This is a genomic window from Curtobacterium sp. MCLR17_039 (assembly GCF_003234745.1).
In the GTDB taxonomy this organism is placed as follows: domain Bacteria; phylum Actinomycetota; class Actinomycetes; order Actinomycetales; family Microbacteriaceae; genus Curtobacterium; species Curtobacterium flaccumfaciens.
In genome coordinates, this window is record NZ_QKTF01000016.1 from 1 (window position 1) to 55,003 (window position 55,003).

59 protein-coding genes (1 of these 59 cut by a window edge) are annotated in these 55,003 nt (G+C 71.9%); 20 read left to right on the top strand and 39 right to left on the bottom strand.

The window, feature by feature from the left end:
- The first annotated feature begins 329 nt into the window (after positions 1-329).
- From DEJ00_RS15500 to DEJ00_RS18630, 6 genes are all read left to right on the top strand, one after another.
- Positions 330-2,786: a phosphoketolase gene (locus tag DEJ00_RS15500; RefSeq protein WP_111057968.1), complete on the top strand. Its 2,457-nt coding sequence runs from the start codon at positions 330-332 to the stop codon at positions 2,784-2,786.
- A 93-nt stretch (positions 2,787-2,879) separates the two neighbouring features.
- Positions 2,880-3,212 carry a hypothetical protein gene (locus tag DEJ00_RS15505; protein ID WP_111057969.1) on the top strand — a complete coding sequence of 111 codons (333 nt, stop codon included), beginning with the start codon at positions 2,880-2,882 and terminating at the stop codon, positions 3,210-3,212.
- Positions 3,209-3,424 (top strand): hypothetical protein, encoded by a 216-nt coding sequence (locus DEJ00_RS15510; protein WP_027467135.1) that lies wholly within the window; start codon positions 3,209-3,211, stop codon positions 3,422-3,424. Before DEJ00_RS15505 ends, DEJ00_RS15510 begins: the two co-directional genes overlap by 4 nt.
- Positions 3,425-3,457: 33 nt before the next feature.
- Positions 3,458-4,141 (top strand): fumarylacetoacetate hydrolase family protein, encoded by a 684-nt coding sequence (locus DEJ00_RS15515; protein ID WP_111057970.1) that lies wholly within the window; start codon positions 3,458-3,460, stop codon positions 4,139-4,141.
- Between the two features lie 153 nt (positions 4,142-4,294).
- A complete protein-coding gene (locus tag DEJ00_RS15520; protein ID WP_181440206.1) occupies positions 4,295-5,269 on the top strand; it encodes a sugar phosphate isomerase/epimerase in 975 nt (324 codons plus the stop codon).
- Positions 5,270-5,279: 10 nt separating this feature from the next.
- Entirely contained in the window at positions 5,280-5,456 is a 177-nt protein-coding gene (locus DEJ00_RS18630) for a hypothetical protein (RefSeq protein WP_181440207.1), read from the top strand.
- 315 nt (positions 5,457-5,771) lie between these two features.
- On the opposite strand, the gene DEJ00_RS18635 is transcribed toward DEJ00_RS18630, so the two are convergent.
- The 3 genes from DEJ00_RS18635 to DEJ00_RS15530 form a co-directional block, all read right to left on the bottom strand.
- The gene (locus tag DEJ00_RS18635) at positions 5,772-5,927 is read right to left on the bottom strand and encodes a hypothetical protein (protein WP_173032299.1); all 156 of its coding nucleotides are present in this window, start codon (positions 5,925-5,927) and stop codon (positions 5,772-5,774) included.
- Between the two features lie 158 nt (positions 5,928-6,085).
- Positions 6,086-8,620, bottom strand: a complete 2,535-nt coding sequence (locus DEJ00_RS15525) for an ATP-dependent DNA ligase (protein WP_111057972.1) — start codon at positions 8,618-8,620, stop codon at positions 6,086-6,088.
- A complete protein-coding gene (locus DEJ00_RS15530) occupies positions 8,617-9,507 on the bottom strand; it encodes an SDR family oxidoreductase (protein ID WP_071245906.1) in 891 nt (296 codons plus the stop codon). The genes DEJ00_RS15525 and DEJ00_RS15530 overlap by 4 nt, the downstream gene beginning before the upstream one ends.
- Before the next feature lie 135 nt (positions 9,508-9,642).
- Between DEJ00_RS15530 and DEJ00_RS15535 the strand changes: the two genes are divergently transcribed.
- The gene (locus DEJ00_RS15535; RefSeq protein ID WP_111057973.1) at positions 9,643-10,683 is read left to right on the top strand and encodes a Ku protein; all 1,041 of its coding nucleotides are present in this window, start codon (positions 9,643-9,645) and stop codon (positions 10,681-10,683) included.
- A 13-nt stretch (positions 10,684-10,696) separates the two neighbouring features.
- Here the strand turns inward: DEJ00_RS15535 and DEJ00_RS15540 are convergent, their stop codons facing one another.
- Positions 10,697-11,509: a cupin domain-containing protein gene (locus DEJ00_RS15540; RefSeq protein WP_111057974.1), complete on the bottom strand. Its 813-nt coding sequence runs from the start codon at positions 11,507-11,509 to the stop codon at positions 10,697-10,699.
- 142 nt (positions 11,510-11,651) lie between these two features.
- Between DEJ00_RS15540 and DEJ00_RS15545 the strand changes: the two genes are divergently transcribed.
- Positions 11,652-12,263 carry an antibiotic biosynthesis monooxygenase gene (locus DEJ00_RS15545; protein WP_035809639.1) on the top strand — a complete coding sequence of 204 codons (612 nt, stop codon included), beginning with the start codon at positions 11,652-11,654 and terminating at the stop codon, positions 12,261-12,263.
- Here the strand turns inward: DEJ00_RS15545 and DEJ00_RS15550 are convergent.
- Genes DEJ00_RS15550 through DEJ00_RS15575 form a run of 6 tightly spaced genes read right to left on the bottom strand, consistent with a single transcriptional unit; the run spans position 12,181 to position 17,940 of the window.
- Complete coding sequence (locus DEJ00_RS15550; protein WP_051597107.1) at positions 12,181-12,894, bottom strand: TetR/AcrR family transcriptional regulator; 714 nt, start codon at positions 12,892-12,894, stop codon at positions 12,181-12,183. The two genes, DEJ00_RS15545 and DEJ00_RS15550, sit on opposite strands and share 83 nt — an antisense overlap.
- Positions 12,891-13,601, bottom strand: coding sequence for a DUF998 domain-containing protein (locus DEJ00_RS15555; protein WP_071245901.1), 711 nt, complete (start codon positions 13,599-13,601; stop codon positions 12,891-12,893). Before DEJ00_RS15555 ends, DEJ00_RS15550 begins: the two co-directional genes overlap by 4 nt.
- 19 nt (positions 13,602-13,620) lie before the next feature.
- Positions 13,621-14,565 (bottom strand): Ppx/GppA family phosphatase, encoded by a 945-nt coding sequence (locus DEJ00_RS15560; protein ID WP_111057975.1) that lies wholly within the window; start codon positions 14,563-14,565, stop codon positions 13,621-13,623.
- 49 nt (positions 14,566-14,614) lie between these two features.
- A complete protein-coding gene (locus DEJ00_RS15565) occupies positions 14,615-15,475 on the bottom strand; it encodes a ribokinase (RefSeq protein WP_111057976.1) in 861 nt (286 codons plus the stop codon).
- A complete protein-coding gene (locus DEJ00_RS15570; protein WP_111057977.1) occupies positions 15,472-16,902 on the bottom strand; it encodes an MFS transporter in 1,431 nt (476 codons plus the stop codon). The genes DEJ00_RS15565 and DEJ00_RS15570 overlap by 4 nt, the downstream gene beginning before the upstream one ends.
- A gap of 6 nt (positions 16,903-16,908) precedes the next feature.
- Entirely contained in the window at positions 16,909-17,940 is a 1,032-nt protein-coding gene (locus tag DEJ00_RS15575) for a nucleoside hydrolase (RefSeq protein WP_027467145.1), read from the bottom strand.
- A gap of 162 nt (positions 17,941-18,102) precedes the next feature.
- Here DEJ00_RS15575 and DEJ00_RS15580 point away from each other — a divergent pair, with 162 nt between their 5' ends.
- Positions 18,103-19,101 carry a LacI family DNA-binding transcriptional regulator gene (locus tag DEJ00_RS15580; RefSeq protein ID WP_258373709.1) on the top strand — a complete coding sequence of 333 codons (999 nt, stop codon included), beginning with the start codon at positions 18,103-18,105 and terminating at the stop codon, positions 19,099-19,101.
- Between the two features lie 172 nt (positions 19,102-19,273).
- Here the strand turns inward: DEJ00_RS15580 and DEJ00_RS15585 are convergent, their stop codons facing one another.
- From DEJ00_RS15585 to DEJ00_RS15625, 9 genes are all read right to left on the bottom strand, one after another.
- The gene (locus tag DEJ00_RS15585; RefSeq protein WP_111057978.1) at positions 19,274-20,959 is read right to left on the bottom strand and encodes an MDR family MFS transporter; all 1,686 of its coding nucleotides are present in this window, start codon (positions 20,957-20,959) and stop codon (positions 19,274-19,276) included.
- Positions 20,956-21,576: a TetR/AcrR family transcriptional regulator gene (locus DEJ00_RS15590; RefSeq protein ID WP_220035020.1), complete on the bottom strand. Its 621-nt coding sequence runs from the start codon at positions 21,574-21,576 to the stop codon at positions 20,956-20,958. The genes DEJ00_RS15585 and DEJ00_RS15590 overlap by 4 nt, the downstream gene beginning before the upstream one ends.
- Before the next feature lie 52 nt (positions 21,577-21,628).
- Positions 21,629-22,111 (bottom strand): GNAT family N-acetyltransferase, encoded by a 483-nt coding sequence (locus DEJ00_RS15595; protein WP_110858627.1) that lies wholly within the window; start codon positions 22,109-22,111, stop codon positions 21,629-21,631.
- Positions 22,112-22,208: 97 nt separating this feature from the next.
- On the bottom strand, positions 22,209-22,898 hold the full coding sequence (locus DEJ00_RS15600) for an HAD family hydrolase (RefSeq protein ID WP_111057979.1): 690 nt from the start codon (positions 22,896-22,898) through the stop codon (positions 22,209-22,211).
- A gap of 54 nt (positions 22,899-22,952) precedes the next feature.
- The gene (locus tag DEJ00_RS15605) at positions 22,953-23,594 is read right to left on the bottom strand and encodes an MBL fold metallo-hydrolase (protein ID WP_111057980.1); all 642 of its coding nucleotides are present in this window, start codon (positions 23,592-23,594) and stop codon (positions 22,953-22,955) included.
- A 58-nt stretch (positions 23,595-23,652) separates the two neighbouring features.
- Positions 23,653-24,078, bottom strand: a complete 426-nt coding sequence (locus DEJ00_RS15610; protein WP_027467151.1) for a MarR family winged helix-turn-helix transcriptional regulator — start codon at positions 24,076-24,078, stop codon at positions 23,653-23,655.
- A 79-nt stretch (positions 24,079-24,157) separates the two neighbouring features.
- Positions 24,158-24,730 (bottom strand): DUF3618 domain-containing protein, encoded by a 573-nt coding sequence (locus tag DEJ00_RS15615; protein WP_027467152.1) that lies wholly within the window; start codon positions 24,728-24,730, stop codon positions 24,158-24,160.
- Entirely contained in the window at positions 24,727-25,170 is a 444-nt protein-coding gene (locus DEJ00_RS15620; RefSeq protein ID WP_051597109.1) for a phage holin family protein, read from the bottom strand. Before DEJ00_RS15620 ends, DEJ00_RS15615 begins: the two co-directional genes overlap by 4 nt.
- A complete protein-coding gene (locus DEJ00_RS15625) occupies positions 25,167-25,994 on the bottom strand; it encodes a hypothetical protein (RefSeq protein ID WP_111057981.1) in 828 nt (275 codons plus the stop codon). Before DEJ00_RS15625 ends, DEJ00_RS15620 begins: the two co-directional genes overlap by 4 nt.
- A 146-nt stretch (positions 25,995-26,140) precedes the next feature.
- Here DEJ00_RS15625 and DEJ00_RS15630 point away from each other — a divergent pair, with 146 nt between their 5' ends.
- Positions 26,141-26,896, top strand: a complete 756-nt coding sequence (locus DEJ00_RS15630) for a glycosyltransferase family 2 protein (protein ID WP_111057982.1) — start codon at positions 26,141-26,143, stop codon at positions 26,894-26,896.
- A 20-nt stretch (positions 26,897-26,916) separates the two neighbouring features.
- Here the strand turns inward: DEJ00_RS15630 and DEJ00_RS15635 are convergent, their stop codons facing one another.
- The gene (locus DEJ00_RS15635) at positions 26,917-27,525 is read right to left on the bottom strand and encodes a helix-turn-helix domain-containing protein (protein WP_111057983.1); all 609 of its coding nucleotides are present in this window, start codon (positions 27,523-27,525) and stop codon (positions 26,917-26,919) included.
- 67 nt (positions 27,526-27,592) lie between these two features.
- Here DEJ00_RS15635 and DEJ00_RS15640 point away from each other — a divergent pair, with 67 nt between their 5' ends.
- Positions 27,593-28,600, top strand: a complete 1,008-nt coding sequence (locus DEJ00_RS15640) for an NAD(P)/FAD-dependent oxidoreductase (protein WP_111057984.1) — start codon at positions 27,593-27,595, stop codon at positions 28,598-28,600.
- Between the two features lie 60 nt (positions 28,601-28,660).
- On the opposite strand, the gene DEJ00_RS15645 is transcribed toward DEJ00_RS15640, so the two are convergent.
- From DEJ00_RS15645 to DEJ00_RS15695, 11 genes are all read right to left on the bottom strand, one after another.
- Positions 28,661-29,326, bottom strand: coding sequence for a pentapeptide repeat-containing protein (locus DEJ00_RS15645; RefSeq protein WP_111057985.1), 666 nt, complete (start codon positions 29,324-29,326; stop codon positions 28,661-28,663).
- A gap of 35 nt (positions 29,327-29,361) precedes the next feature.
- Positions 29,362-29,772, bottom strand: coding sequence for a DUF6314 family protein (locus DEJ00_RS15650; protein WP_111057986.1), 411 nt, complete (start codon positions 29,770-29,772; stop codon positions 29,362-29,364).
- A 9-nt stretch (positions 29,773-29,781) separates the two neighbouring features.
- On the bottom strand, positions 29,782-30,036 hold the full coding sequence (locus tag DEJ00_RS15655; RefSeq protein WP_111057987.1) for a hypothetical protein: 255 nt from the start codon (positions 30,034-30,036) through the stop codon (positions 29,782-29,784).
- Positions 30,033-30,389, bottom strand: coding sequence for an SHOCT domain-containing protein (locus tag DEJ00_RS15660; protein ID WP_027467158.1), 357 nt, complete (start codon positions 30,387-30,389; stop codon positions 30,033-30,035). The genes DEJ00_RS15655 and DEJ00_RS15660 overlap by 4 nt, the downstream gene beginning before the upstream one ends.
- A 241-nt stretch (positions 30,390-30,630) precedes the next feature.
- Positions 30,631-31,740, bottom strand: a complete 1,110-nt coding sequence (locus DEJ00_RS15665; protein WP_111057988.1) for an NAD-dependent epimerase/dehydratase family protein — start codon at positions 31,738-31,740, stop codon at positions 30,631-30,633.
- Entirely contained in the window at positions 31,740-32,933 is a 1,194-nt protein-coding gene (locus tag DEJ00_RS15670) for a zinc-dependent alcohol dehydrogenase (protein WP_071245864.1), read from the bottom strand. Before DEJ00_RS15670 ends, DEJ00_RS15665 begins: the two co-directional genes overlap by 1 nt.
- Positions 32,934-33,217: 284 nt before the next feature.
- Entirely contained in the window at positions 33,218-33,853 is a 636-nt protein-coding gene (locus DEJ00_RS15675; RefSeq protein WP_181440208.1) for a DNA alkylation repair protein, read from the bottom strand.
- The gene (locus tag DEJ00_RS15680; protein WP_111057990.1) at positions 33,850-34,653 is read right to left on the bottom strand and encodes a sulfite exporter TauE/SafE family protein; all 804 of its coding nucleotides are present in this window, start codon (positions 34,651-34,653) and stop codon (positions 33,850-33,852) included. Before DEJ00_RS15680 ends, DEJ00_RS15675 begins: the two co-directional genes overlap by 4 nt.
- Before the next feature lie 142 nt (positions 34,654-34,795).
- On the bottom strand, positions 34,796-35,632 hold the full coding sequence (locus tag DEJ00_RS15685) for a hypothetical protein (RefSeq protein WP_111057991.1): 837 nt from the start codon (positions 35,630-35,632) through the stop codon (positions 34,796-34,798).
- Entirely contained in the window at positions 35,629-36,084 is a 456-nt protein-coding gene (locus DEJ00_RS15690; protein WP_146247993.1) for an RNA polymerase sigma factor, read from the bottom strand. The genes DEJ00_RS15685 and DEJ00_RS15690 overlap by 4 nt, the downstream gene beginning before the upstream one ends.
- Before the next feature lie 71 nt (positions 36,085-36,155).
- Positions 36,156-37,346, bottom strand: coding sequence for a peptidoglycan DD-metalloendopeptidase family protein (locus DEJ00_RS15695; protein ID WP_111057993.1), 1,191 nt, complete (start codon positions 37,344-37,346; stop codon positions 36,156-36,158).
- A 323-nt stretch (positions 37,347-37,669) separates the two neighbouring features.
- Here DEJ00_RS15695 and DEJ00_RS15700 point away from each other — a divergent pair, with 323 nt between their 5' ends.
- Complete coding sequence (locus DEJ00_RS15700) at positions 37,670-39,475, top strand: gamma-glutamyltransferase family protein (protein WP_220038887.1); 1,806 nt, start codon at positions 37,670-37,672, stop codon at positions 39,473-39,475.
- Positions 39,476-39,637: 162 nt separating this feature from the next.
- Here DEJ00_RS15700 and DEJ00_RS15705 read toward each other — a convergent pair whose 3' ends face one another.
- Positions 39,638-40,681, bottom strand: a complete 1,044-nt coding sequence (locus DEJ00_RS15705) for an NAD(P)-dependent alcohol dehydrogenase (protein ID WP_111057995.1) — start codon at positions 40,679-40,681, stop codon at positions 39,638-39,640.
- A gap of 22 nt (positions 40,682-40,703) precedes the next feature.
- Positions 40,704-41,318, bottom strand: coding sequence for a DUF805 domain-containing protein (locus DEJ00_RS15710; RefSeq protein WP_111057996.1), 615 nt, complete (start codon positions 41,316-41,318; stop codon positions 40,704-40,706).
- Positions 41,319-41,441: 123 nt separating this feature from the next.
- Here DEJ00_RS15710 and DEJ00_RS15715 point away from each other — a divergent pair, with 123 nt between their 5' ends.
- The 3 genes from DEJ00_RS15715 to DEJ00_RS15725 all read left to right on the top strand — a co-directional run bounded on the left by DEJ00_RS15715 (position 41,442) and on the right by DEJ00_RS15725 (position 43,809).
- Entirely contained in the window at positions 41,442-41,882 is a 441-nt protein-coding gene (locus DEJ00_RS15715) for an OsmC family peroxiredoxin (RefSeq protein ID WP_027467170.1), read from the top strand.
- 96 nt (positions 41,883-41,978) lie between these two features.
- Complete coding sequence (locus tag DEJ00_RS15720) at positions 41,979-42,233, top strand: hypothetical protein (protein WP_111057997.1); 255 nt, start codon at positions 41,979-41,981, stop codon at positions 42,231-42,233.
- Between the two features lie 58 nt (positions 42,234-42,291).
- Positions 42,292-43,809, top strand: a complete 1,518-nt coding sequence (locus DEJ00_RS15725) for a threonine/serine exporter ThrE family protein (protein ID WP_035809647.1) — start codon at positions 42,292-42,294, stop codon at positions 43,807-43,809.
- Between the two features lie 93 nt (positions 43,810-43,902).
- Here the strand turns inward: DEJ00_RS15725 and DEJ00_RS15730 are convergent, their stop codons facing one another.
- Both DEJ00_RS15730 and DEJ00_RS15735 read right to left on the bottom strand, forming a co-directional pair.
- Positions 43,903-44,097 (bottom strand): DUF2795 domain-containing protein, encoded by a 195-nt coding sequence (locus tag DEJ00_RS15730; RefSeq protein WP_027467172.1) that lies wholly within the window; start codon positions 44,095-44,097, stop codon positions 43,903-43,905.
- A 91-nt stretch (positions 44,098-44,188) separates the two neighbouring features.
- Positions 44,189-44,872: a TetR/AcrR family transcriptional regulator gene (locus DEJ00_RS15735; RefSeq protein ID WP_027467173.1), complete on the bottom strand. Its 684-nt coding sequence runs from the start codon at positions 44,870-44,872 to the stop codon at positions 44,189-44,191.
- A gap of 169 nt (positions 44,873-45,041) precedes the next feature.
- Between DEJ00_RS15735 and DEJ00_RS15740 the strand changes: the two genes are divergently transcribed.
- Positions 45,042-45,359 (top strand): hypothetical protein, encoded by a 318-nt coding sequence (locus DEJ00_RS15740; RefSeq protein WP_027467174.1) that lies wholly within the window; start codon positions 45,042-45,044, stop codon positions 45,357-45,359.
- Between the two features lie 150 nt (positions 45,360-45,509).
- Here the strand turns inward: DEJ00_RS15740 and DEJ00_RS15745 are convergent, their stop codons facing one another.
- Positions 45,510-46,436, bottom strand: coding sequence for an SDR family oxidoreductase (locus DEJ00_RS15745; protein WP_111057998.1), 927 nt, complete (start codon positions 46,434-46,436; stop codon positions 45,510-45,512).
- A 198-nt stretch (positions 46,437-46,634) separates the two neighbouring features.
- Between DEJ00_RS15745 and DEJ00_RS15750 the strand changes: the two genes are divergently transcribed.
- The gene (locus DEJ00_RS15750) at positions 46,635-47,372 is read left to right on the top strand and encodes a hypothetical protein (protein ID WP_111057999.1); all 738 of its coding nucleotides are present in this window, start codon (positions 46,635-46,637) and stop codon (positions 47,370-47,372) included.
- A 6-nt stretch (positions 47,373-47,378) separates the two neighbouring features.
- On the opposite strand, the gene DEJ00_RS15755 is transcribed toward DEJ00_RS15750, so the two are convergent.
- The 3 genes from DEJ00_RS15755 to DEJ00_RS15765 all read right to left on the bottom strand — a co-directional run bounded on the left by DEJ00_RS15755 (position 47,379) and on the right by DEJ00_RS15765 (position 51,127).
- On the bottom strand, positions 47,379-48,161 hold the full coding sequence (locus DEJ00_RS15755) for an endonuclease/exonuclease/phosphatase family protein (RefSeq protein ID WP_111058000.1): 783 nt from the start codon (positions 48,159-48,161) through the stop codon (positions 47,379-47,381).
- A 38-nt stretch (positions 48,162-48,199) separates the two neighbouring features.
- A complete protein-coding gene (locus DEJ00_RS15760) occupies positions 48,200-49,696 on the bottom strand; it encodes an LCP family protein (RefSeq protein ID WP_071245841.1) in 1,497 nt (498 codons plus the stop codon).
- Positions 49,697-49,774: 78 nt separating this feature from the next.
- Positions 49,775-51,127 carry an MFS transporter gene (locus DEJ00_RS15765; RefSeq protein WP_027467178.1) on the bottom strand — a complete coding sequence of 451 codons (1,353 nt, stop codon included), beginning with the start codon at positions 51,125-51,127 and terminating at the stop codon, positions 49,775-49,777.
- Positions 51,128-51,235: 108 nt separating this feature from the next.
- On the opposite strand from DEJ00_RS15765, the gene DEJ00_RS15770 reads away from it, so the two are divergent.
- The 3 genes in view from DEJ00_RS15770 to DEJ00_RS15780 are tightly spaced (at most 38 nt apart) and all read left to right on the top strand, a layout consistent with a single transcriptional unit that may run on beyond the window.
- Positions 51,236-53,485: an FAD-dependent oxidoreductase gene (locus DEJ00_RS15770; RefSeq protein ID WP_111058001.1), complete on the top strand. Its 2,250-nt coding sequence runs from the start codon at positions 51,236-51,238 to the stop codon at positions 53,483-53,485.
- Between the two features lie 38 nt (positions 53,486-53,523).
- Positions 53,524-54,969: a hypothetical protein gene (locus DEJ00_RS15775; protein WP_111058002.1), complete on the top strand. Its 1,446-nt coding sequence runs from the start codon at positions 53,524-53,526 to the stop codon at positions 54,967-54,969.
- 26 nt (positions 54,970-54,995) lie between these two features.
- Positions 54,996-55,003 carry the 5' portion of an IclR family transcriptional regulator gene (locus DEJ00_RS15780; protein ID WP_027467181.1) on the top strand. The gene runs 769 nt beyond the window's last position, so the window shows 8 of its 777 coding nt (coding positions 1-8); it begins with the start codon at positions 54,996-54,998; its stop codon lies off the right edge, out of view.

Genomic DNA, 55,003 nt, shown 5'->3' on the forward strand with positions numbered 1-55,003 from the left:
CACCGTGTGCACGTTCGGGGTCGCGGCCTGGGCGGAGGAGATCCCGAACGCGGCACCGCCGAGGACGAGGGCGCCGGTCGTGGCGAGGGTGATGGAGGTCTTGAGGCTCTTGCGCATCGTGATCAGTCCTTTGCTCTGGAGGCGCTCCGGCCGGTGGCCGAATATGCACGTGGTGTGCACGCTTGCTGTGTACAAGCTGCAGCCCGGCCAACTGTGACCGGAGAGCGCCCTGGGCTTTTGCCCTGTGCAAGTGATTCGGCACCCCCGCCCGAACGGTTTGGGACGAGTTTCCTGAGGTGCCGCAACCCGGGGTTTCGTACCGTGTACCCATGGCTCCAGCACACATCTCCACCACCGACCGGCTCCGGGCGGTCGACGCCTGGTGGCGCGCCGCCAACTACCTGACGGTCGGGCAGATCTACCTGCTGGACAACCCGTTGCTCACCAGGCCGATCGAACCCGACGACGTCAAGCCGCGGCTGCTCGGCCACTGGGGCACCTCCCCCGCACTGAACCTCGTGTACGCACACTGCAACGCGCTGATCACGGAGACCGGGCGCGAGTTCCTGTACATCTGCGGCCCGGGGCACGGCGGCCCGGCGATGAACGCGAACGCCTGGCTGGACGGCACGTGGAACGAGCTGTACCAGGACGTCGACCTCCAGCGGTTCTTCCGCCAGTTCTCGTTCCCGGGCGGCATCCCCTCGCACGCCGCCCCGGAGACCCCCGGATCCATCAACGAGGGTGGTGAGCTCGGCTACTCGCTGTCGCACGCCTACGGTGCGGCGCTGGACAACCCGGACCTCGTCGTCGCGTGCGTGGTCGGTGACGGTGAGGCCGAGACCGGTCCGCTCGCCGGGTCGTGGCAGGCGCACACGTTCCTCGACCCGGTGTCCGACGGTGCCGTGCTGCCGATCCTCAACCTCAACGGCTGGAAGATCGCGAACCCGACCGTCCTGGCCCGCATCCCCGACGAGGACCTCACCGCGTACTTCCGTGGGCTCGGCTACGACCCGATCGTGGTCGACTCCCGCCGCGTCGACGACGACCCGTACGCGGTGCACGCCCTGTTCGACGGGGCCCTGCGACGCGCCCTCGCCGGCATCGACGACATCCAGGCCGCTGCCCGCGCCCAGGCCGCCCGTGCCGCCGCGGGGCAGCCCGCCGGTGCCGCCGACCTGCGTCCGCGCTGGCCGATGATCGTCCTGCGCACCCCGAAGGGCTGGACCGGCCCGAAGGAGGTCGACGGCGAGCAGGTCGAGGGGACCTTCCGCGCGCACCAGGTGCCGCTGCCCGCGGTGCGCGAGGACGACGGCCACCGCGCCCAGCTCGAGGAGTGGATGCGCTCGTACCGCCCCGAGGAGCTCTTCGACGAGGACGGCCACCCGGTCGGCATCATGACCACGATCCGTCCGACCGGCGACGTACGCATGAGCGCCACCCCGCACGGCAACGGCGGTCGGCTGCGGACCGCGCTCGACCGGCCGCCGCTCGAGCCGTACGCGGTCGAGGTCGGTTCCACGGCGTCCGCCACGGGCACGCTCGGCCCCTGGCTCGCCGCACTCATCGAGAAGAACGCCTCGACCTTCCGGCTGTTCGGCCCGGACGAGACGATCTCGAACAAGCTCGACGCAGTGTTCGACGTGACCTCGCGCGTCTGGCGGGCCCAGCGCGCCGCCGGCGACGAGCACCTCGCCGCACGCGGCCGGGTCACCGAGGTCCTGTCCGAGCACCTGCTCGAGGGGATGCTCGAGGGCTACGTGCTGTCCGGTCGGCACGGGATACTCAACACCTACGAGGCGTTCGCCCACATCATCGACTCGATGGTCGGGCAGTACGCCAAGTGGCTGGAGTCCTCGACCGACATCGACTGGCGGGTGCCGGTGTCCAACCTGTCGCTCCTGCTCTCGTCGCACGTCTGGCGACAGGACCACAACGGGTTCTCCCACCAGGACCCCGGGTTCCTCGACGTCGTCGCGTCGAAGCAGCAGGACCTCGTCCGGATCAAGCTGCCGGCCGACGCCAACACGCTGCTCGCCGTCGCCGCGCACGCGATGGAGACCACGGACCGCATCGAGGTGATCGTCGCGGGCAAGCACCCGGAGCCGGTCTTCCTGTCCCTCGACGACGCGGTCGCGCACGCGCAGGCCGGACTCGGCGTGTGGGACTTCGCCGGCACCGAGCAGGCCGTCGGGAAGGTCGACGTCGTGCTCGCCTGTGCCGGTGACGTCCCCACGGTCGAGGCGATCGCCGCCACCGACATCATCCGGAAGCACGCTCCCGGCGTCGGGGTCCGCGTGCTCAACGTCGTCGACCTGCTGGCGCTCGGTGACCCGCGCAAGCACGAGCACCCGATCCCGGACGAGCAGTACGACGCGCTCTTCCTGCCCGGCACGCCCACGGTCTTCGCGTTCCACGGGTACCCGACCCTCGTGCACCAGCTGACGTACCGCCGGAACGGGCACGACGACCTGCACGTGCACGGGTTCCTCGAGCAGGGCACGACGACCTCGCCGTTCGACATGCTCATGCGCAACGAGATGGACCGCTTCGCCCTGGCCCACGATGCCCTGACGCGGGTGGACGCCGAGGCACACGCCGACCTGCTCACGAAGCTGTCCGGAGCGCGGGACGCTGCGCGGACGTTCGCGTACACGAAGGGCGAGGACCACCCGTCGCTCGCGGGCTGGGAGTTCGCGGGCTGGCCCCAGGACGAGCCGGCCAGCGGCGGGACCGGCGGTGACCCCGGTGCGGGCGAGACCGAGGCGGCCGCACCCGGCAACTGACGCACTCCTCCACAGGCCGGGAGGCCCGGAGCACCCTCCACAGGACCGGTCGCGCCCGCCGCGTGGCCGGTTCCGTGCTGTCAGGGTTCCGGCATGGACATCGGCTGGATCAGTGCGCTCGTGTCGGTCACGAGCGCGTCCGTCGCGCTGGGTGCGCTCGTCGCCTCGGTGCTCGACGGGCGCGCCGGACGGCGAAATGCAGAGTTCTCGGTGCACCGCGACCTGTGGTGGCAGCGTTGGTCATGGGTCGCCGATCGTGCGACCTCGGACGACGAAGGAAAGCGCGCGGCTGCGGATGTGATGTCGGCTGCGCTGGTGACCCGAAGTTGGACGACCGACGACGACACCTGGACCTCTCAGGCGCTCGCTGAGTACGAGGCGACACGACCGGGAGCCCACGAACAGCAGGAAGGAGAACGTCGATGATCTCGACGCTGACCGACGAGGCCTTCAAGCGGCTGCTCGACAACCGCGAGATGACGACACCACGGCTCCTCGCCAGCCCCCACTACGGTCCACTCATGCGTGCGAAGGGCGCCGAAGCGGAACTCGCGCAGATGCGCATCGAATGGCGCGAACGCCAGGAGCGCGCCCGGGCGCGGAAGCTCAAGGACGAGGCGTCCTTCGGTGAGAGCTGAACCGACGCTCTGCGGGCCTGCCACGCTGGGACCGTGACCGAACTCGTCATCCCGGCCCCGAGCCTCCCGACCGTGCCCACGACGACGGGCGCGCGTTTCCCCGTCCGCCGTGTGTTCTGCGTCGGCCGGAACTACGCCGCGCACGCCCGCGAGATGGGCCACGATCCGGACCGCGAGCCGCCGTTCTTCTTCACCAAGCCGGCGGACGCGGTCGTGGTCGACGGCGCCGACACCCCGTACCCGCCGCTGACGCAGCAACTGGAGCACGAGGTCGAGCTCGTCGTCGCCATCGGCACCGGCGGTGCGGACATCGCCGTCACCGATGCGCTCGCACACGTGTGGGGCTACGCCGTCGGGATCGACCTCACCCGCCGAGACCTGCAGGCCGAGGCGAAGCGACTCGGACGCCCGTGGGACACGGCCAAGGGCTTCGACGCCTCGGCGCCGATCGGGGCGCTCACCCCGGCGGCCGAGGTCGACCCGACCAGCGGCGCGATCGAGCTGACGGTGGACGGGGAGCTCCGGCAGTCGGGCGACCTGGCCGACCAGATCTGGTCGGTCACCGAGACGATCGCGGCCCTGTCACGGTCCGTGGCGCTCGCGCCCGGCGACCTCGTGATGACCGGCACTCCTGACGGTGTCGGCGTGCTCGACCGGGGCGCCGTGCTCGTCGGTACGATCGCCGGCGTCGGCGAGGTCCGGACCCGGATCGTCTGAAGCACGTGTCGGCGATGTGTCGACGGGCTGGGAGCCTTCGCAGGCAGCTCGGGTAGATCTTGGGCATCGTCGCGGGTGGGGCCCGCGGCGGACACGGGGCGGCGCATCGCGACGGGGCGACGCGGACACCTCGGGACTGCCGGAGGTACCACCGTGCTGGAACACGACCTGCTCGCCACGTCCTGGACGTGGGCGGGCGACGAGAGCGTCCGCGACCGGGTGCACGCCGTCGGCGCCGCCGGGTTCGCCGGCCTGTCGCTGTCCCTCGACGACCTGCACGAGGTCCGCGCGACGACGGGCTTCGCCGAACTGCGGCGCATGCTCGACGCCGCCGGCATCGTCTGGGTCCAGCTCGGACCGCTGGACCGTTGGTGGACGTGCACGAGCCGCACCCAGGACGAGGACGCCGACCGCGGGGTCGTGCTCGAGGCCGCGGCGACGCTGAGCGCCTGGCAGGTGGTGGCGCGCGCCGACACCTCGTTGCCCGGAGCCTCCCCCGCGACGATGGCCGACGACTGGGTCGTGCTCGCCGACCAGGCCGAGGCGGTCGGAGCGCAGCTCGTGCTCGAACCGGAACCGTGGTCGAACCTGCCCACGATCGAACGGGCCTCCCGTTTCGTCGCCGCTGCCGGCCACCCGAACGGCGGCCTGCTCATCGACGCCATGCACGCACTCCGCGGCGGTTCCACCCTCGCGTCGATCCGGCAGGGCGTCGCACCGGGGGTCCTCGCAGCCGTCGAGCTGAGCGACGGACTGCTGCACACCCCGAGCGGGATGACCCTCGCCGAGGAGTCACGGACGGCACGGTACCTGCCCGGTGCCGGAGCGTGGGACCTGCCCGGCTTCGTCCGGACCGTGCGCGAACTCGGGTTCGCCGAGCCGTGGGGCGTCGAGGTCCGGACCCCGGCGCACCGGGCGATGCCCGTCCGCGATGCGCTCCGGACAGCTGTCGCCGCAACCCGTGCGGTGCTCGACGCCGCTGATGCGTTCGGCGCCCCGGCCGCTCCGGCGATGCCCTCGACACCCGCACCGACCTCTGCGGTGGACTTCGAGCCACCGCACACCGGCCAGCACGACCCGACGCACGGTGCCCGCCGTCGGGACGCCGACACAGGGACGCCCGCGTAGGTTGCTGGGCATGACCGATCAGTCAGCACACGACGACGACCTGCTCCGCCGTTCCCAGGAGTCCATCGACGAGGCCAAGGCCGCCGCGGCCGAGGTGGTCGAACCGGAAGAGGACGAGCTCATCGAAGAGGACGCGCCCGTGGCCGACCACGCGGTGCCCTCCGACGGCCCTGCGCCCGCGGCCTGACCCGGCCCTGATCCGACAGGATCCCCCGCACGGGCGAGATCGCCGGGCGACCATCGAGGTCGTCCGGCGATTCTTCTTGCCGCTCGTGTGACGATCCGGCCACCAGGTACGTCTCACCAGTGGACCCACCGGTGGCGCTTCGGCGAGCCCGGTGCGGGGCTTTCGTGGTCGGTCTCCCTGAACCGGCTGGTCACGTGCCTCGGCGGCGGTCCGTGCGCTCCCTGATCCAGCGTGCGGGCCGTCGGGTCTGTTCGCTTCTGTCGGTCGCGTCGAGCGGTCAGGCGTTCAGGGCTCCCCCGTCAGTCGTCGTCTTCGTCAGTCGTCGTCCTCGTCGGCGAGGAAGTCCGCGTACCGGACCTCGGTCTCCGTGGTGCCGGTGCCCGGTTCGACGTTCCGCTGTGACAGGTCGTCCCCCGTGATCGCGACGCGTTCTGCAGCCGTGTAGGGCGGCAGGTACTTGCTCGAGTTCATCCTCGAAGCCCCCTTCGTCCCGGCGAACGTAACAGCCGATGGCCGATCGTGGCCAGCCGTTCCGATACTGTCCCCCGCGCGGGCTCCGGACGGGGGACGGATGTTCGCCAGCGGCGGACCCCATGCGCACGCATGTGGACCTGAAGGCGAAGCGCGGCTCAGGTCTCCCGCACGACGTCGTCCGGGTCCTTGTCCACCCGCCACCCTCGCCAGGACGGCTGCCGGAGCCGTCCGTCGCCGGTCCACTCGGCGAACTCGACCTCGCCGACGCGCTTCGGCGTGACCCAGTGCGCATCACGCGCGTCAGGTCGTGGGACGTCGACGAACGGCGGGGTCTTCCGTTCCAGCGGTGCGAGGGCGCCGGCGATCTCGTCGAGGTCGCGGTCACGGAACCCGGTTCCGACCTTGCCGACGTACTCCAGCCCGTCAGGGCCGGGCACCCCGAGCAACAGCGACCCGATCCCCCCGGCACGCCGCCCGCTGCCCGGTTTCCAGCCACCGACGACGACTTCCTGCGTGGCGTGGTGCTTGCGCTTCAGCCAGGCCTCGGACCGCCTGCCCTCGGCGTACTTCGACGACCGCTTCTTCGCGACCACGCCCTCGAGGCCCTGCTCACGCGATGCAGCCAGCACCGCGTCGAGGTCGCCCTGCACCGCCGGCGGCACGTCGATCGCACCGCCGGGTTCCACGACCGTCTCGAGTGCCTGCCGCCGGGCGTCGTAGCCGAGTCGCGTGAGCTCGTGCCCGTCCGCCTCGAGCACGTCGAACAGGAGGAACCGCACGGGCGTCGTCTCCTGCGCGCTCCGGACCTCGCGCGCCTTCGTCAGGCCCATGCGGTTCTGGAGCAGCTGGAACGAGGGGCGGCCACGATCGTCGACGGCCACGATCTCACCGTCGAACACGCCGTCCACGCCGGCCCGCTCGCCCAGTTCCTGCAGCTCGGGGTACTGGGCCGTCAGGTCGTTGTCGTTGCGGCTGCGCAGGGTCACCGACCCGTCGCGGACCGTCGCCAGCGCGCGCACCCCGTCCCACTTCATCTCGAAGGCCCAGTCCGCCGGGTCCAGCCGGGGCTCGCCCTTGGCCAGGGTCGCCTGCATCGTCCGGCGCTCGGACGGCGGGGTCTCGGCGTCCGCGGCCCCGCTGATCCGTCGCTGCCCGGCACGGTGTGCACCGTCGTGCCCGTCCGACGGCCGGTCCGACCGTCGCGCCACCGCCGGCCCGGCAGAGCCGCCGCCGTCCGCCAGCCGTTCGGGTTGCTCCTTCGTTCGGTGGATCAGCCAGTTCTTCTCGTCCCCGCCGCCACGGCCGCGGGTGTGCAACAGCGCGAGGCGGCGAGCGCCACCGGCCCGACCGTGCAGCGTGACGATGACCTCCTGCCCCTCGCGCCACTTCTCGAGCTCGTAGGTACCGTCGTCCCAGATCGTGACCGTGCCGCCGCCGTACTCGTCCTTCGGGATCGTGCCCTCGAACGCCCCGTACTCGAGCGGGTGGTCCTCGGTCTGCACGGCCAGGTGGTTCTTGCCCGGGTCGGTCGGCTCGCCCTTCGGCAGAGCCCAGCTCACCAGCACCCCGTCGTGCTCGAGCCGGAAGTCGTAGTGGTCGCGGGTGGCGTGGTGCTCCTGGATGACGAAGGTCGGTGTGCCGTCCTTCCGCACGGTGGGTGCACCCTCGGGCACGGGTTCCGGCGTCTTCGAGGCGTCCCGCTTCGCCCGGTAGGCGGCGAGTCGGTCACGTGCGGGCTGCTCGGCGTCGTTCGCCCGCTCGGTCCGGTCGCTGTCCCAGTGACCGTGGTCGTCGCGCCCGACGGCCAACGAGGCGGAGGCGACCGGGTGCAGGAAGTCCCCACGGGCCTCCAGGCGTTCGAGGACCTCGTCCAACGTGAGCTGCGCGAGCCCGCGTTCCTCGAGCTCCTTCCAGGTGCGGGGTGCCGCGACCGTCGGCCGCTCGCGGCCGCGCAGCGAGTACGGGGCGATGGTCGTCTTGTTGCCGTTGTTCTGCGACCAGTCGACGAAGACCTTGCCCGTCCGCTCCGCACGGCTCATCGACGACAGCACCAGGTCCGGCAGGTCCGTCTCGAGGGCCTTGGCCAGCTCGTGGGCGACGTCGGAGACCTGCGCCGTCGTCGCCTTGCCGTCCAGGGCCGCGTACAGGTGGATGCCCTTGGAGCCGGACGTCACCGGGTACGGGTCGAGTCCCATGCCGTGCAGGATCTCGCGCGCGGCCACGGCGACCTCGACGCACTCGGGGAGCCCCACGCCCTCGCCCGGGTCGAGGTCGAGGACGAGCCGGTCCGGGTTCTGCTGCGCGCCGCGGGGGCCGAACCGCCACTGCGGGACGTGCAGTTCGAGCGCGGCCTGCTGCGCCATCCACACCAGGGTCGGCAGGTCGTCGACGATCGGGTACTCGTTGTCGTGTTCCGAGTGGTGGATGGTGTGGTGCCGCACCCAGTCGGGGGCCGAGTCGGGCAGGTTCTTCTCGAAGAAGACCTTGCCCTCGACACCGTTGGCCCAGCGCTTCCGGGTCACGGGGCGGTCCTTGACGTGCGCGATCATCCACGGCGCGACCCGCTCGTAGTACTCGATCACCCGACCCTTCGTGGTGCCGGTCTCGGGGTAGAGCACCTTGTCGGTGTTCGTGAGCGCGAGCCGCCGGTCGCCGACGAGGACGACGGTCTTGCGCGAGGCGGGACTCACAGCGCCACCCCGGTCGCTCCCGCCACCGTCAGGGTCGTGCCGGACGTGTACGACGACTCGGGCCCGGCCAGGTAGACGTAGGCGCTGCCGAGCTCGACGGGTTGGGCGGGGCGGCCGAACGGGGTGTCCTGGCCGTACGCCGCGATCTCGTCGCCCGGGTAGCTGATCGGCTGCAGGGGCGTCCACACCGGCCCGGGCACCACCGTGTTGGCCCGGATGCCCTTGCTCGCGAGCTGCCGCGCGAGCCCGTTCGTGTAGGTGATGATCGCGGCCTTCGTCGCCGCGTAGTCGATCATGCGGTCCTGCGGCTGGTACGCGGACACCGAGCTGGTCGTGACGATCGAGCTCCCCGGCGCCATGTGCGGGACGGCAGCGCGGACCAGCCAGAACAGCGAGTACAGGTTGACCTTCATCGTGCGGTCGAAGTCCTCGGTGCTCTGCACGGTGATGTCCTCGTGCACCTGCTGGTGGCCCGCGACCAGCACGAGTGCGTCCAGGCCGCCGAGCTCGCTGACGGCGTCCTGCACCAGGACGTCGCAGAAGGCCTCGTCCGTCAGGTCACCGGGCAGCAGCACCGCCTTGCGCCCGAGGTCACCGATGACGTCGCGGACCTGTTCGAGGTCCTCGCGTTCCTCGGGCAGGGCGTTCAGGGCGACGTCGGCCCCTTCCTTCGCCATCGCGATCGCCGCGGCGCGCCCGATGCCGGAGTCCGCGCCCGTGACGAGCACCCGGTACCCGCGCATCCGCCCGGTGCCCAGGTAGCTCGTCTCGCCGTGGTCGGGGGCGGGGTCCATCGCGCTCGCCAGCCCGGACCCCTGCTGGGTCTGCGCGGGGAACGGCGGACGGGGGAACTGGTCGCGCGGGTCCTGCTTGTCGAGCTGGCTCATGGGCCCATCGTGCTCGCGCCGGCCTCGCGGCGGTCCAGCGAACCGGACATCCGTGGAACGATCCCCCGGACGGCGGACCTGTGGAGGAACCGACGGCTCCGGGCACGCACGCGTGCGGGCGGGCATCATGTGCGCATGAGGTCGATCTGGAAGGGCTCCATCGCGTTCGGGCTCGTCAACGTGCCCATCAAGGTCTACGCGGCCACCGAGACGCACGACGTGTCCCTGCACCAGGTCCACGACGAGGACAAGGGCCGCATCCGGTACAAGCGGGTGTGCGAGTTCGGCCACGAGGTCGAGTACGCCGACATCCAGCGCGCCTACGACGACGGCGACAAGACCGTGGTGCTCACGGCGGACGACTTCAAGCAGCTCCCCGAGGAGCAGTCGCACGAGGTCGAGGTGCTCGAGTTCGTGCCCGTCGAGCAGGTCGACCCGATGATGTTCGAGAAGACCTACTACCTCGAGCCCGACTCGCGCTCGCCAAAGGCGTACGTGCTGCTGCGCGAGACCCTGGCGAAGACCGACCGCCTGGCGATCGTGCAGTTCACCCTGCGGCAGAAGACCCGGCTCGGGGTGCTCCGGGTGCACGACGAGGTCATCCTGCTGCAGGGGCTGCTCTGGGGTGACGAGGTCCGCGCTGCCGACTTCAAGACCCTCGACACGACGGTGAAGGTCAGCGCCAACGAGCTGAAGATGTCGTCCTCGCTCGTCGAGAGCATGTCCACCGACTTCGACCCCGACCGCTACACCGACTCCTACCAGGAGGAACTGCAGCAGCTGATCGACGCCAAGCTCGAGGCGGGCGACGACATCGACACCGAGAAGACCTTCGGCGCCCAGGACGACGAGGACGACGACGACGAGGGCGGTGACGTGCTCGACCTGATGGCCGCCCTGCGTGCGTCCGTCGACAAGAAGCGGACAGGAGGCTCGGGGTCGCGTTCGTCGTCGACCGCACGCTCGTCGTCCGGTTCCGCCTCGGGCACGTCCGCCTCGGGCACGTCCGGCTCGGGCACGTCCGGCTCCGGCAGGAAGGCGCCGGCGAAGAAGGCGCCCGCGAAGAAGGCCGCGGAGAGCACGGCCGAGAAGGCCCCCGCGAAGTCGGCGCCGAAGAAGGCCCCGGTCAAGAAGGCTCCGGCGAAGAAGCCCGCCGCCAAGAAGCAGGCGAGCTGACCGCTGGCGGGGGTCAGGCCGCGGTCGAGCCGCCGCCCGCCAGCCGCTCGAGGGTGGTGAACGCCCCGGCGTGCTCCTGGCGCAGCGCGGTCCACCCGGCGCCGGTGTCGATCCGCTCCGGGTGCTCGACGGGCACCGCGTACCCGTGCTGTGCCCGCGGCACCGGGTCGCCCGGCAGCCGGAGCTCCTGGGTGAAGGCGCCGCTCGCCGCCTCGAAGGTCAGGGTGTGCGACGCGACGTTCCGACCCCAGTCCGCGGACGGCCACGACATGAACGCGATGTGCCGCATCCCCTCGGCGGGATCGGTCGCCGAGACGTAGCAGCCGTGGTGGTCCTCACCCGGGGACAGGATCGTGTACGTGCCGTTGTCCCGGTAGACGAGCAGGGCCTCGGCGAAGGGCTTCGGGGCGTACATCGCGGTGTAGCGCAGGGCGTGGACGAACCGCGGCCGCCCCAGCGGGACCGACACCACCGCGCTGCGGACCGGCCCCTCGCTCGGTGGCGCCTCACCCGGGGTCGACGCCACTCCGCCTGCCGGGAGGTGCGCGACGTAGAGCAGTTCGGCGTCCTCCGTGCCGGTGCTTCGGCCGTCGTGCACGACGTGTGGCTCCTCGACCAGGGCCTGCCCCGGCCCGACGACCCGCGTCGCCTCTTCGGTGACGTGCGTCAGCGCGCCGCGCACCACCAGTCCGGTCTGACGCGCGTCGTGGCGGTGCCAGCCGGTCGACGAGCCCGTCGGGAGCGTCAGCCGCCGGACCTCGTACGTGCCGCCGTCGGGCCCGTCGACGGTGGCGACGAGGGTGGTGGTGGGCTCGGGATCGGTCATCGGGGTCCTCTCGGTGGCGCGTTCGCCAGATGATCGTCTTGCACTCGCCTGGGACGGTGGTCGAAGGACGACGCGGATCCGTTCAGCCGACGACCGCGGCACGTGTCACGAGCCGGAAACACGGGTCCGGGACACTGGTCGGATGACTCCACAAGAGCCTGGGAGCCTGCAGTCGTCATCCGAGACCGCAGGCCCGCCCGTCACCGTCTCCGTCACCCGCCTGGTCGAACCCGACCGCATCCCCGAGGTCACCCGCTGGGTGCAGTCCGGGGTGAACCTGGCGAACCGCTACCCCGGCTTCCTCGGCTCGGGGTGGGTGCGTTCCACCGCGCAGTCCCGCGAGTGGCACATGCTCTACCGGTTCGCCGACCACGACTCCCTGGCCACGTGGGAGAACTCCGACGACCGGCTGCGCTGGCTCGACCTGGGCCGTGACCTGGTGGTGGAGTCCCGCGTCGAGAAGCGCACCGGCATCGAGGGGTGGTTCGACGTCCCGCAGGACGCCCCGGCCTCGAGCGCTCCCCCGCGGTGGAAGCAGTCCGTGAGCATCTGGCTCGGCTTCTTCCCCGTGAACCTCGCGTTCACGTACCTGACGGCCTGGCTCGTCCCCGCGTTCGCGCACGTCGCGATCCTGCCCCGGGTGCTCATCACGACCGTCGTGCTCACGCCGATCATGACGTTCTGGGTGCTGCCGTTCGTGACGAAGCTGATCCGGCCGTGGCTGCTCGCACCGCCGAGGTCCGAGCGGGCCTAGCCGACGACCCCGGGCGGGACTGGCCGACGCCCCCGAGCGGCACGGGCCCGTCGTGGCCGAGGGCGTCCCATCCGACCTGCAGCATGTGCGGCCGGGCCTCGGTCGCAGAGGCCTCGGTCTCGTACGTCAGCGCGAGCATCACGATGGCGCCGAACGCCCCGGAGACCCGTGCCCGCCGGTCGAGCGGGGTGGCCGTGGCGTCGGCCATGTCGATGCCGAACACGTCGAGGAGCGTCGCTGCGACCGGTTCGAGCCGGACGCCGACGTCGTCCCCGCGCCGGAGCGTGAACGCCGCGAGCGCGAGTTCCGCCCACCCGGGCCGGGCGAGAGCGAGGTCGGCGATCCCCACGAGCGCCGCGGCGTCGCGGGTCTCCCCCGCGGGGGCGGCGGCAGCGGCTGCCCGGATCGCCTCGGTCTGCGCGGTGCACTGCGCGAGCGCGGCCTCGACGAGCAGCTCCTTGCTCGTGAACCGGGCGAGGATGCCCGCCTTCGAGTAGCCGGCCTGGTCGGCGACGGCCTGCACGGCGGTGTCCTTGATGCCGCGGCGGGCGATGAGCCCGGCGGTGATGTCCAGGACGCCCCCGTTGATCTCCTCGGCGGAGGGCCGAGCACGGCGCGCAGGCCGACTCACGCGCCGACCGCCGAGGCCCGTGCCGTCCGCAGGCGCCGGGTCCCCGCAACGAGCAGGGCGATCCCGGTCAGGAGCTCCCACGCGACGATCGTGTACACGGACGCACGCTCCCACACGCCGTCGGGGAGCACCTCGATCACCGTCGACGACGAGTCCACGACGAGCATCACGAGGGAGACGAGGCCGACGATCCCGAGCGCGACGCTCGCGATCCGGTAGGCCGCCGGTGCCCGCAGCGCCCGGGACCCGATGCCGGCGGTGATCGCCACGAGGTTGCCGGTCGTGATCGCTGCCGCGGCGCCGAGCACGTGGAACACGATGGTGCCGCCGTCGGTGCTCGTCTGGCTGCCGTGGAACGAGCCGACCAGGACCATCCCGAACAGGTGGACCACGGCGAGCACCGCGGTCGCCACCCGCGCACGGCGGGACGCGGCGCGGAACACCACGACGGCGAGCACCGCTGCGATCCCGAACAGGACGCCCTGCCCGATGAACGTCGTGTTCATGAGCACGTGCAGCGGTGAGTCGATCGACCGCCCCTGGAACGTGCCGACGTCGGGGACGCCGAGGTCGGAGATGTAGTTCGTCGCGTAGTCGTAGCCGGGGAACGCCGACGCCGAGACCGCTTCGCCGACGAGCCAGCCGACCCCCGCCACCGTCCAGAGGGCCCCGGAGACCAGCGCTCCGCGAGTGTCCGTTTTGGTCATCTCCTGACCATATCGGTCACTACTGTGAGTTGCCCAGCACCGACAACTGGTCGAGCCGCTCGAGGATGACGCCCTCGCGCAGCGCCCACGGGCAGATCTCGAGGGCCGGCAGGTCGAAGATGTCCAGGCACGCCTCGGCGACGAGCGCCCCGGGCACCACCTGGTGTGCGCGGCTCGCCGAGACGCCCGGCAGCGCCGCGAGTTCGTCGACCGACATCGTGAGCAGCTCCGGCAGGCGCTGCCGCAGCACGTCGCCGTCGAGGGCACGGGGCACGAGGGGTCCGGCGGCCGACGGCGCGGCCCCGCAGATCCGGGCGATCGACCGGAACGTCTTCGACGTCGCCACGGCCCGGTCCGGGCGGCCCGAGCGGAGCAGCCGTCCGGCGTCCCGGGCGATCTCGACGCGGATCTCGTGCCGGATGCGGCGGACGTCGTCCTCGGTCGGGGTACCGGCGGCGAAGTAGGAGCGCGCCAGGCGTGCGGCGCCGATCGGCATCGACCACGCGACGTCCGGTGCCTCGTCGGCACCGCCGGCGATCTCGAGCGAGCCACCGCCGATGTCGAAGACCGCCAGGCGACCGGCGGACCATCCGAACCAGCGACGCACGGCCAGGAACGTCAGCCGGGCCTCGTCGGAGCCGGACAGGACGGCCAGCTCGACCCCGGTGGACGACTCGACGTGGGCGAGCACGGCCTCGGAGTTGCCGGCGTCGCGCACCGCCGAGGTGGCGAACGCGAGCATGTCCTCGCAGCCGCGTTCCTCGGCGACGCGGACGGCGTCGGCGACGAAGGTGGTCAGGGCGTCGATCCCGTGCTGGGTCACCGCGCCCGAGTCGTCGAGGTGCTCGGCCAGCCGCAGCGGCTGCTTGAACGAGGACGCCGGCAGCGGCGCGGCGCCGCCGTGGGCGTCCACCACGAGCAGGTGGCCGGTGTTGGACCCGATGTCGAGGACTCCCACGCGCATGCCACAACGCTAGCGGGCCGGCGGGACGGTTCGACCCGGGAGGCGCGGGTCACGCCCGCAGGAACGCCTCCAGCTCGGCGGTGGTCGGGTACGAGGCCTGTGCGCCCGGCTTGGTCGCGGCGTACGCCCCGACCCCCACCGCGAACCGAGCGGCGTCGACGAGGGTGTCCCCCGCGGCCAGACGCAGCGCCACCGCACCCATGAAGGCGTCGCCGCAGCCCGTGGTGTCCACGGGCTCGACCCGGACGGCGTCGATCGACACCGGCTCGGCACCCCCGTCGTGCACGACGCAGCCGGCTCCGCCGCGGGTGACGATCGACCGGGCGACGCCGTGGTCACCGAGCGCCGCGGCCTCGTGCTCGTTCACCAGCAGCACGTCGGTCAGTTCGAGGAGCTCGGCCGGCACGGCACCGAACGGTGACAGGTTCGTGAGCACCGTGACGCCGGCGGCGTGCGCGGCCCGGGCGGCGGCGAGGACGACGTCGATCGAGACCTCGAGGCAGAGTCCGAGCACCGCGGCGCCGGCGAAGGCGTCGGCCGGCACGTCGTCCGGCGTCAGCGTGCCGTTCGCTCCGGCGGAGATCACGATGGTGTTCTCGCCTGCGGCGTCGACGGTGATGACGGCGGTGCCGGTCGCGACGCCCTCCCGGATCGCGACGTGCGTCGTGTCGACACCCGCAGCCGCGACGGAGTCGCGGAGCAGCGCGCCGTTCCCGTCGTCGCCGACCGCACCGATCATGCGCACCGTGCCCCCGAGCCTCCCGGCAGCCACCGCCTGGTTGGCGGACTTGCCGCCGGGCAGGATCGCGAGGTCGGAGCCCTGCAGGGTCTCACCGGGCTGGGGGAAGCGCTCGGTGCGGACCACCAGGTCCGCGTTGAGCGACCCGACGACGACGATGCTCTCGGTCAACGGACGGTCTCCTTCTGCGGGGCGACGGACGTGGTCTCGGCGCCCTCCGGACGGGGGATGAGGAACGAGATCGCGAGCGCGACGGTCGTGATCGCGGCCCCGAGCAGCATGCCACCGGAGTACCCGGCGGTGCCCGCGGAACCGCCGACGCCGAGCGCGATCTGCAGCGCGGGCAGGACGGCGAAGCTGACCCCGGCACCGAGGTTGAACGCACCGGCGTTCAGGCCCGGCAGGAACCCGGGGTTCGACTCCGGCGACAGCACGATGCCCAGGCCGTTCAGGATGATGTTCGCGATGCCGGCGTAGGTGATGCCGATCAGCACGGTCGCGGTGACCAGCACGGGCAGCGAGTGCACGCCGACCAACGCCATCAGGACGGTCGAGACGATGCTGCCGATCAGCCCGACGCGCAGGACGGCGCGGTACCCGATGGTCGGGGCGAGGCGCCCGGCGAAGGGTCCGACGATCCAGCCGACCAGCGCGTACGGGGTGAGGAACACGAGCGACGCCAGGTCGGGCTCCATCCCGAAGCCGGCGTCACCGTTCTGCGCGAGGCTCGTGACGAGTCCGTTGACCACGGCGAAGACGCCGGTCATCGTCAGGAACGTCGTCGCCAGGAGTGCCCAGGTCGCCCGGCGCTTCAGGAACCTGGTCTCGACCAGGGGTTCCCGCACCCGCGACTCGACGGCCCAGAACACGGCGAAGGCGACGAGCGCGACGACGACGCCACCGACCACGAGCACGGGGTTCGCCGCGCCGAGCTTGCCGGCCTCGTTGAACGCCGTGAGCAGCGCACCCACGCTCACCACGAGGGGCACGACGCCGATCCAGTCCATCCGGGTGCCAGCCGAGGGCTTCGACTCGACGCCCCAGACCGCGACCAGGAGCAGGGCGATCACGGTGACGACGGCGATGACCCAGAAGATCCCGCGGAACCCGAAGTTCGTCGCGATCCACCCGCCGGCCAGGGCGTCGACGCCCGCGATGCCGCCGTTCACGGCCGTCAGCAACCCGAGGGCGGCGCCGTACCGCTTCGGGTCGCTGATCTCGTTGCGCAGGACGAGCAGGCAGATGGGGACGACCGGACCGGTGACGCCCTGGATGATGCGACCGGCGAACAGCATCGGCACGTTCACCGCGAGCGCGGCGACGATGCTGCCGACGAGCATCACGGCGAGCATGCCGATCAGCACGCGCTTGCGGCCCACGATGTCGGACAGCCGCGGCAGGAACAGCGAGAACAGCGCCGCGAGCGTGAAGTACAGGGTCTGCGACAGGCCGATGGTGGCGTCGTCCGTGTTCAGCTCGCGCGCCATCGTGACGAGGGCGGGGCTGAGCATGCTCGCGTTCAGCTGGAACGCGATGCAGGCGGCGAGGAGCGCGGCGGTGAGGGCGCCGATCGACTTCTTCGTCGAGGTGGTGGTCATGGGGGTTCAGCGCTCCGGGGTCGTGGTGATGCCGGCTTCGACGGCGTCGGCGGCGGCACGTGGGGTCCAGCCGGTGTCGGCCGTCTCGCCGATGCGCTCGAGGGCGTCGACGACGAGGTCCCAGAACCGGCCGTGGTCGAGCTCCATCGCGGCGCTCGTGCGGCAGTCCTCGGGTGCGGGGGCGCGGAAGTCGGCGACGGTCATGCCGAGGGTCAGCGCGCCCTGGGTCTCGACGTGGATCGGGACCTTCACGGCGCGGACGATCGTGGGGTCGATGACGTACGCGACGGCGCAGGGGTCGTGGACCGGCGGGGCGTCGAAGCCCTGGGCGTCCTTGTAGGTCTGGCCGAAGAAGTCGAGCAGCTCGCCGACGAACGCGGCGGGGGCGGTGCCGACGCCGGCGATGCGCGCGGCGACCTCGGGGGTGGCCAGGGCCTGGTGCGTCAGGTCGAGGCCGACCATCACGACGTCCCAGCCGGCCTCGAACACGATGGCCGCGGCCTCGGGGTCGATGACGATGTTGAACTCGGCGACCGGGCTCCAGTTGCCGACGTGCACGCCGCCACCCATGAGCACGACCTGCTTGACGCGCTCGACGATGCGGGGTTCCTTGCGGGCGGCGAGGGCGATGTTCGTCAGGCCGCCGGTCGGCACGAGGGTGACCGTGCCGGGCTCGTGGGCCATCACGGTGTCGATGATCAGGTCGACGGCGTGGCGCTCGTCGAGGTCGAACGACGGCTCGGGGAGCATCGGTCCGTCCAGGCCGCTCTCGCCGTGGATGTCCGGCGCGACCTCGATCTGGCGCAGCAGCGGGCGGGCGGCTCCGGCGGCGAACGGCACCCCGGTGATGCCGGCGATGCGGGCGACCGCCAGGGCGTTGCGGGTGACCTTCGGCAGGGTCTGGTTGCCGACGACGGTGGTCACGGCGAGCAGGTCGATGGCCGGGCTGCCGTGGGCGAGCAGGAGCGCCACGGCGTCGTCGTGGCCGGGGTCGCAGTCGAGGATGATCTTCGCGGCGGGCTGGGTCGCATCGGGCACGCTGGGCGCTCCACTTCTTCGGGGAATCGAGGTGAGTGCTCGACGTGGTGGGGATCCACGGGCCGGCAGAGCGCTGGCGACGTGGCGCGTCAAGCGTTTGACATCGAAACACGTCAAACGCTTGACGTCAAGTTCGACCACCGCGCTCGCTAGCATCGACGAGTGCCCTCCCCCGCCGCCCCGAGCCGTCGTGTGACCGCTGCGATGGTGGCCGAGCGTGCGGGCACGAGCATCGCCACGGTCTCCCTCGTCGTGAACGGCAAGGACCGCGGGCGGGTCTCCGCCCCCATCGCTGCACGGGTCCGCGACGCCGTGGACGACCTCGGCTACGTCGTCGACCACGCCGCCAGCTCGTTGGCCCGCGGCAGCGGCGACCTCGTCGTGTTCATCGCCCCCGACCTGTCGAACCCGTTCTTCGCCGAGGTCATCCGTGGCGTCCGCGACACCCTGGGCGACCGGTTCCAGCTCGTGCTCTCCGTCACCGAGCGGGGTGCACAGCCGGTCGCGGCCGACGTCCGGCGCTTCGAACGGCTCCGGCCGGCCGGCATCCTGGTCGACGCACCGGCCGCCGACGAGTCGATGTCGGCGAGCGTCCCCGTGGTGCTGCTCGACGCCCCCGGTGGGCCCGAGGCGGTCAACTACGACCTCTCCACCGGCGTGCACGACCTCGTCGCCCACCTGCACGACCGGGGACACCGGCACGTGGGCTACCTCGACGGCACCTCGCGGGCGGCGACGTTCGGCGTGCGCCGCGAACTGTTCGAGCAGGCCTGTGCGGAGGCCGGCATCACGGTCTCCGAGGTCACCGCCCGCGCCGACCTGACCGTGGAGGCCGCGGCCTCGGCCACCGAACACGTCATCGAGGCCTGGCAGGACGACGACGTCACCGCCGTCGTCGCGGCCGCGGACACCCTGGCCTACGGAGTCCTGCGGGTCGCCGACGCGCTCGGCATCGCCGTCCCCGGCGCACTCGCGGTCGCGGGCTTCGACGACCTGCCGTCGTCGTCGGTCACCGCGCCGGCCCTGACGAGTGTGGCACTGCCCGGCGCCGACCTCGGTCGCGCGGCGGCACTGCGGCTCCTCGCGACGCTCGACGGCACGGCCGCCGAGCCCGCGGCCCTGCCGACGCGGCTCGTGCCGCGCGCGAGCACCGGCGCGTAGCGCCGGGTCACCGCGACCTCACGCGCTCAGCGACAGCTCACGCGCGCTGGAACGCGCGAGGTGTCGCTCAGCACGAAACATCGGCCGCGGCGCGCGGTGGTCGCGACCGGACGACGGACGGGAGGCCCGGTGCCAGCTGGCACCGGGCCTCCCGTCCGTCGGTCGGTCGCGTCTACCGGTCGGTGTCCCGCCCCGGTGCGGAACCCTCCGGAGCCGCCGCGTGCTCCGCACGCGCAGCACGCTGCGCGCGCTCGAGCTCGTCGGCCTCGTCGCCGCCGACGGCCTCGCCACGGGCGACCATGCCGGCCGTGTCGGAGAGCGTGATCTGCGGCAGGAACAGGGCGAGCAGGAACGCCACCGCGATGAACGGCAGCAGGTACCAGAACACCGGTGCGAGCGAGTCGGCGTAGGCGTTCACGATGCCGTCCTGCACCGCAGGCGGCAGGCCCGCGACGGTCGACGGGTCGATGCTCCCCGCCGAGGACGCCGCATCGGTCGCCGAGCCACCGGCACCGCGGAACACGTCCGTCAGCGACGTCGTGAGCCGCGCGGTGAAGAGCGCTCCGAAGACGGCGGTGCCGAGAGAGGCGCCGACCTCACGGAAGTAGTTGTTCGTCGACGTGGCGGTACCGACCTGCTCGGCGGGCACGGCGTTCTGCGCGACGAGGACGACCACCTGCATGATCAGGCCGAGCCCGGCACCGAAGACGAACAGGTACGCGCAGATCAGCCAGATCGGGGTGTCCGCCGCCAGCTGGGTCATCGCGAGCATCGCGATGGCCACCAGGACCGTGCCGACGATCGGGAACATCCGGTAGCGCCCGGTCTTGGTGATCAGGACACCCGAGGCGATCGAGGTGCCGATCAGGCCGGCCATCATCGGCAGCATCAGCAGGCCGGAGACGGCGGCCGAGGTACCCGAGGCCATCTGCAGGAAGGTCGGGACGAAGCCGATCGCGGCGAACATGCCGATGCCGAGCACGAGGCCGATGCCGGTGGCCAGCAGGAAGGTGCGGTTGCGGAAGAACGACAGCGGGAGCACCGGGTCCTGCGCACGGGACTCGACGAACACCAGGAGCGCTGCCGAGACGACGAGACCGGCGAACCAGGCCCAGGTCTCGGGGGCGTCCCAGCCGTGGTCCTTGCTGCCGCCGAACTCCGAGAAGAACACCAGGCACGTGGTCGCGGCGGACATGAACAGCACGCCGAGGACGTCGATGCGCTTCGTCGCCTTCTTGTTCGGCAGGGTCAGCGCGAACCACGCCACGAAGAACGCCGCGATGCCGACCGGGATGTTGATGTAGAACGCCCAGTTCCAGGTGAGGTGGTCCACGAAGAAGCCACCGAGCAGCGGGCCACCGATGGCGGACAGGCCGAAGATCGCACCGAGCGGGCCGAGGTACTTGCCGCGCTGCGAGGCCGGGACGATGTCCGCGATGATCGCCTGCGACAGGATCATCAGGCCGCCGCCGCCGAGCCCCTGCATGGCGCGGAACGCCACGAGCTGCGTGAAGTCCGTGGCGAACGCGCACCCGGCCGACGCGATGGTGAACAGCGCGATCGCGATGAGGAACAGGTTGCGGCGACCGAGGACGTCGCCGAACTTGCCGTAGACCGGCATCACGATGGTGGAGGCGAGCAGGTACCCGGTCGTCAGCCAGGCCTGGTGCGCGACGCCGCCGAGCTCGCCGACGATCGTCGGCATCGCGGTGGAGACGATGGTCTGGTCGAGGCTGGAGAGCAGCATCCCCGCGATCAGGGCGGAGAAGATGATCCAGATGCGACGCTGCGTCAGGAGCAGCGGGCCGTCGGAGCCTGGGCGGGCACGCTTGGTGGTGCCCGGCGCGGTGGCGCTCATGTGGTGTGTTCCCGTTCGGTCGTGGTGACCGCCCTGAGCAGGCGGAGGTTCTCGGTGAGCAGTGCGTCGAACGTCGGCCCGGTGGCCTCGTCGAACGCGTCGTCGAAGTACTCGGTCGCGGTGGCCTTCATCAACGCTGCCGCGGCCTCGGTGACCAGGCGCGGTCGGCGGTCGGCGGGGTCGTCCCACCCGAACCGTCGCCGCAACGCCACGGTGATCCGGGCGAGCTGCACGTCGGTCGCCGACAGGAACCGTGCGACGAGTGCCGGCTCCCGCTCGAACACCCGACGGACCAGGGCCTCGTCGGCGCGGGCGATGCCGACCCGGTGGAACTGGTCGATCGCCAGCGCGACGATCGACCCGAGGGGGTCGAGCTCGCCGGGGACGATCCCGCCCGCGGCGTAGGCGTCGATCGCCTCGACGTCGGCGTTGAGCTCGATGCCGAGCACGGCGTCGTCCTTCGACCCGAAGTGGTTGAAGAACGTGCGGCGTGACACCCCGACCGTTTCGCAGAGCTGCTCGATGGTGAAGCCGTGCAGCCCGTGTTCCACCGTCGCCCGACGTGCCTCGACGATCATGCGTCGGCGCAGCGCGCGGGTGCGTTCGGTGGTGCTCACCGAGCAAGAATTGCACTCTCCTGTTGAAAGTGCAATACGTGAACGGGCCGGGCTACAGCGCCTTCTCGAAGCAGAACGACCACGGCATGGTCGCGACGTAGGGCTCGTAGACCGCGATCTGGTCCCAGCCGGTCTTGCGGTAGAGCGCCACGGCGTCGGGCTGCTTGTCACCGGTCTGCAGGATGAGCCGCGGGGCGCCGAGTTCGCGACCGACGCGCTCGCACTCGTCGAGCAGCGCGGTGGCCGCACCCTTGCCGCGCGCCGAGGCGAGCACGATGAGCCGCTTCAGTTCGACCTCGTCACCCAGACGCCGGACGGCGATGTGCCCGACCGGTTCGCCGGACTCGTCGACGGCCAGGATCGACGTGACGACGGTCGACGGGTCGACGCTCAGCGCACGACCCCGCTCGGCGGTGACAGCAGGGTCCTCGCCGGCGTTCGCCGATCCGTAGCGTTCGTGCATCTCGTCGTCCATCCGGGCGCGGAGCACCACGCTGCGGGGGTCGTCCCAGGACACGCGTTCGATCGTGATCACGAACGTCGATCCTGGCACGGGCGACCGACGACGCGGAAACCGAGGCGCCCGTCGGGCGCGACCGGCGCCGCCCGTCAGGCGCGACCGGCGCCGCCCGTCAGTCGCGCTGGCCGAGTGCCGCGATCGGGCCCTCGCCGGCGCGGAACGCCGCGAGCACGGCCGCCGCGTCGTCGTACACCTCCGCCGCCCCGGCACCGCGGAGCTCGTCGCCGCCGATGCCGCCGGTCATGACGCCGACGCACTGCACCCCCACCTTGCCGGCGGACTCGACGTCCCACATGGCGTCCCCGACCATCACGGCGTCGTCGGCGGAGACCCCCGCCTTGTCGAGTGCGACCCGGATGATGCCGGGGTCCGGCTTCGCCTGCTCGACGTCCTCGGAGCTGGTCTCGGCGGTGACCCACTCACCCGCGTCGAGCAGGTCGCGCAGGCGGGCGAGTTCGTGCTCGGGCGCACTGGTCGCCAGGACCACGGCGTGCCCCGCTTCGGCGACGGCCTGCAGGAGCTCGCGTGCACCCGGCAGCAGCCGGAGCCGCGGCATCTGCTCGGCGTAGTAGGCGGTGTGGAACTGCTTGGCGGTGTCGCGGGTCTCCTGGGACGCGTCCGGCAGCAGCGTCTCGAGCAGCTTCGCCGAGTCCATCCCGATCGCGCGGTGGATGCGCCAGGCGTCGACGGACTCCCCCGCCGCCAGGAACGCCCGCCACCACGCGTCGATGTGCGCGTAGTTCGAGTCGGCGAGGGTGCCGTCGATGTCGAAGAGGACTGCTGTCGTGGGTGCGTCGGCCATCCCACCATGCTGCTCGGGAGGCCCGGATCGCCTCCCAGGGGCGGCCCGCGTCCGTCAGACGGTGATCGTCTCCCCCGCGGGCAGGATCAGGACGGGCACCGGCCCGAGACCGTCCGGCCCGAGGAACCGCGCGGCGGACTGCTGGCCGAGCTCGCTCAGCATCGCCTCGTGGATCTGCACGGCCCGCTCCGGCGCCACGGCTCGCACGTAGTCGACGGCCTGGGCGGTGTTCGTCCACGGCCCGCTCGTCGGCAGCAGCAGGGTCGACACCGGGACACCGGGCTCGAGGTACGCGTCGCCCGGGTGGAACACCGCGTCGTCCACCAGGTAGCCGACGTTCGCGGTGGACGGGATGTCGGGGTGGATGACCGCGTGCTGCTCGCCGAAGACCCGGACGGAGAACGGTCCGACGGTGATCGTGTCGCCGGCGTGCACCGCTTGGACCCGGCCGTGGTGTTCGCCGAGCTGCTCGACGACGGTCTCCGGCCCGCGGACGACGAGGTCCGGGTTCGCGGAGAGTCCCGCGCGCAGGGCGTCGATGTCGAAGTGGTCGGGGTGGTCGTGCGTGACGAGGACGCCCACTGCTCCGCGGACGAGGTCGACGGCCTCGGGCGTGAACACCCCGGGGTCGATGACGAGGGTGACGCCGTCCTGCTCGAGGACGACGGTGGCGTGGTTGTACTTCGTCAACTCCATGCGCACAACTGTACAGCCGTGTTGTACTTCTCGGGCTCCCGGGAAGGTGAGGGGTCGTTCAGTCGGCCCGACGCGCAACCCGCTCGAACAGCTCGGGCAGACGGCGCAGCAGCGCACGCTCCTCGGCGTCGGTCTCCTCGCGGATCGCGTCGGCCAGCCAGTCCGTGCGGGCGTCCGTGTCCCGCTGCAGTGCGGCCCGGCCGGCGTCCGTGATCCGGATGACCGACGCGCGGCGGTCGGTGTCCGACGCCGTCCGGTCGACGTAGCCGAGCTCGGCCAGTTCGCCGACCGTGCGGGACTGCCCCTGGTGCTTGACCCCGCGGCGGCGCGCGAGTTCCGCGATCGTCATCGGGCCCTCGCGGTGCAGGAACCCGAGGGTGGTGGTGTGGGTGGCCGGCAGCGCGTCCGCCTCGCGTCGTGCGGCACGCACGACCCGGCCGATGGACTGTCGGAGCTCCGCAGCGAGCTCGTCGATCGGGTCCATGCCCGGAACGCTACCGCGTCACGGACAGGAGGCGCGGTGCCAGCTGGCACCGCGCCTCCTGTCCGTCACGGGGTTCCGCTCAGCTGCTGCGGACGTCGTCCGCCGCACCCTGCGCGTTGTCCTTGACGTCGGACGCGGCCCCCTGTGCCTCGCCCTTGACCGCCTGCGCGGCGTCCTGCGCGGTCCCCTTGAGGTCCTGCGCGTGCTCCTTCGCCACGTCGCCGAGCTGCGAGCCGACGTCCTTCGCCTGCTCCTTGACCTCGTCGACGAGCGGTGCAGCCTTGTCCTTCAGCTCACCGGCGAGCTCTTCTTCCTTCTCGGTCGTCGGCAGGAGCGACGACACCAGCCAACCGGCACCGAACGCGATGAGGCCGACGGCCAGGGGGTTGCCCTTCGCCTTCTCGACGCCCTTCTGCGCGACGTCCTTCGCCTGGCCGGTCGCGCCCGAGGCGGAACCGGAGGCGCTCGAGCGGGCCGACTGGGCCGCGCCCATCACGGACTCGCGGACGTCCTGGAACCGGCCCTTCACCTTCTCGCTCTGGCGGTGGGCGATGGACGACGGGCTGACCTTGTCGGCGAGGGCGTCGACGTCGGAGCCGAGTTCGCCGCGGGTGCGCTCGATGTCGGCGCGGATCTCGTCTGGGGTGCTCATGGCTTCCTCCCGGTGTTGGGCTTGAGTGTCTCGGGGACTTCCTTGGCGGTCTCGACCGTCTGCGGGGCGCCCTTGATCTCCTTGATCTCCTTGCGCCCGCGGACGGCCAGGATCGCGGCGACGATCGCGTAGACGACCGCGATGATCAGGGCGGACCAGGCGTTGCCGATCAGGTAACCGAGGCCCCACCACGCGGCGATCGACAGGAACAGCAGGGCGAACACGGCGGTGAGTCCGGCGCCGCCGAACATCCCGCCCGCCTTGCCGGCCTTCTTCGCGGAGTCGGTCAGCTCGGCCTTCGCGAGGGCGACCTCCTGCCGGAACAGGCTGGAGAGGTCGCGCGACACGTCGGACAGCAGCTCACCGAGCGGTGTGGTCGCAGCGCGCTCCTCGGGCGTCGGTTCGCCCAGGGGTGTCGCGCCGGGGACGGACTGGCTCATACGCCACTCCCCGATCCGGTCGTGCCGTCGCCGGCCTCCTTCTCGTGCTTGACCTCGGTCGCGAGCGCCTTGGTCAGGCGGCCGGCCAGCAGGCCGGCGCCCGCGGCGATCGCGATGAAGGTGCCGGGGCGCTTCGCGGCGAAGGTCTTCACCTCGTCGAGCAGCGAGCCCGGGTCGCGGTTCTCGAGGAACCCGGCGGCGGAGGTCGCGCGGCCCGACAGGTCGCGGACGACCTTCGAGGCCACACCCTGCTCGTCGTCGTTCTCGGCCATGCGCCCGAGCTGCTCACCGAGGGAGCGGAGTCCGCCGGCAGCGCGCTGCTGCTGCTCGCCGGCCTGCTGCTTGAGGTTCTCGGACGCCTGGCCGTAGAGCTGCTTGGCGTGGTCGGTCGCCTCGGAGGCGACCTTCGACGCCTGCTCCTTGGCGGTGCCCGCGACGTTCGCGGCCTTCTCCTTGGCGTCGCCGGCGACGTCCTGCGCGGCACCCTTCGCCGCATCGGCCTTGCCGGAGCCGCTGCCATCGCCGCTGGAGCTGCCAGCGCCGCTGGAGCCGCTGACGCTGCCGGCGGACGCGGCGGACGGGACGGCGGGGAGCTGCTCGTCGGCCGGGACGGCGTCGAGGGGTGCGTCGAACGGCACCTCGGCGGCGCTGTCGCCGTACGGGTCGTCGGTCCGGGGCGCACCGGGGTCGGTGGATCGCGCGGCGGGGGTACCGCTGGCGTACGACGGCACCGTCACGCCGGGGGCGACCTCGTGCCCCTCGGAGGCTGCGGTGCGGTCGTGGATGGGCGTCCCGGAGTCGTTCCCGGGTGGGTTCGTGGTCATGGTCGGCCTTCCGGTTGTCGTCGTCCCCGGCGTGCACCGGGGGCGTTTCGCATCGAACGTGCGCGCTGCCCTCTGGGTCAGGACCCAGGAATGCCGGGAAACGCGGTCCGGCAATCCGCACAGGCGACAGCCGGTTGGATCGACGGATGCCCCGTGTCTCGGTCGTGATCCCCGTGCGGGACGATGCCGTGCACCTGCGCCGGTGCCTCGCCGCCCTCGCGGCCCAGACCCGGCCGGCCGACGAGGTCGTCGTGGTCGACAACGGCAGCACCGACGACAGCGCGGCGATCGCCCGGGACGCCGGCGCGGTCGTGGTCACGGAGCCGGTGCGCGGGATCGCCCGAGCCTCGGCGCGCGGCTACGACCGGGCGTCCGGCGACGTGGTCGTGCGGCTCGATGCCGACTCCGTCCCACCGCCGTCCTGGATCGCCGACGCCGTCCGCCTGCTCGCCGACCCCGAGGTCGTCGCGGTCACCGGTCCGGGCCGACCACGGAACGGCGGCCCCGTGGTGCGCCGACTGTGGGACGCCGTCTACATGGGCCCGTACTTCGTGCTGATGTGGAGTGCACTCGGACACCCACCGTTGTTCGGGTCCGCCATGGCGATGCGCCGGTCGACCTGGGCCGCGGTCGGGGGGCGAGCGCACCGGGACGACGCCGAGGTGCACGACGACGTCGACCTGAGCATGCAGCTCGACCCGGCCTGGCGGGTGGTGGCCGACCCCGTGCTCACGGTGCAGGTGTCCGCGCGACCGTTGTCGGGCCTCCCGTCCGTCTGGGTGCGGACGCGACGCGCCTTCCACACGTTCCGCGTGAACGGCCGGCGGGCCAACCCGGTGCGCCGGTGGGCACGACGGCTGCGATCGCGGTCGCGGTCGCGGTGGTGGTGGCGCAGCCGCTGACGACGGCTTCGGTCAGCCGGTCACCGAGCGGGTCGGGACCGCACGTGCGCCCGCTCGCCCTGCGGCCCGTACAGGCACAGCACCTCGGTGACGGAGTCGGTCACGTTGCCCATCCAGTGCGGGGTGTGGGTGTCGAACTCGGCGACCTCTCCGGGACCCAGGTCGAGGTCGTGCTCCCCCAGCACCAACCGGAGCCGTCCGGACAGCACGTAGAGCCACTCGTAGCCCTCGTGCGTCTTGAGCGAGGGTTCCCCACCCGGGGTGTTCGGCGGGAACAGCTGCTTGAACGAGCGCACCCCGCCGGTCCGCTTCGTCAGCGGGACGACCACGCGGCCGCCGTGCACCTCGGGCTTCATGTGCACACGCGGGTCGCCGGTCTGTGGTGCGCCGACCAGGTCGTCGAGGGGCACCTGGTACGCCCGAGCGAGGGGCAGCAGCAGTTCAAGTGTGGGCTTCCGCTGCCCGGACTCGAGCCGCGACAGGGTGCTCACCGAGATCCCCGTCTGCTCGGACAGTGCCGCGAGCGTGACGTCGCGGTGGGCGCGCAGCGCGCGGAGTCGGGGGCCGACCCCGTCGACGACGTCGGCCGTCGTGCGCGGGGCGACCGGTCCCCGGGTGCTGTGTGCCATGCGAACCATGTTGCCACATCGGCAAACTTCGTTGCTGTTCACTCGTGACCGGCCGCATGATCAGCGCATGCCTGAACACTTCGACGTCATCGTCATCGGCGGCTCGGCCGCCGGCCTCTCCGCCGCCCTGATCCTCGGCCGTTCGCGGCGCTCGGTGCTCGTCGTCGACTCCGGCGAGCCCCGCAACGCTCCGGCGGCCGGCGCACACAACTACCTCGGCCACGAGGGCGTCGCGCCCGCCGAGCTGATCCGCATCGGTCGCAGCGAGGTCGCCGCCTACGGCGTCCAGGTCACGGCCGGGAGGGTCGTGGCCACGTCCGCCACGACCGGTGACGGTCACGACCGGGTCGGCTTCTCGGTCACGCTGGACTCCGGCGCGGTCGTCACGGCCCGCAGACTGGTCGTCGCCTCCGGCGCCGTGGACGTCCTGCCCGAGGTCCCGGGCCTGGCCGAACAGTGGGGGCGCGGGGTCGTGCACTGCCCGTTCTGCCACGGCTGGGAGATCCGCGACCAGCGGATCGGGGTCCTCGTCACGACACCGAACGCCGCACACCACGCGCTCATGTTCCGGGCGCTGAGCGATCGGGTGACCGCGTTCCTGACCGATCCAGCGCTGATGGACGACACCGCCCTGGCCGGTTTGGCGGCCCGCGGCATCTCGGTGGTTCAGGGCCCGGTCGCCGAAGTGGTCTCCGAGGGTGACCGGCTGACCGGGGTCCGGCTCGGCGACGGTTCCTTCGTCGAGCTCGATGCCCTGGCCACGGCGAGCCGGCCCGAGGCGCGGGTGGACTTCCTGTCCGGGCTCGGCCTCGCCGCCACCGACCAGTTCATGGGGGACCACCGCTTCGCGACGGCGCTGACCGTGGACGCCGCCGGGCAGACCGCCGTGCGCGGGGTGTCCGCGGCAGGCAACGTGACGGCCCCGATGGCGACGGTCATCGCGTCGGCGGCTGCCGGCACCCAGGTGGGTGCAGCGGTGCACGGCGACCTGGTGCAGGCCGACCTGGTCGCGGCGCTGGCCGGGGTCGGCGCTGGGGTCGGCGCTGGCGCTGTTTCGGGCGCTGTTTCGGGCTGAGCGACAGTTCGCGGGGCCGGTCGGGCGTGCAGTGTCGGTGAGCGCGAAACTCGGCGTGGGTCAGTCGACGCGGTAGCCGGCCTGCGCGGCCAGCAGCGGAGCGAGCGTGTACAGCTGGTCGGCGCCGATCGTGGCCCCGCGGAACCCTTCGAGCCGCTCGACCCGATCGAGGTCCGCTCCGCGCAGGTCCACGTGGTCGATGCGGGTGTTCGACCCCTCGGCGGCGCGGATGCTGCTGCCGTCGAACGACACCCGCAGCAGCTTCGCGTCGGCGATGTCGAGCTCGTCGATGACGCAGTCACGGAACACGACGTCGGTGATCGTCGAGCCGCGCAGGTTCACGAACCCGAACTTCATGCCGACGAACTCGACGCCGTTCAGTCCGGAGTCGTACAGCTCCGCCGAGCCGACCCGACCGCCGGAGACCCGGACTTCGCGCCACGAGCTGCTCGACGCCCGCAGGATCGGGGCGTCAAGCGAGTCGATGATCGAGTCACGGACCCGGAGCCCACGGAAGTCCGCATCGTCGCCCCGGAACGTGTCGATGACACACTCCTCGATCTCCAGGTCGGGCAGCCGCTCGCCGGCCAGGTCGAGGACGTCGATGCGCTTGCCCTCGAGGCGGTCCCCCGTCAGGACGTCACCGGGAGCTGGTGCCCAGTCCTCGAGGTTCGTCGGTTCGGTCAGGGTGATGCGCGGGGCGTCGGTGCCGGAGGAGCGTGCCATGCCCCCAGTCTGGCGGTGACCGCCGACCCCGCGGGTCACGACCGCGGTCGGGTGAGGACGCTGTCCAGCCGGTAGTCCTTCGCCGGACCACGTGCTTCCCACCGCACCGTCCAGCGGTCTTCGTCGCCGTCGAAGGCACCCGTGTAGTCGTCCGGAGCGCAGGCGTGGGCGACGCTCGTGCCCCAGACCCAGTCGTGGAAGACCCGACCGTCGGAGAAGTGCACGGTCCAGCCGCCGTCGGGACCCCGCCGGAGGAGGAGGGTCCGGGACACCGGGGTGGACCGGCCGTCGAAGATCATCACGCCGGACTCGTCCCAGCGAACCTCGTCGTCGCCGACCCGGGTCAGGGTGGTGGTCCCGGTGACGGTCCCCGCGGCCCCGGTGCGGTGGTCGTGCACGGTGCGGTGGAGTTCCCACACCCCGAGCAGGTCCGTCGGCAGCAGCACCGGACCAGGCTAACGGCGCAGGGCCTCGGCCCGCGCGGCTCGGCGCTCGTCGTCGGTGATGACACCGCGGGCGTGCAGCTCGTCGAGTTCGAGGAGCCGCTGCTCCGGCGAGCTCCGACGGGCACCGTGGGGACGCCGACTGCGGACGACCGCGATGCACACGGCGACGATGACCACGATGACGACGAGCGCCATCAGCAGGGTCCAGACGAGGTCGTAGACCGGCGGGATCAGGGGGTTGCGGACGTCTTCGGAGACGATCATCGTCCGCGCAGGGCCTCGGCTCGGGCGCTGCGGTGCTCCTCGTCGGAGATCACACCGCGCGCGTGCAGGTCGTCGAGTTCGGCGAGGCGCTGCTCGAGCGGCTTGTCCGGAGCGAACGTGCGGCTCTGCATCGCCTGGTACGCGATGTCCTCCTGCATGGTGAGCGGGTTCTGACCACGGTCGGCCATCCGCTTGCCCCGGTAGAGCGAGAGGATGACGATCGTCAGGGTCGTGAGGATCATCAGCGCCGCGACGACCCCGAACGCGATGCCGAACCAGCCGCCGAACAGGTCGGACATCCCCGACTCCCCCGGCCCCTCGAGCTCACTGAACGCGGACCAACTGAGCACCATCGCACTCCCCCTTCTCACAACGACGAGCGAAGCGTAGCGCGAGACGGGGAACACGAGCGGACGTTCCTTCCCAGAACGCCCGCGATGGAATGTGGAACCGGGCGTACCTGGTCAGAACTTCCGACCCGGTACGCCCGAAAACACCCGGTACGCCCGAAACCACCAGGTACGCCCGAAAGCACCCGGTACGCCCGGGGCGACCAGGCAGCGCCGACCCCGGCCACCCCCAGCCCCAGCCCGGTCAGCCGCGGAGCGGCCCGGACCCCGGAACGTTCGCACCGTCCGCGAACCCGGCCACGAGTGCACGCAACGCTTCTTCGGAGGTGTGCCGGGCCTCCCATCCGAGCACCGACCGGGCACGGTCGGTCCGCATGATCGGCACCCCGGCCGCGATGTCGATCCACCCGGCGTCCGTCGGCTGCAACCGCAGCCGCCACGTCACCGTCACGATCCCGCGCAGCAACCGCAGCGGGATCCGCACGGCACCGAGCATGCCGAAGGCCCGGGCCAGTCGCGGCGGGTTGAGCACGGGCGAGGCGGCGATGTTGAACGCCCCAGCTGCCCGTCGGTCGACCGCGCGCCAGTAGGCGTCCGCGACGTCGTCGGCGTGCACGGCCTGGAACACGAACGGGTACGGCAGCGGCAGCACGAGCCAGCGGATCCACCGCACGATCGACATCGGCACGAGGTGTCCGAGGAACAGCCCCCGGATCTCGGCGGCGGCGTCCCGCTGGAAGATCAGCCCCGGGCGCAGCCGGGTGACGGTCACGGAGGGGTGTTCGGCCTCGAACGCGTCCATCGCCGCTTCGTTCGCGGCCTTGTGGATCGAGTACGTCGCCGTCGGGATACCGTCGGCGGGCCAGCTCTCGTCCACGGGGGTGTGCTTGCCGTCGACGTCCACCCCGCGGTAGGCACCGACCGAGGACGCGACGACGACCTGGGGCACCTCGGCGCGCGCGACGGCGGCCAGGACGTTCGCCGTGCCGGTCACGTTCGTGCGGTGCTGCGCGGGGATGTCGTGCGTCGGCTGGAGGGCCCACGCCAGGTGGATGACGGCGTCGGCGCCCTGGAACACGGCCGTGAGCTGGTCCACGGCGTCCGCGGCGCCGACGTCGACCGCGTGCCAGACGGCGGCGGCGTACGGCTCCGCGCGGAGGTCCGGCAGGCGCCGGGCGACGCCGACGATCTGGACGCCGGCGGCGTCACGGGCGGCGTCACCGGCGGCGTGATGGCCGGCGTCACCGGCGGCGTGACGACCGGTGACACCGTCGCCGTCGGCGCGCACGGCCGCGAGCCGACGGAGCACCGCCGTCCCCACGTTGCCGGTCGCGCCGACGACGACGACGCGCATCAGGCCGCGGCCATCGCGGGGTCGAGCACGACCTTGACGCAGTTGTCCTGCTTCTTCTGGAAGACCTCGTACATGTGCGGGGCCTCCTCGAGCGAGACGCGGTGGGTGGTCAGGTCGAGCGTGCCGAGCGGGTCCGACGGGTCGGAGACGAGCGGCATGATGTCGTCGATCCAGCGCTTCACGTTGCACTGACCCTCGCGGATGGTGATCTGCTTGTCGAACAGCGTCATCATCGGCATCGGGTCGGCCATGCCGCCGTAGACACCGCTCAGCGAGACGGTGCCACCGCGGCGGACCAGGTCGATCGCCGCGTGCACGGCGGCCAGCCGGTCGACACCGGCGGTCTCGATCGCCTTCTGCGCGAGCTTGTCGGGCAGCAGGCCGGCGGCACGCTGTGCGAAGCCCGCCATCGGGTTGCCGTGGGCCTCCATGCCGACGGCGTCGACGACCCCGTCGGGGCCGCGGCCGTCGGTCAGGTCGACGAGCTCGGGCACCAGGTCCTTGGTCAGGTCGAACACCTCGGCGCCGTGCTTCGCCCCGAGGTCACGGCGGACCTGCTCGGGGTCGACGGCGAGCACGCGGTAGCCGAGGTGCTTGCCGATGCGGGCGGCGAACTGGCCGACCGGGCCGAGGCCGAGCACGGCGAGCGTGCCGCCCTCGGGCACCTGGGCGTACTGCACGGCCTGCCACGCGGTCGGCAGGATGTCGCTCAGGAACAGCCAGCGGTCGTCGGGGGTGCCGTCGTCCGGCACGACGATGGGGCCGTAGTCGGCGTGCGGCACGCGAAGGTACTCGGCCTGGCCACCGGGGACCTGGCCGTACATCTTGGTGTAGCCGAACAGCGAGGCACCGGTGCCGTACTCGGTCACCTGGGTGGTCTCGCACTGCGACTGCAGGCCGTGCTGGCACATCCAGCAGTGGCCGCAAGAGATGTTGAAGGGGATGACGACCCGGTCGCCGACCTTCAGGTTCGTGACGCCGGATCCGACCTCTTCCACGATGCCCATCGGCTCGTGGCCGAGGACGTCGCCGCGGTCGATGTACGGGCCGAGCACGCGGTACAGGTGCAGGTCGGACCCGCAGATCGCCGTGGAGGTGATCCGCACGATCGCGTCGGTCGGCTCCTGGATGGTCGGGTCGGGGACGGTCTCGACGGACACCTTCTCGGTGCCCTGGTAGGTCAGTGCGCGCACGTTGCGTTCCTCTCGTGGTCGCTTCGAGCCGGCCTGGAGGCACGACTCGCGTTCCCCTCCTCGGTACGCGCCCGCCCCGTGGACGCTCCCAGCCCCGCGTCCCCCTCGCGCACGTCGGCGCGGGTGGGCGTGCCCGCAGCACAGGCGCCGGACCCCGGCGCGGCGGTGGGGCCGGTGCGCGCGGGCGGCCAGCGGCGGGGCGGACCCGCACCGGGCCTCCCGGCCGTCGCCTCAGGCGGGTTCTGCCCGGGCGAGCAAGGCGTCGCGCGCGACCGCGAGCTGTGTCATCCCCGCAGCCGGTCACGCTCCCCCGGCGGCAGGTGCTCGGTGGCCGTCCGGCGGGCGGCCGGGCTGAGGAACCGGCCGCTCTGCTCGAGGAACGCCACGAGGGCCGGCTCGGACGCCCGCTTCCCCGTCTCGCGCAGGACCAACCCGAGCGCCGACTGCACCGTCTCGCTGCGCTCCCGAACCAGGCGCCCGGCGATCCCGAGCGGCACCTCGGCGTCGCCCTGCTTCGCGAACGCCAGGGTCGCCACGACCGCGATCCGGCGGACCATCGCGACGTCGGACTTCGCCAGCGCGAACAGCGGACCGGTCGAGGCGCCCACCAACGGGGCGCCGACGAGTTCCTCGGCGGCCAGGTCGACGAGCACCGGGTCTTCGAGCCGCTCGGCCTTCGCCGCGGACAGGTACTCGTCGGTGAGCTCCGGGTCCGGCTGCGCCCGCATCGCCTGCACGAGCAGCAGGACGGCGACGAGCTTCGCGCCGTCGTCCTCGCTCCAGAGCAGCGCCGAGCGCTCCCCCTCGTCGAGGTCGTGGAACTGCCGCGCGACCCGGCGGGCCGCGGCGACGTCGCCGGTGGTGCGGGCGAATGCCGCCAGCACGGCTTCCGCGTCGCGCCCTGCCTGGAGGCCCGTCACGCGACCGCCCCGTCGCTCGCGTCGTTCTGTGGTGCCGTCCGACGCCCGCGGCTGAGCACGATGACCGCGACGACCACCAGGAACGCCGCGAACAGCCAGGTGCCGACCTGCGGGTCGACCAGGCGCGCCAGCACGGCGCCACCCGGCGAGCAGACGGCGGCGGTGATGCCGACCGTCAGCCCGACCCGCAGGTCGACCGCGCGACGCCGCAGGTTCGCGACCGTCCCGGACAGCGACGTCGGCACCATCGTGAGGAGTGACGTGCCCTTCGCCAGCAGGTCGCCGGCGCCGAGCACGACCTCGAGCCCCGGCACGATGACGACCCCGCCGCCGACCCCGACGAGCCCGGACAGCACCCCCGACAGCAGCCCGAGCAGCAGCAGGACGATCGCCTCGACGACCCCGAAGTGCACCTCGCCGCCGCGGGTCGGCACCGTGGTGAACAGCGACACCAGCACGACGGCGATGAACCCGACGAAGATCCAGGGCAGCACGCGGAGCGGCAGGGCACGGAGCAGCCGGGCACCGATCGGCGCGCCGATGACGCTGCCGACCGCCAGGGTCAGGGCCGCCAGCCAGTGCACCTCGCCCTGCACGGCGTAGGTGACCGCACCGACGACGGCCGCGGGGGCGATCGCCACGAGCGACGTGGCCGAGGCCCGACGCTGGTCCATCTGTGCGAAGGCCATGAGCGCCGGTACCACGATGACCCCACCACCGACGCCGAACAGCCCGGACAGGACCCCCGCCAGGACCCCGATCGCCACCAACACGAGCACCGTTCCGCCGCGCTTCCTCATCCTGCCCAGGCTATCCGCGCCGCGGGCGTGCTCTCGCACGGTGCGAGGTAGCCCGCACTTGGAGTGCAGGAATGGTCGGGTGCCCGAAGGCGACCCGACCATTTCTGCTCACGAAGCGAACGTCAGATCGCGTGTCGGGGCGTCAGGAGCAGTAGTCGGCCACCGGCTCGCTCGTGCCGCCCACGAAGACGGTCGCCACGCGGCCGCTCCCCTCGCCGACCTGGAACACGATGTACCGCTCGCCGGACCGAACCGCCCAGAACGTGTCACGGGTACCACCCGCCGCGTCTGTCCGGGTCTGGACCAGGTCCGGGTAGGCAGCCCTGACCTCGGCGAGGGTGCTGCCCAGACCCACCCCCTCGAGCGTCTTCGGGCCCACCTGCTGGCCCGGTGCGGCGTCCTGCCCCTGCTGGATGACGACCGTACCGACCGCGCCGCCGGCGACGACCTCGACGACACGCTCGCCACCGGGTCCGTCCCAGATCCTGGAGTTCGTGTTCGGGCAACCGAACGGGTAGATCACGGTCCCCTTGTCGTCGATCAGGGGCGGCGCGGGCGAGAACGCGGCACGCAGTGCGGCGTCGTCGGCCCCGGCGGGGCTGCCGAGCGTCGCCGGTCCGACGGCATCCGCCGAGATCGTCCACGTCGACCAGTCCGTCGCCGAGTACGGCGGGGCGGTCGGCGTGGGCGTGGGCGTCGGGGTCGGTTCACCGACGACCGGCGCCGACGACGGCGTGACGGTCTGGCTCGGCTGGCTGGTGGCGCTCGGCGCGGGCTCGGGCTCGGTGGGCGACGTCGGGATGAGTCCGAGCGCGACGCCACCACCCGCCGTCCCCACGGCGAGCAGGGCGATGACGGTGATGACGATGCCGGTGCGACGTCCACGGCGCTTCCGCGGTTCGGCCCGCTCGAGCACGTTCTGCTTCATCGAGACGAGCATGCGCTGCAGGTCGTCTCCGATCGGGGGCTCGGAGTTCATCGCTGCACCTCCTTCGTCGCTCGGGACCCCCGCCGTGGCGTGGGTCCTTGCGGGCGGAGTCCGAGGTGCTGCGCGGCGTCCGACCACGTCCGACCCTCGACGAGACAGAGCTCGACGAGTCGTCGGTCGGTCTCGGGGAGGGCACGCAGGTCGTCCTCGACCCAGCGCAACGGCGCAGCGCCGCCGCCGTCCGCACCACTCGTCCGGGCGTGCGATCGGCAGACGGCCAGGAGCCACGGCAGCAGCAGACCGGTGGGCAGGTACAGGCCGTCGGCGTGCTGCCAGAGCGACAGGAACGACTCCTGCACGACGCGCTCGACGTCGGTCGGCGTCGCGGAGACCGCCCACGCGTAGCGCGTCAGCACCGGGGCGAACCGGTCGAACGCGGTCGCCAGTGCGGTACGGTCCCCGGCGACCATCCGGCGCACGAGGTGTGAGTCATCGTTCGTCACAGCACTCCCTTCACTTCAGGAGTGTCGCGAGATCGGCGATCCTGACAGCCGAAACGCCCGGTTCGGTCGCATCACCGGAAGTGCAGCACCGAGAGCGGGTCGATGAGCGAGCCGGCCTGGCGCACCTCGACGTGCACGTGGGCCCCGGTGGACTGCCCGGTGTTGCCGGACTTGCCCACCTCGTTGCCCTTCGACACGATCTGCCCCTGCTTCACGCCGATCTTGCTGAGGTGCGCGGTGAGGACGGTGGTGTTGCCGTACGTGACGACGACGTAGTTGCCGTAGGACGCGTGGTTCGCGACGGTGGTGGTGACCGTCCCGGTCCCCGAGGCGTACACGGGCGTCCCGGTCCCCACGGGCGAGTCGGTGCCCTGGTGGTAGCGCGGGACGTGTCCGACGCCGCGGTCGTCACCGTACCGGCCGGAGATCTTGGTGCTGGCCACCGGCCACAGCAGCCCGGTCACGGGGCGGGTCGACCACGCCCGGGTGTCGGACTTGCCGTAGAGCACGACGTTGCCGTCGACCTGCACGAGGAGCCGTCCGCCGCCGGCACGGCTCGTGGCACTCGACCAGAGCCACTTGTCCGCGGCCGAGTAGACGGCGAAGTTGCCGTCGGCCTGCACCGAGGCGTAGGCCCCGACGTTCCCGGCGGTCTTCGTCGCCCAGACCTGCTTGCCGTTCACGACCTGTGCGAGCACCCCGTCGGCGCGCATGGTGAGGGTCCGGGCGTTGGTGCGGTCGGACCGCAGGACCGTCCCCGGCAGGATGAGGTTCCCCGCGGCGACGCTGTCCTGGTACGTGGGGAACTCGACGACGCTCTTGTTGGCCGTGTTGATCATGCGCATCGTGCCGTCCGGGCGGACCCCGAAGTTCCGGCCGACGTGCCCGGCGCCGCCCCAGAGCGCGATCCGCACGTTGTTGTGGACGATGGCGAGCGTGCCGTTCGCCCGGATCTGCGCGAAGGCCCCGGACTTGCCGGACGTGTTCGACGCCCAGAGCACCTTGCGACCGATGCCGTACTCGACGAGGTTGCCGTCGCCCTGCATGACGAGCTGGAACTGCCCGTTGTTCGAGGTCACCGAGTCGCCCGGCCAGAGCGTCTTGCCCGCGGCGACGGTGCCCGTGTAGACGATCGGAGCGGCGGCGGCCGGGGTGGCGGTGCTCACCAGCCCCGTCGCGACGGCGGCGAGCGCGACGAGCGCTGCGACGACCCGAGCGCGGACTGGGCGGAGGCGAGCCGAAGACGACGAAGTGCGGCGCATGAGTTCCCTGAGCTGGGACCGCAGGGAGGCGGTCCAGGTGGCGGACGCGCCCCTGCGCGACCGTTCGGCGGCACGTCGGTTACGCGCCGCCGAACGATGGTCACCTTTTCCGGGGGGAGAAACAACCCCCTTGACGCGGTGGGGCAACCCCAGTTCCGGGGGTACGCGGCGGGGCAGGAACCGGAGGCGGCAGGCTGGGGCAGCGCTCACCCGGGTGCCGGGGCGCCGGGAGCGCGCAAGATGGTGGCATGCCGACGCCGAACCCCGCCTTCGTCCCGCCCGCAGCGCAGACCACCCGTCCGGACCTGCAGGGCACGTTCGGGATGGCGGCCTCGACGCACTGGATCGCGACGGCCACGGCCCAGTCGGTGCTCGAGCGTGGCGGCAACGCCTTCGACGCGGCCGTTGCCGGTGCCTTCGTCCTGCAGGTCGTGGAGCCCCACCTGAACGGCCCCGGCGGTGACCTGACGGCGGTCTTCGCGACGGCCGTGAACCCCGTGCCGACGGTGCTGGTCGGTCAGGGCCCCGCCCCCGAGGGCGCGACCCCGGAGCACTACCGCGCCGAGGGCCTCGACCTGGTCCCCGGCTCCGGCGCGCTGGCCGCGACCGTCCCCGGCGCGGTCGACGCCTGGCTGCTCCTGCTCCGCGACCACGGCACCTGGGAGCTGGCCGACGTCCTCGACCCCGCGATCGGGTACGCCCGCGACGGCCACCCGGTCGCACCTGCGGTGATCCGGACGATCACCGCAGTGCGCGAGCTGTTCGAGCAGCACTGGCCCACCTCCGCCACGCAGTGGCTGCCGGGAGGCACGGTGCCGGTCCCCGGGGACCTGGTGCGCAACGAGGCACTCGCTGCAGTGCTCGATCGGCTGGTCGACGCAGGCGCGGGTGCCGGCAGCCGGACCGGCCGCATCGATGCGGCCCGGTCCGAGTGGGCGGAGGGGTTCGTCGCCGAGGCGATCGACCGGTTCGTCCGCGAACCGCACCGGCACGCGTCGGGCACCGACCACGCGGGGGTGATCCGGGCGTCCGACCTGGCGGCGTTCCGCGCGTCGTACGAACCCGCGACGACCGCCGAGTTCCGCGGCTGCACGATCGCCAAGACCGGGCCGTGGGGCCAGGGGCCGGCGCTGCTGCAGACCCTGCGGCTGCTGGAACCGCTCGACGACGCCCTGCTCGACCCGTCGACCGAGCTCGGCGCGCACACGATCGTCGAGGCGCAGAAGCTCGCCCTCGCCGACCGTGAGGCGTTCTACGGCGACGGCGAGGTCCCGATGGACGTCCTGCTCTCCGACGCCTACGCCGACGAGCGCCGTGCGCTGATAGGCGAGCGGGCCTCGGCGGAGCTCCGACCCGGAACGATCGCCGGGGTCGAGCACGCGCTGCCGCCGGTCCGGACCTCGTACGACTCCTCCGGTTCGGTCGGCGTGGGCGAACCGACCGTGCAGGTCGCCCGCGACACCGAAGCCGACACCGAGGTCCCGCCGGCAGCTCCCCTCGAGGACCGCGGCGAGCCGTTCGTGACCCCCGACGGCGAGACCCGCGGCGACACGTGCCACATCGACGTCGTGGACCGCTGGGGCAACATCGTCAGTGCGACCCCGTCCGGCGGATGGCTGCAGTCGTCGCCGACGATCCCCGAGCTCGGGTTCTGCCTCGGCACCCGCCTGCAGATGACCTGGCTCGAACCGGACACCGCGTCGACCCTGCGGCCCGGCGAGCGCCCCCGCACCACGCTGACACCGACCCTGGTGCTCCGCGACGGGCAGCCGGTCGCCGCACTCGGTTCCCCCGGCGGTGACCAGCAGGACCAGTGGCAGCTGCTGTTCCTGCTGCGCTGGATCGTCGGCGGGTACTCCCCGCAGCAGGCCATCGACGCGCCGGCGCTGCACACCACGTCGTTCCCGGGGTCGTTCTGGCCGCGCACGTGGGAGCCCGCGGGCCTGGTCGTCGAGGACCGCCTGGGGGACGAGGTCATCGCGGCACTCGAGGCCCGCGGACACGTCGTGACCCGCGGCGGTGACTGGAGCCTCGGCCGGCTGTCGTGCGTCACCCGCGACCCGGACACCGGGATCCTCGGTGCCGCCGCGAACCCCCGCGGCGCGCAGGGCTACGCCGCGGGACGCTGACCGACGCCCGTTCCTTCCCAGAGCACCCGCGCTGGAAAGTGGAATCGGGCGTACCTGGTCAGAACTTCCGACCAGGTACGCCCGATTCGACCAGGTACGCCCGATTCGACCAGGTACGCCCGGTTCGACCAGGCACGCCCGATCCGACCAGGTACGCCCGGTTCAGAGCGTCGGGACGACCACCGCGCGGCCCGAGAGCTCCCCGGCCTCGAGCTTCCGGTACGCCTCGAGTGCGTCGGACAGCGCGTACCGCTCGACGTCGGGGACGATCTGGCCGGCGCGGTACATCGCGACGACCTCGTGCAGGTCCTCGATCGTGCCCCAGTAGGTGTTCGTGATCGTCGACTCGTACGGCGTCGCGAAGAAGTTCCACTCGGTGGCGCCGCCGGCGATCCCGACGACGGTGAACCGCCCGCCGACCGCCATCGACGCCTGCGCGACCTTGATCGTGGGGGTGGCACCGACGAAGTCGAAGGCCGCGTCGACGCCGCGTCCCCCGGTGATCTCGCGGATGCGCTCGGCCTGGTCCGGGCCGCCGGGGACGGTGATCGCGCCACGGGCGGCGGCGCGGTCCATCGCGTCCTGCTTCATGTCGGTCGCGATGACCGTGGCACCGGTGAGCGCCGTCAGGATCTGCACGGCGATCTGCCCGAGGCCACCGAGCCCGACGACGAGCGCGAAGCGACCGCCACCGGCCAGGTTCGGCAGGGAGTTCTTGATCGCGTGGTACGGCGTGAGCGCGGCGTCGCTGAGCGGTGCGGCGGCGATCGGGTCGGCGTCACCGAGCGGCACGAGGTTCCGCGCCGGGACGCTCACGTACTCCGCCATGCCACCGTCGCGCCCGAGGCCGATGCCCATGTACGGGTTCGTCGCGGCGTTCTCGCAGTACGTGTCCTGCCCCTTCGAGCAGTACGAGCAGTGCCCGCAGCCGACCGGCCCGTAGACCAGGTAGGCGTCGCCCTCGGCGAAGCCGGTGACCCCGTCGCCGACGGCCTCGACCCAGCCGGAGTTCTCGTGGCCGAGCACGAACGCGGGTGCCTGGGCTCCCGGCTGCCCCTGCTGGAACTCCCGGTACACGGCGACGTCCGAGTGGCAGGCACCGGCGCCGGCGACCTTGAGCAGGACCTCACCGGGCCCGGGCGCGGGCTTCGGGACCTCGGTCAGGGACGGGAAGGTCTGGTACTGCTCGAACACGACGGCGCGCATGGGGTTCTCCTTTGATCGCCCTTCACGCTACACCTGTCGTTGAGGACGACATGTGTCGTCCAGTTGCCTCGAGACCACGCCGTCCGGCGAACAGTCCGCGGTCGAACCGTGCTCCACCGGGACGCGACGACCGCGCCACCATGACACCCAGCACGACCGCACCGAGCGGCCCGGTGAACACGAGGAGCAGGATCCACAGCCCGGTGTGGTCCCGGTCGTGCAGTCGCCGCACGAGCAGCGACCACCGGGGCACGATGGTCACGATCGTCGGGACGAGGATCGCCAGGTCCCACGCGTCCGGCCAGACATCCCGCCCACCGCTGCCCCAGCCGAACCACGCCCCCCGCCCGCGGTCGATCAGGTGGAACGAGACCCGCGGCGACGGGAGTGCTCCGAACGGGTCGACGTACAGTTCCCACCGCCCTCCGGTCCCGTGCGTGCCGACGACCCAGAGTGCGGCCCCGGCCAGCGCGAGCTCGAGCGCGATCCCCCACCAGAACTCCGAACGACTCGCCCGCCCATGGAACCGCCACCCCTGGGTCCAGAACCGGAGCCAGGCGACCACCGGGTTCGTCACGTCGGCCGGACCCTGCTCGAGCACGGCCCCGCGGAAACCCGTCACGCTGCTGTCCCCCATGTGCCAGATCGTAGGGCAGACCTGCGTCTTCGCCGTGAGCCCGTTGCGAGAACGACCGTTCTCCGATTGACTCAGGAGCGGTGGTCCCGTTCGGGGCCGCTCCCCCACACGAAAGGAGCGGGCATGCCCACTCGCACCGCACGCACCGCCTGGAACGGCGGCCTCGAGGACGGTTCCGGCCAGGTCGAACTCTCGAGCTCGAAGGTCGGCACGTACGACGTCTCGTTCCCGAAGCGCACCGCCGAGGACGCCGGGGGCACCACGAGCCCCGAGGAGCTCATCGCCGCCGCACACTCGGCCTGCTACGCCATGCAGTTCTCCGCCGTCCTCGGCGAGGCCGGCGGCACGGTCGAGGCCCTCGACGTCAAGGCCGACGTCTCGCTCGGCCCGGACCCGGCCGGCGGCTTCCGTCTCACCGGCATCGTCCTGACCGTCAGCGGCGAGGTCTCCGGCATCGACGAGGCGGCCTTCCTCAAGGCCGCCGAGGACGCCAAGGCGACCTGCCCCGTGAGCAAGGCGCTGACCGGCGTCGAGATCACGCTGCACGCGACCTTCGAGCAGTAGGCGCGGAACGCAGGAACCGTCACCACCTGACGGACGGGAGGCCCGTGGCGACCCCGCCACGGGCCTCCCGTCCGTCGGCCACCTACGCTGGGTGCCGTGCCCCGATTCCTCGCCACCCCGACCCTCGTCGCCCTCTGGCTCGGCCTGCTGGCCCTCGTCGTCGGGATCGTGTTCGTGCTGACGGCTCCGCCGTCCTCGTCCGGCTGGTTCGCGTACGCCCCACTGTCCGACTACGCGTTCGTCGCCAATGGCCGACCGTGGCAGCTGACCGTCGGACCGGTCCTCGTGCTGGTGGGCGCGGTCGTCGCGGCCTTCGCCCTCGGTCGTCTCAGCACGCGCCGCCGGGGCTGATCCAGACGCGTCCAGCGGACGTCCGGACTCGGCCGCCGTCGACTGGCACCATGGCGTGATGGCCGAGCAGCACCCCCCGGGCCCGCACAAGCCGGGCCGCCCGCCCCGGCCACGCCGCCGCAGTCTGGCGCAGCACGACCTGCGCGACGCACGGGCCCGTCTGCGCGGGACGATCTACGAGCACGTCGAGCCCGACGCCAAGGGGCGTGACCAGTACACGGCGACCCAGATCGTCGACTTCTGCCTCGACCTGGCCGAGGTCATGCTCGCCTCCGGTGCCGACACCCGCAGCGTCGAGACGGCCGTCGTCGCGGTCTCGACGAAGTGGAACCTCGCACCGCTCGACCTGGACTTCTCCGGCAGCTCGGTGACGATCCAGTACGCCCCGGCCGACGTCCCGCCGCTCGTCAAGGTCCGGACCGTGCGCTCGGACGGCTCCGACCTCGACAAGCTCGCGCGGGCGAACCAGATCGTCGACGACCTGATCCACGACGACCGTGACATGACCTCGGCGGTGAACGCCCTGGTCGCCGTGCTGCGGCTCCCGCCTCGGTGGCCGATGTGGCTGTCCGACGTCGGCCTGTCGATCCTCGGCATCTCGATCGCCGTGCAGGCCGGAGGTGGCTGGCGTGCCGGACTCGGGGCGTTCGTGCTGATGCTCGGGATCATCGTCTCCGGACGCTGGCTGACCGACCGGGGGTACCCGCAGTTCTTCGTGTCCGGGGCGCAGGGCGCGGTGGCGTCGGCGATCGGCACGCTGGCCATCTGGGCCGGCGTGCTCAACGCGAACGGTGCCGCGACGATGGTGGCGGCGCTCGTGGTGCTCCTGCTGCCGCACCCGTCCCTGGTGACCTGGGCGCAGGACGCCATCTCGGGGTTCCGGGCGATGGCCGTGGCCCGGGCGTTCTACATCGGGCTGGTCATCGCGGCGATCGTGGTCGGGGTGCCGGCCGGGATCGCGATGACGCACTGGCTGCAGATCGAGGTCGACCCGTCCGGCATCGTGACGCAGACCCTGCCGCTCTGGGCGTCGCTGTCGCTGACCGTGGTGTCGGCGGGCGCGAACTGCTTCGTGCAGCAGGCGAGCGCCCGGGTGATCCCCGTCGCCGTGGTGTTCTCCGTCGCCGCCGGTGCCGCGCTGTGGGCGCTGCGGCAGGCCGGGCTGCCGCTCCTCGGGGCGACGTTCCTGGCGGCGGTGCTGCTCGGGGTGCTCTCGACCTACGCGGCCGTCCGGATGCGCACGGCCGTGGCGGCGATCGCGGTGCCGGCGTTCTGCGGGGCGCTCCTGCCCGGTGTCGCCGTGTCGAACGCCCTGCTGAACTTCATGTCGGGGTCGTCGAGCGCCGCGCTCGACTTCGTGGCGGCGGTGTCCGTGGCACTCGGGATCGGCGCAGGCCTGGTGCTCGGCGGGCTCTTCGCGACGCCCGGTGCCCGTCGAGCGCTCCGCCGGACGCGTCGGGTCGTCGTGCACTCGGTCCACAACGACACCACGGCGCTCCGCGTCATCCGTGACACCGGGTACGACCCCGGCGACGGGTCGGTGCCGCGCGGGTCGCGCTCCGGCGGCACTTCGTGAGCAGCGCTTCGTGAGCTGCGCTTCGTGAGCAGAAGAGGTCGGGTGCGGCGCACGCACCCGACCTCTTCTGCTCACCGAGTGGGCGTGCCCCGCTCAGCCGGCGTCGGACACCGCGCTCGACACCGCGGTCGGGGCGTCGTACTCGCCGTCCGGGATCGCGCGGAGCGCCTCGAGGACGTCGTCCGGGGCGCCCTCCTGCTCGGCCGTCGAGACCACGTCGTCCTTGGACGCCGGGTAGTCGATGCCGCTCAGGTACTTCTGGACCTGGATGGGGTTCGGTGCTGCCATGTCGGTTCCTTCCGTCGGGTTGCGCCTCCCGGAGTACCCGCGGGGCGCTGCACGACGGCGCGGGGAACGCGCTCCGTGGACGAACCGCCGGTCAGATCTCCCAGCTGCCCGAGTCGTCGTCGTCCCACATCGCCAGACGGCGGGCGGCCTGCGGCTCGTACCGCTCCATCCAGCCACGCTCGAGCCGGGCGACCGCGCGGTCGAACGCAGCCACCAGGTCGAGCTCGGCGCGCAGCAGGGCCTGCAGCTGCAGCCCCTCGTACAGGGCGATGAGCTGCTCGGCGCCGCGGCGGGGGTCCATCGTGTGCGGGGCACGGCCGATCGCGACGTCGTGCTCCAGGCCGCGCTTGATCTGGGCGAAGAAGAGCTGGTACCGCGACCGCAGGTAGGTCGCCATCGGGTGCGCGGGGTTGCCCGCGACGGACAGCAGGGCGACGAGCAGGCGCATCAGGGCCGGGTCCTCGGCGTTCGAGGCGACGATCGCGCGGAGCAGGTCCACGGTCGAGCCGTCACCGACCTCGTGCGTGACCTCGTCCATCCGGGCGCCGTTCCAGCGGTCGAGCGCGGCGAGGACCAGGCCGTCCCACGACGGGAAGTGCTGCTCCAGCTCGGCGACGCTGATGCCCATCCGCTCGGCGACCTGCACGGGCCGGGCTTCGTGGAAGGGGACGTCCCGGAGCAGGTCGACGGTGGCACCCACGATCGTGATCCGCAGGTGCAGCGTGGCCGCCGCGGCCGCAGCGGCCTGCGTGTCGGCGCTGGTGTGTTCGAGCATCGTGCCCTCCGTCGTCCCCGGACGTCCTGTCCGTGTCACCCCGGGTCCGGGGCACCTCCATCCAAACGCAGAACGGGGGACACCAGAATCCCCGGTACGGGTGTCGGCACAAGGGGGGACAGACCACGGCGTCGAGCCGGTTCGCGGCCGTCCGTGCGACCATGCCGGCATGACCCCGAACGACCCCACTGCCCAGGGACTCGCGACCATGGCCTCGACCGGCTTCGAGTTCGGCGGCGACCCCGATCAGGTGGCGCACGACGTCCGAGCCATGTGGGAACAGCTCGGCCGTCCCGCCGGTGCGTTCGAGGCGGCGGCGCGAGCCATCGCCGTGCTGCCCCAGCGCCCCGAGGTGCCGATCGCCGACCAGGCCCGCCGTCGCGCGTTCGAGCAGGCGATCGGCATCAACCCCGTCGAGGTCGAGCTGGCCGCCGCGATGTCGGCACGCGAGCTCCTCGAGCGGATGGCTCGCTCCGTCAGCTGCTGACGCCACGACCCGGATCCGGAGCGGACCCGGCGACGCGACCAGGAGCCGCCGACGCGACCAGGAGCCGTCGACCCGACCACACGGACGACGGGAGGCGCGGCACCCACCGGCACCGCGCCTCCCGTCAGGTCCCCGTCAGGGGCAGGAGCCCTACGGCGTCGGCATCCCGCCGTCGACGTGCAGCGTCTCGCCCACGACGTACGACGACTCACCGCTCGCCAGGAACACGTAGGCCGGCGCGAGCTCGGCGGGCTGCCCCCAGCGACCCAGGTAGGTCTGCTCGCCCGCGCTCGGCAGCGCCTCCGGCGGCTGGCCGCCGGCCGGCTGCAACGGCGTCCAGATCGGGCCGGGGGCGACCGCGTTGACACGGATCCCCTTCGGCGCCAGCTGCGCCGCCAGGCCCTTCGCCAGGTTGTTCACGGTCGCCTTCGTGGCCGCGTAGTGCACCAGGTGCGGCGACGGGGCGTACGCCTGGATCGACGTCGTGTTGATGATCGTGGAGCCGGGCTGCAGGTGCGGCACGGCGGCCTTCGTGATGCGGAACGTCGCGTAGGCGTTCGTCTTGAAGGTCTCGTCGAACTCCTCGTCGGAGATCTTGGTGATGTCGTCGACGTTCTGCTGCTTGCCGGCGTTGTTCACCAGGATGTCGAGGCCACCGAGCTGCTCGACCGCGTCGGCCACGAGCTGCTCGCAGACCTCGAGCGAGGTGATGTCACCCGGCAGCGCGACGGCCTTGCGACCGGCGGCCTCGATGAGCCTGACGATGCGGTCGGCGTCCTCCTGCTCCTCGGGCAGGTACGAGATCGCGACGTCCGCACCCTCGCGGGCGTAGGCGATGGCGACGGCGGCACCGATGCCGGAGTCGCCACCGGTGACGAGCGCCTTGCGGCCGGTCAGACGACCCGAGCCGCGGTAGGTGTCCTCACCGTGGTCGGCGGGGACGTTCTGCGCCATCTCCGCGTCGGTGCCGGCGCCCTCGAGGTACTGCTCGTCGGGCTTCTTGTCGGCGTACATCTTCGTGGGGTCCTGCATCACGTACTGGTCAGGCCCGGTCTGGTCGTTCTGCTGGTCCGTCATGTCGCCGACGGTACGCAGGGGGTCGCTGCGGGCCGTCCAGGAGGCTGTCCCCCGTTGCGCGGAGCGGCCTGCGCCCGCCGGCCGCCCCGTTCCAGGGCCGCAGGTGCGTGATCCTCGTTTGTCACGGTCCGGTGACGGGCAGGCTCCGATTCGGTAACACCTGTCGTTCTGTCCCGGTCGAGGCCCTACCGTCGAACGGTGACTCCTCGGACCCTGCTGGCGCTCGGCGCCGCCGTGCTGGCCTTCTCGGCCGGTGCGCTCGCGTTCGACGGCACCACCGGGCTCGGGGCGGACGTCGCCGTGGCCGCCGAGACCTCGCACGACGCCGCTCCGGTGCACGTGACGAAAGCGGAACTCCGCCGGGTGGACTCGATCGAGCTCGACGCCGAAGCCCTGGTGCTCCGGAACGGCGACGACACCGTGGTGAAGTCCTCGATGCGCGACTCCGGACTCACCGTGAGCGTGCTGAACCGCCTGCTCGGCACCCCCTCGCGCACACAGACCGCCGAGGGCGACGGCGGGGCGTGCTTCCCCGCCAGCACCACGTACACCTGGGGCGGCGCCCTCCGCGTGGCCGCCCTGCGCTCCGACGCCCGAGCGGGCAACGCCGTCGAGGTCCGGATCCTGCGTGACTCGGTGCGCAGCCGCTCGGGTGCCCGGATCGAGTTGACCGGCCCCGACGGCGTCCAGGTGGGCGACGACCTGGACGAGCAGATCGCCGACGCACCCCGGTCGCACCGGGTGTCCTACGGCTCCGACGACTCCCGCGCCTGGCAGCTCCTGCTGGGGCAGGGCTGGGACGCGGCGCCCGCGACGGACGACGACGCCCAGGACGCCACGGACACCGGCACGAACGGGGTGTCCGCACTGACGAACGACACGACGGTCACGGTGATCGGGTCCCCGATGCCCGTCCACGCACGCCGGAGCTGCTGACGCGGGTCAGACGCGCAGGGTCGCCACCACCGGGAAGTGGTCGCTGGCGAACCAGGTCTCCGGGCCGTCGTGGTCGATCACGACGCGGTCCACGCCGCTGACGCCGCGGGTGAGCACCCAGTCGATCCGTTCCCCGGATTCGACCGGCGGCTGCCAGTCGTTGAACGTCGCGGTCCGGTCGGACGGATCCCCCGCGGTCAGCCAGGCATCGGCGAACCCAGCCTCCGAGAACACCCTCGACGCGGTGCCGCTCCCCGCGGGCTCGTTGCAGTCGCCCGCGAAGACGACCGGACCGGTGTCCCCGGCGAGCCGTTCCACGATCAGGGCGGCGCTCCGGCCCCGGACCTCGTCACCGTGGGGTCCGGGCTCGTGGTCGAGGTGGGTGGTGAGCAGGGTGAACGCGGGCCCCTCGGCGTCGAGGAACCGGGCGTGGTTCGCGATCCGCGGGTACAGGCTGCCCCAGGTGTTCGAGACCGGCTCGTCCGGGGTGTCCGACAGCCAGAACGATCCCTCGTCCGACGGGCGGAACCGGTCGCGGCGGTAGAAGACGGCCGCGTGCTCCCCGGCGTCGCCGCCCTCGCGCCCCTGCCCGACGTCGGCGTGGTCGGGCAGCCCGGCGCGCAGGTCGTCCATCTGGTGCCCGAACGCCTCCTGCACGCAGAGCAGGTCGGGGTCGTGCCGGCGGATCACGTCGAGCACGACCGGCAGGCGGGCCGGCCAGTCGTGCGCGGGGTCCGGGTTCTTGATGTTGTAGGTCATCAGGACGATCGGGCGTGCGGCGCTGGTCACTCCACGAACCTACCGACGCCCCGCCTGGCCGGTTCCCATCAGTTGATGCAGGTGCCCTCGGTGCCGTAGTTGTGCACGTCGGTCGACTTCGGCGACGGTTCCTTCGCGGGCTGCTCCGCCGGCTTCGAGCCCGAGCCGGTGTCCGCCGGCGTCGAGGGGGCCGCGCTCGGCTCGGTCGCGACCGGCTTCGCGGTCTTGCCGTCGGTGCCGAGCACCAGTGTGACGCCGGTGACCGTGTTGGTCCGGACGGCGACGGCACCCGGCACGACGGCCGCGACGGCCTTCGCCTGCGACTCCTGGCCGGCCGGGTACTGCACCTGCGTGACCTTCGTGGTGGGCGAGGACCCGGCCGGCGCGACCTGGAAGCCGCGAGCCGTCAGGACCTGACCGGCGGCGGTGGCCGCTCCCTGCACGCCGCTGCCGTTCAGCACGGTGACCGACGTGTTCGCCGGTTGCGCCGGACCGGCAGCGGTGTAGGCCTCGGGCTCACCGACCAGACCCTGCACGAAGGCCGGCAGACCGACGGTGTCCACCTCGACGATGGAGAGCGGCGATCCGTTGACGGAGATCGTCGGGGTCCCGAGGGTCGGGATCGTGGCCGACTGGATGTTCGCGGGCCGGAGGTTCGCCATCTGGGACGCGAGGTCGATCAGGTTGGTGTCGGTCTGGATCGATCCCCCGACGGCCTGCAGGATGTTGCCCATCTTCACCGGGTTGAGCAGCGTGCCCGCCGACGTGACCTTCCGGGCCTCCTGGGACAGGAAGTACTGCTGCCGGATGTTGCGGTCCAGGTCACCGTTCGGCAGCCCGTGGCGCTGTCGCACGAAGGACAACGCCTCCTTCGCGTCCAGCGAGGACTTGCCCGCCGGCAGGTTCACCCCGGAGAACGGATCGTTCGCGGCTTGGTTGAGGCACACCTCCACCGGCCCGAGTTCCTTCACGACCTGGTAGAAACCGAGCAGCGAGACCCGGACGTAGTGGTCGATCTGCAGCCCGCTCAGGTTCTCGATGGTCTTGATGAGCATCTTCGCACCGCCGGTGTCCCCACCGCCGTTGAGCGTGCCGTAGTAGAACGCGCTGTTGAGCTTGCCCTTGCCGACGTCGGGGATGTCCACGTACGAGTCGCGGGGGAACGAGATCATCGTCGCCTGGCTGCCGTCGGCGTTGATGTGCAGCACGATCATCGTGTCGGTGTTCGTCGCGCCACCGTCCTCCTCGGTGCTGAGCTCGGCGAGCTGCTCCGGGGTGGCGTTGTCCGGTCGGTGGTCGTCGCCGACGAGCAGGATGTTCTGCGCCGTGCCGTCGACGTCGTCCTTCTTGTCCTTGCCGCCGGTGATCGCGTTGACGATCGTGACGCCGTCGGACAGCTGGTGGTACGCGTACGCCGCGTACCCGCCGCACAGCAGGAGGGCCATGGTGAGCACGCCCGCCACCGCCGGGAACACGACGCCGGCCCGTCGCTTCTGGCGCCCGTGGCGCGGCGTCGCGGCACCGCGGTGTGCGGGCTCGGTCGTCTGCTCGGGTTCGTTGCTCACCGGGAAACCATAACCGGCGCGCGCACGACGGACATGGGATGCGCCTGGCAGGTCACCCCATGCCCGCTGTCGTGTTCCTCACCGGGCGACGAGGCCCTGCTTGTTCGTCTCACGGGCCCGCAGCACGGTGATCCCCGTGATCGCCGCAGCCGCCATGACGTAGAAGGCGGGCGCGAACGTGTTGCCCGTGGCACTGATGAGCCACGTGGCGAAGTACGGCGTGATGCCACCGAAGAGCGCGACGCTGATGTTGTAGGCGATGCCCATCGACCCGTAGCGGATCGCGGTCGGGAACAGTTCGGCCATCGCCGCGCTGACGGCACCGTCGAACGCCGCCATGAACAGGCCGAGCAGCACCATCGCGGCCGCGGCAGCCCAGAAGTTGCCGGCGTCCATGAGCATCAGCGTCGGGTAGGTCAGCACCAGGAAGCCGGTGCAGCCGGCGAGCATGACGGGCTTCCGGCCGATCCGGTCCGACAGCAGGCCGAAGAACGGCACGAGTCCCGCGATCACGAGGAAGCCGATCACGACGACCCCGTACGACACCAGCGGCGAGTACCCGAGGTCGGCCTGCAGGTACGACGGCATGAAGGTCTGCAGGATCCAGTGGCCGACCGCCTTGAGGACGACGAAGCCGATGCAGAACAGCAGGGCCTTCCAGCCGGTGCGGAGCGAGCGACGCAACGGGTTCGCTGCGACCTCGCCCTTCGCCTTGAGTGCGCGGAACTCGGGGGTGTCCTCGAGCCGGTTGCGGAGGTACAGGCCGACCAGTCCGAGCGGGACCGCGATGAGGAACAGGACGCGCCACCCCCACGTCTCGAGCGCGTCGTCGCCCGCGAGCGCGGTGAACAGGAACACCAGCCCGCCACCGACGATGAAGGCCGCGAACCCGAAGACGTCGATGAAGCTCGTCACGAAGCCCCGTCGGTTCGAGGGCGCGAACTCGGCCAGGAGCGTCGTCGCGCCGGCACCTTCGCCACCGGCGGCGAAGCCCTGCACGAGCCGGACCAGCACGAGCAGGATCGGTGCGAGCAGCCCGACGCTCTGGTAGGTCGGCAGGATGCCCATCACGGCCGTCGCTCCGCTCGTGATGAGGATGACCGTCGCGAGCGTGGTCTTCCGGCCGACCCGGTCCCCGAGCGAGCCCCAGAACAGACCGCCGAGCGGGCGCATCACGAAGCCGGCACCGAACACGGCGAACGCGGAGAGCAACGCCACCTGGGGGTCGCCCTGCTTGAAGAAGTACAGCGAGATGACCGTGGCCAGGGTGCCGTAGAGGCCGAAGTCGAACCACTCGACGAAGTGGCCGACGCCCGCGGCGACGATCACCTTCCGCATGCCCTGTCGGCGCGCGTCGTCGCCCAGTGCTGCCTGGACGTCCGGGGGGCCGGCGGCGTCCGCGCTCGTGCGCGTTCGGGTTCCGTCGCTCATGGGGTGACCTCACACTTCGTTGTCGAGAGTTCGTTGACGATAGCACTTGCCGGGCACACTTTGCCACACAGTGGGAAGATAGCGCCAGAGAGTGATACCGTCACCGCCATGCAGTCCCGTGAACAGCACCACGACGTCGTGGTCGTCGGAGGCGGTCTCGCCGGCGTGTGCGCCGCGGTCGCCGCCGCACGCCTCGGCTCCAGCGTCGCCCTCGTCACCAACCGTCCCGTCCTCGGCGGGAACTCCTCGAGCGAGATCCGGGTGTGGGTGGTCGGGGCGACCGCGCACGGAACCCATCGGTTCGCCCGCGAGACCGGGATCATGGGGGAGCTCTTCCTCGAGAACCAGCACCGGAACCCGCAGGGCAACGCGGTCTACTGGGACCAGGTCGTGCTCGACCTCGTGCGCGCCGAACCGAACGTGCACCTGCACCTCAACACCGACGTGCGCACCGTCACGACCGCCGACGACGACGGCGCCACCCGGATCACCTCCGTCACGGGGTGGACGATGGGGTCCGAGATCGAGACGACCTTCACCGCACCGGTGTTCCTCGACTGCACGGGCGACGGCCTCGTCGGCGCACTCGCCGGGGCGTCGTTCCGGATCGGCCGCGAGGGACGCGCCGAACACGGGGAGGCGTGGGCTCCGGAACAGCCCGACGACGAACTGCTCGGGAGCTCGATCTTCTTCTCGACGCACGACACCGGCCGGCCCGAGAAGTTCGTGCCACCGTCGATCGCCGTCGACCTGAGGACGACACCGATCCTGGCCAACCGGGCCATCAAGACCGGGGACAACGGCTGCAACTACTGGTGGATCGAGTGGGGCGGTGCGCTCGACACCGTCACCGAGAACGAGCGGATCCGCGACGAGCTGTGGGGCGTCGTCTACGGGATCTGGGACCACATCAAGAACTCCGGCGCCTTCGACGCCGAGACCCTCACGCTCGACTGGGTGGGCGCGATCCCCGGCAAACGGGAGTACCGCCGGTTCATCGGCGACCACACGCTCACCCAGCAGGATCTGCTGTCGCAGCGGACCTTCCCCGACGCGGTGGCGTTCGGCGGCTGGTCGATCGACCTGCACCCCGTCGAGGGCGTGTACGCCGAGACCGCCGGCGCGCAGCAGCGGTACACGGACGGCACCTACGACATCCCGTTCCGTTCCCTCTACTCCGCGGACGTCGCGAACCTGCTCTTCGCCGGCCGGAACATCTCCGCGTCGCACGTGGCATTCGGCTCCACGCGGGTGATGGCCACGTGCGCCACCCAGGGCCAGGCCGCCGGCACCGCCGCGCACCTCGTCGCCCGGCACGCCACGACGCCCCGCACGCTCGGCAACGACCACGTCGAGATGCTCCAGCAGACGCTGCTCCGCGAGGACGCCCCGCTCATCGGGGTCCGGGCCGTCGACGGTGCCGACCTGGCCCGCCTGGCGACGATCACCGCGAGCAGTGAACTCACCTCGATCGACACCACCCCGTGGGCGACCGCCGACACCTTCGCACTCGATCGCGACGTCGCGATCGTCCTGCCGGCCGACCCGGCGCTCGGCTCCTTCGCGCTCCGGACCGTCGTCGACGACGACACCGCGGCCGAGCTCACGATCGAGCTCTGGACGACCGGCAAGCCGCAGAACTACGCCCCGATCGAGCACGTCGCCACCCACACCGCTGCGGTGACTGCCGGATCCGGGGAAGCGGTGGTGGACCTCGCGTTCCGTCCCGAGGAGCCGTGCAACGCGGTCGTCGTCGTCCGTCGTGCCCCGGGCGTCCGCCTGGTCCTGACCGACGGGCACCCGTACGGGGTGCTGGCCCTCCGTGCCCGCACGGCCGACGACGAGCAGTTCGACGACCACATCCCCGAGGAGTCCGACCAGCCGGTAACCGACTGGGAAGCGCGCGCCCTGCGCGGACGGTCCTTCGCGTTCACCGCAGCCGGCGCTTCGGACGCGTGGCGGGCCTCCAGGGTGGTCGACGGGTACCAGCGTCCCTTCGGCGGCCCGCACCTGTGGTCGTCCGAGGCCGGCGACGGCCGAGCCGCCCTGACACTCGACTGGACGGAGCCGGTCGACGTGCGCCAGGTGCGGATCGTGTGGAACGACGACGTCGACGCCGACCTCATCAACCTGCACCACCACCGCACCCACTGGGACGCCGTCCCGACGCTCGCCCGCGACTACCGCATCGAGGTGTCCGTCGACGGCTCGTGGCGGCAGCTCGAGACCGTCACGGACAACCGGCACCGGCACCGCGTCCACGACCTCGCCCCGGTGCGGACCGACTCGCTCCGCATCGTCGTGACCGCCACCAACGGGTCGCCGTTCGTCACGGCGAGCGCCGTGAAGGTCTACTGACCCACCTGCAACACCGACAACGATCAAGGGAGATCGCCATGCGCCTGCGCGCACACACCATCGCGACGGTCATCGCGCTGTCACTCGCCGCCCTCGGCACGTCCGGGCCGCACGGCGCGGCTGCGGTCGCGGACACCGCCGCCACCCCGTCAGCGGTCACCGCCGGCACCGCCGGCACCGCCGGCACCGCCACGATCCAGCCCAACCCGGGGAACCCCACCTCGCCCGCCGCGACCGCGCACTCCGTCTCGGCGAACGGGACGGCCGTGCCGGTCAGGGCCGAGTCGGTCAGCGGCACCTCGCACGACGTCGCGATGTTCGCCAAGGGGACCGGCACGGCGACCGTCAGCGTCACCATGCCCGGCCTCGCCGCGTCGGTCACACCCGTCGTGACACCACGGACGCTGTCGATCGCGACGACCCGCTCCGGTTCCACCATCACGTTCACGATCCGCGACGCACACCCGCTCGTGATCGAGACGCCCGGAGTTCGCGCGCTGTTCCTCTTCGTCACACCGGCCGAGACGACCGTGCCGTCCGCCGCCGACCCCTCGGTCCGGTACTTCGGCCCGGGCGAGCACGACGCCGGAGTCATCCGCCCGACGTCCGGGCAGACGATCTACCTGGCTCCCGGCGCCCTGGTGCACGGTCGCATCGACGGTGACGGCGTCACCGGCGTGCGGGTGCTCGGCCGTGGGATCCTCGACGCCGGCGACGACACCTCGCGCACCGCGAAGACGATGGCGATCCGGTTCCGCGACAGCTCCGACGTCACGGTCTCCGGCATCGGCGTCCGGAACGCACAGTGGTGGCAGACGCTGTACATCCGGTCGTCGGGCATCCACGTGTCGTGGACGAACCTGATGGGCACGCTCATCAACAACGACGGCATCGACACCGACGGCGTGCAGGACATGGCGGTCGAGCACAACTTCGTGATGAGCGGCGACGACGGCTTCGGCTGGCACGCCCTCGACGCCGCCACGAACGGCGAACCCGAGACCCGCGGGCTGCACGCACTCGACACCACCTTCTGGAACGTCACCGGCGGCAACCCCGTCCGGTTCGGCTCCTCGATGGAGACGTCGCTGTTCACCGACATCTCGATCACGCAGTCGTACGTGCTCCGCGCCAAGGAGGTCGCCCTGAAGTTCGACGTGCAGGACTGGGCGACGGTCTCCGACGTCACGGTCGACGGTTTCCACGTGGAGTCGCAGCCGGTCGGGAAGCGAGCGATCGTGCTGCAGGTCCTCAAGGGGCAGTACTCGAACGACACCGGCTACCGCGACGAACGCGGTCGGATCACGGGCATCACGATCCGCGACTTCACCGACGTCACGGCGGACTCGGTGACGCTGTCCGGCTGGGACGCCGCCCACGGGATCTCGGGCGTCGCGTTCCGGGACGTCGTGCTCGGCGGGGTACCGCTGACAGCGGCGCAGGTGCGCTCGAACGCGTTCGTCAGCGGCGTCACGGTGTCCTGATCGCCGTCGCAGACCAGAATGAGGGGATGACGAC

Bases quoted from the DNA above. Each gene is read 5' to 3' on its own strand.
- DEJ00_RS15500 (WP_111057968.1), top strand. From the start codon at position 330: ATGGCTCCAGCACACATCTCCACCACCGACCGGCTCCGGGCGGTCGAC.
- DEJ00_RS15505 (WP_111057969.1), top strand. From the start codon at position 2,880: ATGGACATCGGCTGGATCAGTGCGCTCGTGTCGGTCACGAGCGCGTCC.
- DEJ00_RS15510 (WP_027467135.1), top strand. From the start codon at position 3,209: ATGATCTCGACGCTGACCGACGAGGCCTTCAAGCGGCTGCTCGACAAC.
- DEJ00_RS18630 (WP_181440207.1), top strand. From the start codon at position 5,280: ATGACCGATCAGTCAGCACACGACGACGACCTGCTCCGCCGTTCCCAG.
- DEJ00_RS18635 (WP_173032299.1), bottom strand. From the start codon at position 5,927: ATGAACTCGAGCAAGTACCTGCCGCCCTACACGGCTGCAGAACGCGTC.
- DEJ00_RS15530 (WP_071245906.1), bottom strand. From the start codon at position 9,507: ATGAGCCAGCTCGACAAGCAGGACCCGCGCGACCAGTTCCCCCGTCCG.
- DEJ00_RS15535 (WP_111057973.1), top strand. From the start codon at position 9,643: ATGAGGTCGATCTGGAAGGGCTCCATCGCGTTCGGGCTCGTCAACGTG.
- DEJ00_RS15540 (WP_111057974.1), bottom strand. From the start codon at position 11,509: ATGACCGATCCCGAGCCCACCACCACCCTCGTCGCCACCGTCGACGGG.
- DEJ00_RS15545 (WP_035809639.1), top strand. From the start codon at position 11,652: ATGACTCCACAAGAGCCTGGGAGCCTGCAGTCGTCATCCGAGACCGCA.
- DEJ00_RS15555 (WP_071245901.1), bottom strand. From the start codon at position 13,601: ATGACCAAAACGGACACTCGCGGAGCGCTGGTCTCCGGGGCCCTCTGG.
- DEJ00_RS15560 (WP_111057975.1), bottom strand. From the start codon at position 14,565: ATGCGCGTGGGAGTCCTCGACATCGGGTCCAACACCGGCCACCTGCTC.
- DEJ00_RS15570 (WP_111057977.1), bottom strand. From the start codon at position 16,902: ATGACCACCACCTCGACGAAGAAGTCGATCGGCGCCCTCACCGCCGCG.
- DEJ00_RS15585 (WP_111057978.1), bottom strand. From the start codon at position 20,959: ATGAGCGCCACCGCGCCGGGCACCACCAAGCGTGCCCGCCCAGGCTCC.
- DEJ00_RS15600 (WP_111057979.1), bottom strand. From the start codon at position 22,898: ATGGCCGACGCACCCACGACAGCAGTCCTCTTCGACATCGACGGCACC.
- DEJ00_RS15605 (WP_111057980.1), bottom strand. From the start codon at position 23,594: ATGGAGTTGACGAAGTACAACCACGCCACCGTCGTCCTCGAGCAGGAC.
- DEJ00_RS15610 (WP_027467151.1), bottom strand. From the start codon at position 24,078: ATGGACCCGATCGACGAGCTCGCTGCGGAGCTCCGACAGTCCATCGGC.
- DEJ00_RS15615 (WP_027467152.1), bottom strand. From the start codon at position 24,730: ATGAGCACCCCAGACGAGATCCGCGCCGACATCGAGCGCACCCGCGGC.
- DEJ00_RS15620 (WP_051597109.1), bottom strand. From the start codon at position 25,170: ATGAGCCAGTCCGTCCCCGGCGCGACACCCCTGGGCGAACCGACGCCC.
- DEJ00_RS15625 (WP_111057981.1), bottom strand. From the start codon at position 25,994: ATGACCACGAACCCACCCGGGAACGACTCCGGGACGCCCATCCACGAC.
- DEJ00_RS15630 (WP_111057982.1), top strand. From the start codon at position 26,141: ATGCCCCGTGTCTCGGTCGTGATCCCCGTGCGGGACGATGCCGTGCAC.
- DEJ00_RS15635 (WP_111057983.1), bottom strand. From the start codon at position 27,525: ATGGCACACAGCACCCGGGGACCGGTCGCCCCGCGCACGACGGCCGAC.
- DEJ00_RS15640 (WP_111057984.1), top strand. From the start codon at position 27,593: ATGCCTGAACACTTCGACGTCATCGTCATCGGCGGCTCGGCCGCCGGC.
- DEJ00_RS15645 (WP_111057985.1), bottom strand. From the start codon at position 29,326: ATGGCACGCTCCTCCGGCACCGACGCCCCGCGCATCACCCTGACCGAA.
- DEJ00_RS15655 (WP_111057987.1), bottom strand. From the start codon at position 30,036: ATGATCGTCTCCGAAGACGTCCGCAACCCCCTGATCCCGCCGGTCTAC.
- DEJ00_RS15660 (WP_027467158.1), bottom strand. From the start codon at position 30,389: ATGGTGCTCAGTTGGTCCGCGTTCAGTGAGCTCGAGGGGCCGGGGGAG.
- DEJ00_RS15665 (WP_111057988.1), bottom strand. From the start codon at position 31,740: ATGCGCGTCGTCGTCGTCGGCGCGACCGGCAACGTGGGGACGGCGGTG.
- DEJ00_RS15680 (WP_111057990.1), bottom strand. From the start codon at position 34,653: ATGAGGAAGCGCGGCGGAACGGTGCTCGTGTTGGTGGCGATCGGGGTC.
- DEJ00_RS15685 (WP_111057991.1), bottom strand. From the start codon at position 35,632: ATGAACTCCGAGCCCCCGATCGGAGACGACCTGCAGCGCATGCTCGTC.
- DEJ00_RS15695 (WP_111057993.1), bottom strand. From the start codon at position 37,346: ATGCGCCGCACTTCGTCGTCTTCGGCTCGCCTCCGCCCAGTCCGCGCT.
- DEJ00_RS15700 (WP_220038887.1), top strand. From the start codon at position 37,670: ATGGCGGCCTCGACGCACTGGATCGCGACGGCCACGGCCCAGTCGGTG.
- DEJ00_RS15705 (WP_111057995.1), bottom strand. From the start codon at position 40,681: ATGCGCGCCGTCGTGTTCGAGCAGTACCAGACCTTCCCGTCCCTGACC.
- DEJ00_RS15710 (WP_111057996.1), bottom strand. From the start codon at position 41,318: ATGGGGGACAGCAGCGTGACGGGTTTCCGCGGGGCCGTGCTCGAGCAG.
- DEJ00_RS15715 (WP_027467170.1), top strand. From the start codon at position 41,442: ATGCCCACTCGCACCGCACGCACCGCCTGGAACGGCGGCCTCGAGGAC.
- DEJ00_RS15725 (WP_035809647.1), top strand. From the start codon at position 42,292: ATGGCCGAGCAGCACCCCCCGGGCCCGCACAAGCCGGGCCGCCCGCCC.
- DEJ00_RS15730 (WP_027467172.1), bottom strand. From the start codon at position 44,097: ATGGCAGCACCGAACCCCATCCAGGTCCAGAAGTACCTGAGCGGCATC.
- DEJ00_RS15735 (WP_027467173.1), bottom strand. From the start codon at position 44,872: ATGCTCGAACACACCAGCGCCGACACGCAGGCCGCTGCGGCCGCGGCG.
- DEJ00_RS15740 (WP_027467174.1), top strand. From the start codon at position 45,042: ATGACCCCGAACGACCCCACTGCCCAGGGACTCGCGACCATGGCCTCG.
- DEJ00_RS15745 (WP_111057998.1), bottom strand. From the start codon at position 46,436: ATGACGGACCAGCAGAACGACCAGACCGGGCCTGACCAGTACGTGATG.
- DEJ00_RS15765 (WP_027467178.1), bottom strand. From the start codon at position 51,127: ATGAGCGACGGAACCCGAACGCGCACGAGCGCGGACGCCGCCGGCCCC.
- DEJ00_RS15770 (WP_111058001.1), top strand. From the start codon at position 51,236: ATGCAGTCCCGTGAACAGCACCACGACGTCGTGGTCGTCGGAGGCGGT.
- DEJ00_RS15775 (WP_111058002.1), top strand. From the start codon at position 53,524: ATGCGCCTGCGCGCACACACCATCGCGACGGTCATCGCGCTGTCACTC.